At 60.5% G+C, this 52,862-nt stretch carries 49 protein-coding genes (1 of these 49 running past the window's edge); 23 read left to right on the forward strand and 26 right to left on the reverse strand.

The annotated features are described in order from the left end of the window. From AC3A5O_RS24570 to AC3A5O_RS24585, 4 genes are all read left to right on the forward strand, one after another. On the forward strand, positions 1–767 hold the 3' portion of the coding sequence (locus AC3A5O_RS24570) for an outer membrane protein assembly factor BamD (RefSeq protein ID WP_058546854.1). 250 nt of this gene lie to the left of the window's left edge; the window shows 767 of its 1,017 coding nt (coding positions 251–1,017); the start codon falls outside the window, past its left edge; the stop codon is at positions 765–767. 125 nt (positions 768–892) lie between these two features. After that, on the forward strand, positions 893–1,126 hold the full coding sequence (locus tag AC3A5O_RS24575) for a PP0621 family protein (RefSeq protein WP_122564926.1): 234 nt from the start codon (positions 893–895) through the stop codon (positions 1,124–1,126). Beyond that, positions 1,116–2,705, forward strand: coding sequence for a two-component system sensor histidine kinase NtrB (locus tag AC3A5O_RS24580; RefSeq protein WP_305481920.1), 1,590 nt, complete (start codon positions 1,116–1,118; stop codon positions 2,703–2,705). Before AC3A5O_RS24575 ends, AC3A5O_RS24580 begins: the two co-directional genes overlap by 11 nt. Beyond that, positions 2,702–4,048 (forward strand): sigma-54-dependent transcriptional regulator, encoded by a 1,347-nt coding sequence (locus AC3A5O_RS24585; protein ID WP_305468544.1) that lies wholly within the window; start codon positions 2,702–2,704, stop codon positions 4,046–4,048. Before AC3A5O_RS24580 ends, AC3A5O_RS24585 begins: the two co-directional genes overlap by 4 nt. A 175-nt stretch (positions 4,049–4,223) precedes the next feature. On the opposite strand, the gene AC3A5O_RS24590 is transcribed toward AC3A5O_RS24585, so the two are convergent. The 9 genes from AC3A5O_RS24590 to AC3A5O_RS24630 form a co-directional block, all read right to left on the reverse strand. Next, entirely contained in the window at positions 4,224–4,589 is a 366-nt protein-coding gene (locus AC3A5O_RS24590; RefSeq protein ID WP_487753849.1) for a DUF6124 family protein, read from the reverse strand. Positions 4,590–5,688: 1,099 nt separating this feature from the next. Further along, positions 5,689–5,853 (reverse strand): hypothetical protein, encoded by a 165-nt coding sequence (locus AC3A5O_RS24595; RefSeq protein WP_305471304.1) that lies wholly within the window; start codon positions 5,851–5,853, stop codon positions 5,689–5,691. A 253-nt stretch (positions 5,854–6,106) separates the two neighbouring features. Next, positions 6,107–7,207 (reverse strand): glycine oxidase ThiO, encoded by a 1,101-nt coding sequence (gene thiO / locus AC3A5O_RS24600; RefSeq protein ID WP_305468547.1) that lies wholly within the window; start codon positions 7,205–7,207, stop codon positions 6,107–6,109. A 57-nt stretch (positions 7,208–7,264) separates the two neighbouring features. Next, the gene (locus AC3A5O_RS24605; protein ID WP_305468548.1) at positions 7,265–7,666 is read right to left on the reverse strand and encodes a type IV pilin protein; all 402 of its coding nucleotides are present in this window, start codon (positions 7,664–7,666) and stop codon (positions 7,265–7,267) included. A 9-nt stretch (positions 7,667–7,675) separates the two neighbouring features. After that, positions 7,676–10,768 carry a pilus assembly protein gene (locus AC3A5O_RS24610; protein WP_487753850.1) on the reverse strand — a complete coding sequence of 1,031 codons (3,093 nt, stop codon included), beginning with the start codon at positions 10,766–10,768 and terminating at the stop codon, positions 7,676–7,678. After that, a complete protein-coding gene (locus AC3A5O_RS24615) occupies positions 10,755–11,234 on the reverse strand; it encodes a pilus assembly PilX family protein (protein WP_436278779.1) in 480 nt (159 codons plus the stop codon). Before AC3A5O_RS24615 ends, AC3A5O_RS24610 begins: the two co-directional genes overlap by 14 nt. A 5-nt stretch (positions 11,235–11,239) precedes the next feature. Then, positions 11,240–11,956 (reverse strand): PilW family protein, encoded by a 717-nt coding sequence (locus AC3A5O_RS24620; RefSeq protein ID WP_122564934.1) that lies wholly within the window; start codon positions 11,954–11,956, stop codon positions 11,240–11,242. Beyond that, positions 11,953–12,414 carry a type IV pilus modification protein PilV gene (pilV, locus tag AC3A5O_RS24625; protein WP_122564935.1) on the reverse strand — a complete coding sequence of 154 codons (462 nt, stop codon included), beginning with the start codon at positions 12,412–12,414 and terminating at the stop codon, positions 11,953–11,955. Before pilV ends, AC3A5O_RS24620 begins: the two co-directional genes overlap by 4 nt. Then, on the reverse strand, positions 12,411–12,884 hold the full coding sequence (locus AC3A5O_RS24630) for a GspH/FimT family pseudopilin (RefSeq protein ID WP_305468553.1): 474 nt from the start codon (positions 12,882–12,884) through the stop codon (positions 12,411–12,413). The genes pilV and AC3A5O_RS24630 overlap by 4 nt, the downstream gene beginning before the upstream one ends. A 235-nt stretch (positions 12,885–13,119) precedes the next feature. On the opposite strand from AC3A5O_RS24630, the gene AC3A5O_RS24635 reads away from it, so the two are divergent. Next, entirely contained in the window at positions 13,120–13,659 is a 540-nt protein-coding gene (locus AC3A5O_RS24635) for a GspH/FimT family pseudopilin (RefSeq protein WP_122564937.1), read from the forward strand. Here AC3A5O_RS24635 and ispH read toward each other — a convergent pair. From ispH to murJ, 6 genes are all read right to left on the reverse strand, one after another. Next, positions 13,613–14,560 carry a 4-hydroxy-3-methylbut-2-enyl diphosphate reductase gene (ispH, locus tag AC3A5O_RS24640; RefSeq protein ID WP_487753851.1) on the reverse strand — a complete coding sequence of 316 codons (948 nt, stop codon included), beginning with the start codon at positions 14,558–14,560 and terminating at the stop codon, positions 13,613–13,615. The genes AC3A5O_RS24635 and ispH overlap by 47 nt on opposite strands. A 174-nt stretch (positions 14,561–14,734) precedes the next feature. Beyond that, on the reverse strand, positions 14,735–15,172 hold the full coding sequence (gene fkpB / locus AC3A5O_RS24645; protein ID WP_030140281.1) for an FKBP-type peptidyl-prolyl cis-trans isomerase: 438 nt from the start codon (positions 15,170–15,172) through the stop codon (positions 14,735–14,737). Beyond that, positions 15,165–15,677 carry a signal peptidase II gene (gene lspA, locus AC3A5O_RS24650; protein ID WP_305468557.1) on the reverse strand — a complete coding sequence of 171 codons (513 nt, stop codon included), beginning with the start codon at positions 15,675–15,677 and terminating at the stop codon, positions 15,165–15,167. Before lspA ends, fkpB begins: the two co-directional genes overlap by 8 nt. Then, positions 15,670–18,501, reverse strand: a complete 2,832-nt coding sequence (gene ileS, locus AC3A5O_RS24655; RefSeq protein WP_122564939.1) for an isoleucine--tRNA ligase — start codon at positions 18,499–18,501, stop codon at positions 15,670–15,672. The genes lspA and ileS overlap by 8 nt, the downstream gene beginning before the upstream one ends. Positions 18,502–18,514: 13 nt before the next feature. Next, on the reverse strand, positions 18,515–19,453 hold the full coding sequence (gene ribF / locus AC3A5O_RS24660; protein ID WP_053125376.1) for a bifunctional riboflavin kinase/FAD synthetase: 939 nt from the start codon (positions 19,451–19,453) through the stop codon (positions 18,515–18,517). Positions 19,454–19,582: 129 nt separating this feature from the next. Beyond that, on the reverse strand, positions 19,583–21,121 hold the full coding sequence (gene murJ, locus AC3A5O_RS24665) for a murein biosynthesis integral membrane protein MurJ (RefSeq protein WP_122564940.1): 1,539 nt from the start codon (positions 21,119–21,121) through the stop codon (positions 19,583–19,585). 254 nt (positions 21,122–21,375) lie between these two features. On the opposite strand from murJ, the gene rpsT reads away from it, so the two are divergent. Beyond that, complete coding sequence (rpsT, locus tag AC3A5O_RS24670) at positions 21,376–21,654, forward strand: 30S ribosomal protein S20 (protein WP_003185593.1); 279 nt, start codon at positions 21,376–21,378, stop codon at positions 21,652–21,654. Positions 21,655–21,956: 302 nt separating this feature from the next. On the opposite strand, the gene AC3A5O_RS24675 is transcribed toward rpsT, so the two are convergent. The 5 genes from AC3A5O_RS24675 to rplU all read right to left on the reverse strand — a co-directional run bounded on the left by AC3A5O_RS24675 (position 21,957) and on the right by rplU (position 25,830). Then, entirely contained in the window at positions 21,957–22,412 is a 456-nt protein-coding gene (locus AC3A5O_RS24675; protein ID WP_122564942.1) for a CreA family protein, read from the reverse strand. A gap of 9 nt (positions 22,413–22,421) precedes the next feature. Further along, positions 22,422–23,540 carry a glutamate 5-kinase gene (gene proB, locus AC3A5O_RS24680; protein WP_122564943.1) on the reverse strand — a complete coding sequence of 373 codons (1,119 nt, stop codon included), beginning with the start codon at positions 23,538–23,540 and terminating at the stop codon, positions 22,422–22,424. Between the two features lie 268 nt (positions 23,541–23,808). Further along, a complete protein-coding gene (gene cgtA, locus AC3A5O_RS24685; protein ID WP_122564944.1) occupies positions 23,809–25,032 on the reverse strand; it encodes an Obg family GTPase CgtA in 1,224 nt (407 codons plus the stop codon). A gap of 190 nt (positions 25,033–25,222) precedes the next feature. Then, the gene (gene rpmA, locus AC3A5O_RS24690; protein ID WP_003176049.1) at positions 25,223–25,480 is read right to left on the reverse strand and encodes a 50S ribosomal protein L27; all 258 of its coding nucleotides are present in this window, start codon (positions 25,478–25,480) and stop codon (positions 25,223–25,225) included. A gap of 35 nt (positions 25,481–25,515) precedes the next feature. Further along, on the reverse strand, positions 25,516–25,830 hold the full coding sequence (gene rplU, locus AC3A5O_RS24695; protein ID WP_003176051.1) for a 50S ribosomal protein L21: 315 nt from the start codon (positions 25,828–25,830) through the stop codon (positions 25,516–25,518). 239 nt (positions 25,831–26,069) lie between these two features. Here rplU and AC3A5O_RS24700 point away from each other — a divergent pair, with 239 nt between their 5' ends. The 3 genes from AC3A5O_RS24700 to AC3A5O_RS24710 all read left to right on the forward strand — a co-directional run bounded on the left by AC3A5O_RS24700 (position 26,070) and on the right by AC3A5O_RS24710 (position 28,067). After that, complete coding sequence (locus AC3A5O_RS24700) at positions 26,070–27,038, forward strand: polyprenyl synthetase family protein (RefSeq protein WP_122564945.1); 969 nt, start codon at positions 26,070–26,072, stop codon at positions 27,036–27,038. Positions 27,039–27,261: 223 nt separating this feature from the next. Further along, complete coding sequence (locus AC3A5O_RS24705) at positions 27,262–27,603, forward strand: zinc ribbon domain-containing protein YjdM (protein WP_122564946.1); 342 nt, start codon at positions 27,262–27,264, stop codon at positions 27,601–27,603. A gap of 206 nt (positions 27,604–27,809) precedes the next feature. After that, positions 27,810–28,067, forward strand: a complete 258-nt coding sequence (locus AC3A5O_RS24710) for a PA4570 family protein (protein WP_003205743.1) — start codon at positions 27,810–27,812, stop codon at positions 28,065–28,067. A 138-nt stretch (positions 28,068–28,205) separates the two neighbouring features. Here the strand turns inward: AC3A5O_RS24710 and bamJ are convergent, their stop codons facing one another. From bamJ to AC3A5O_RS24730, 4 genes are all read right to left on the reverse strand, one after another. After that, on the reverse strand, positions 28,206–28,823 hold the full coding sequence (gene bamJ, locus AC3A5O_RS24715; protein WP_122564948.1) for a BamJ family beta-barrel-assembly machinery protein: 618 nt from the start codon (positions 28,821–28,823) through the stop codon (positions 28,206–28,208). A 203-nt stretch (positions 28,824–29,026) separates the two neighbouring features. Beyond that, the gene (locus AC3A5O_RS24720) at positions 29,027–29,515 is read right to left on the reverse strand and encodes a TIGR00645 family protein (protein WP_047230159.1); all 489 of its coding nucleotides are present in this window, start codon (positions 29,513–29,515) and stop codon (positions 29,027–29,029) included. Between the two features lie 132 nt (positions 29,516–29,647). Then, complete coding sequence (locus AC3A5O_RS24725; protein ID WP_013694243.1) at positions 29,648–29,989, reverse strand: PA4575 family protein; 342 nt, start codon at positions 29,987–29,989, stop codon at positions 29,648–29,650. A gap of 381 nt (positions 29,990–30,370) precedes the next feature. Then, positions 30,371–32,809, reverse strand: a complete 2,439-nt coding sequence (locus AC3A5O_RS24730; protein WP_060740549.1) for a Lon protease family protein — start codon at positions 32,807–32,809, stop codon at positions 30,371–30,373. Positions 32,810–33,083: 274 nt separating this feature from the next. Here AC3A5O_RS24730 and AC3A5O_RS24735 point away from each other — a divergent pair, with 274 nt between their 5' ends. From AC3A5O_RS24735 to AC3A5O_RS24770, 8 genes are all read left to right on the forward strand, one after another. Next, positions 33,084–33,572, forward strand: coding sequence for a DUF3015 domain-containing protein (locus AC3A5O_RS24735; protein WP_122564949.1), 489 nt, complete (start codon positions 33,084–33,086; stop codon positions 33,570–33,572). Between the two features lie 90 nt (positions 33,573–33,662). Next, the gene (locus tag AC3A5O_RS24740) at positions 33,663–35,516 is read left to right on the forward strand and encodes an Lnb N-terminal periplasmic domain-containing protein (RefSeq protein WP_122564950.1); all 1,854 of its coding nucleotides are present in this window, start codon (positions 33,663–33,665) and stop codon (positions 35,514–35,516) included. A gap of 102 nt (positions 35,517–35,618) precedes the next feature. Then, entirely contained in the window at positions 35,619–35,975 is a 357-nt protein-coding gene (locus AC3A5O_RS24745) for a putative periplasmic lipoprotein (protein WP_122564951.1), read from the forward strand. Positions 35,976–36,047: 72 nt separating this feature from the next. After that, positions 36,048–36,539, forward strand: a complete 492-nt coding sequence (locus tag AC3A5O_RS24750) for a GreA/GreB family elongation factor (protein WP_305468564.1) — start codon at positions 36,048–36,050, stop codon at positions 36,537–36,539. Positions 36,540–36,728: 189 nt separating this feature from the next. Then, positions 36,729–36,872 carry a hypothetical protein gene (locus tag AC3A5O_RS24755; protein ID WP_163006676.1) on the forward strand — a complete coding sequence of 48 codons (144 nt, stop codon included), beginning with the start codon at positions 36,729–36,731 and terminating at the stop codon, positions 36,870–36,872. A gap of 153 nt (positions 36,873–37,025) precedes the next feature. Continuing rightward, positions 37,026–37,184, forward strand: a complete 159-nt coding sequence (locus AC3A5O_RS24760; protein ID WP_163006677.1) for a hypothetical protein — start codon at positions 37,026–37,028, stop codon at positions 37,182–37,184. Positions 37,185–37,265: 81 nt separating this feature from the next. Continuing rightward, positions 37,266–39,371, forward strand: a complete 2,106-nt coding sequence (lanM, locus tag AC3A5O_RS24765) for a type 2 lanthipeptide synthetase LanM (protein ID WP_487753852.1) — start codon at positions 37,266–37,268, stop codon at positions 39,369–39,371. Between the two features lie 45 nt (positions 39,372–39,416). After that, entirely contained in the window at positions 39,417–40,340 is a 924-nt protein-coding gene (locus AC3A5O_RS24770; RefSeq protein WP_487753854.1) for a lanthionine synthetase LanC family protein, read from the forward strand. Positions 40,341–40,523: 183 nt separating this feature from the next. Here the strand turns inward: AC3A5O_RS24770 and ettA are convergent, their stop codons facing one another. Next, a complete protein-coding gene (ettA, locus tag AC3A5O_RS24775; protein WP_122564955.1) occupies positions 40,524–42,188 on the reverse strand; it encodes an energy-dependent translational throttle protein EttA in 1,665 nt (554 codons plus the stop codon). 271 nt (positions 42,189–42,459) lie between these two features. Here ettA and AC3A5O_RS24780 point away from each other — a divergent pair, with 271 nt between their 5' ends. From AC3A5O_RS24780 to AC3A5O_RS24805, 6 genes are all read left to right on the forward strand, one after another. Then, a complete protein-coding gene (locus AC3A5O_RS24780) occupies positions 42,460–46,308 on the forward strand; it encodes a sensor domain-containing protein (RefSeq protein WP_122564956.1) in 3,849 nt (1,282 codons plus the stop codon). Positions 46,309–46,530: 222 nt separating this feature from the next. Next, positions 46,531–47,784 (forward strand): serine hydroxymethyltransferase, encoded by a 1,254-nt coding sequence (gene glyA / locus AC3A5O_RS24785; RefSeq protein ID WP_122564957.1) that lies wholly within the window; start codon positions 46,531–46,533, stop codon positions 47,782–47,784. A gap of 207 nt (positions 47,785–47,991) precedes the next feature. Next, positions 47,992–48,522, forward strand: a complete 531-nt coding sequence (locus tag AC3A5O_RS24790) for a hypothetical protein (protein ID WP_305468569.1) — start codon at positions 47,992–47,994, stop codon at positions 48,520–48,522. A 386-nt stretch (positions 48,523–48,908) separates the two neighbouring features. Continuing rightward, positions 48,909–50,222: a C4-dicarboxylate transporter DctA gene (locus AC3A5O_RS24795; RefSeq protein ID WP_122564959.1), complete on the forward strand. Its 1,314-nt coding sequence runs from the start codon at positions 48,909–48,911 to the stop codon at positions 50,220–50,222. 59 nt (positions 50,223–50,281) lie between these two features. Next, on the forward strand, positions 50,282–50,986 hold the full coding sequence (locus tag AC3A5O_RS24800; RefSeq protein WP_305468572.1) for a FadR/GntR family transcriptional regulator: 705 nt from the start codon (positions 50,282–50,284) through the stop codon (positions 50,984–50,986). 22 nt (positions 50,987–51,008) lie between these two features. Next, on the forward strand, positions 51,009–51,701 hold the full coding sequence (locus tag AC3A5O_RS24805) for a GntR family transcriptional regulator (RefSeq protein ID WP_305468573.1): 693 nt from the start codon (positions 51,009–51,011) through the stop codon (positions 51,699–51,701). A gap of 79 nt (positions 51,702–51,780) precedes the next feature. Here AC3A5O_RS24805 and yjiA read toward each other — a convergent pair whose 3' ends face one another. Continuing rightward, a complete protein-coding gene (gene yjiA, locus AC3A5O_RS24810) occupies positions 51,781–52,749 on the reverse strand; it encodes a GTPase (protein WP_487753853.1) in 969 nt (322 codons plus the stop codon). Between the last annotated feature and the right edge of the window lie 113 nt (positions 52,750–52,862).

The following is a 52,862-nucleotide window of genomic DNA, read 5'->3' on the forward strand; positions in this document are numbered from 1 at the left end:
AAGCCGCCAAATCCGCCGCCGAGCGTTTCATTCGTCTGCACCCGCAGCACCCGAATGTCGATTACGCCTATTACCTCAAGGGCCTGACCTCCTTCGACCAGGACGTCGGCCTGCTGGCGCGCTTCCTGCCGCTGGACATGACCAAGCGTGACCCGGGCGCCGCGCGCGACTCCTACAACGAGTTCGCCCAGCTGACCAGCCGCTTCCCCAACAGCCGCTACTCGCCGGACGCCAAGCAGCGCATGATCTACCTGCGCAACCTGCTGGCTTCCTACGAAATCCACGTGGCCGACTACTACCTGACCCGCCAGGCCTACGTCGCCGCTGCCAACCGGGGCCGCTACGTGGTGGAAAACTTCCAGGAAACCCCTTCGGTGGGTGATGGCCTGGCGGTGATGACCGAAGCCTACCAGCGTCTGCACCTGGACGACCTGGCGGCCACCAGCCTGGAAACCCTCAAGCTGAACTACCCGGATCACCCGTCGCTGGTCGATGGTCAGTTCACCCCACGGGTCGACGAAGCCGACAACCGTTCGTGGCTGAGCAAGGCGACCCTGGGCCTGATCGAGTCCCGTCCACCGTTGCCGCCGGGCGAAACCCGCGCCAACCAGGACGTGCAGCGTCAGTTCCAGGATGCCAAGGAAGCCATCCCGAACGAACTCAAGCCCAAGGACGAAAATGGCGACGTGATCGAGGAAGAAGAACCCGAGAACGAATCCAGCGACCGCTCCTGGTTCAGCTACATGACCTTCGGCCTGTTCGACTGAGGCCAAGGCATCAGCAAAAAGGGAGACCCTCGAGTCTCCCTTTTTTGTGCCCGGGTTTTATTGCGCTGTGCGCCGTTCCAGTCCTTGGCTAAACTGCCTGATCTCTAGCCAAAAAGCTGCCCATCATGCTTCGTTTACTGTTCTGGATCGCCCTGATTGCCGCCGCGGTATGGTTCTGGCGCAAGTTCAAGGGTGCCTCCTCCGCGCCGAACGCTCCCCGAGAGTACGACGCACCGCCCATGGTGCGCTGCGCCCATTGCGGCGTACACCTGCCCCGCGACCGGGCACTGGCCCTCGAACAACAATGGTATTGCAGCCAGGCTCACCTCGAGCAAGGCCCGGGCAATCGTGAGCGCTGAGGCCTCAAGCCCACGCGTCAAACAGACGCAGCGCCTGCTGCGCCTCTATCACCTGTACCGCCTGAGTATCGGCATCACCCTGGTGCTGCTGATCTCCAGCAACATGGACAACCGCCTGCTGGAGTTCGCCAACGACCACCTGCTGCGCAGCGGTAGCTGGTTGTACCTGGTGCTGAACATCCTGCTGGTGGTGTTCCTTGAGAACACCCGACGCCCTGCCCGACTGTTCGGCCTGGCCCTCACCGACGTGCTCTTGCTTTCATGGCTGTTTTTCGCAGCCGGCGGTGTGCCCAGTGCCATCGGCAACCTGATCATCGTCTCGGTGGCCATCGGTAACACGCTGTTGCGCGGCAGGATCGGCCTGTTGATCGCGGCCGTCGCCACCCTCGGCATCGTCGGTTCGAGTTTTTTTCTTGGCTTGAGCGACTCGAACCGTCCCAGCAGCTATTTGCAGGCCGGTACCCTCGGGGCGCTGTGTTTTGCCGCCGCGCTGCTGGTGCAAGGCCTGACCCGACGCTTGGAAGCCAGCGAAACCCTGGCCGAGCAACGGGCCAGCGAAGTGGTCGGCCTGGAAGCGCTCAACGCCCTGATCCTGCAACGCATGCGCACCGGCATCCTGGTGCTCGACCGTGAGCGTCGGGTCCAGTTGGCCAACGAAAGCGCATTGAATCTGCTGGGCATGCACGATCTGGTCGGCCAGCAGCTCGACGATTACTCCACTGCCCTGGTCGAACGCCTGCAATTATGGCGAAACAACCCCAGCCTGCGCCCGTCCAGCCTGACCGTTACGGGCACGGGCCTGGCCCTGCAACCGAGCTTCATCGCCCTGGGCCATAACGACCAGCATCAAATCCTGGTGTTCCTCGAAGACCTGGCCCAGGTTGCCCAGCATGCCCAGCAGCTCAAGCTCGCCTCCCTGGGGCGCCTGACCGCCGGTATCGCTCATGAAATCCGCAACCCCTTGGGCGCCATCAGCCACGCGGCGCAATTGCTGCGCGAATCAGAGGAACTGAACGACGCGGATCGGCGTCTGACGCAGATTATTCAAGATCACTCCCAACGAATGAATCGCGTCATTGAAAACGTTCTGCAGCTGTCTCGTCGCCAGCAAACCACACCCCAGCGTCTCGACCTGCGTACCTGGCTCGACCAATTCGTCCGGCAGGCCCGCGAAAGCATGGCCGAACACCAGCGCTTGCACCTGAGCATCGACCCGGGGGACTACACCACGCTGATGGACCCCGACCAGCTCACCCAGGTACTCGACAACCTGCTGCGCAACGCCTGGCGCCACAGCGCAATGGCCCATGAGCAGGCCGAGGCCTGGTTGAAACTGTTCATCGCCCCCCACAGCCAGCTGTCGACCTTGGACATCATCGACAACGGCCCCGGTGTAACGCCCGAGCAGCAGGCGCATTTGTTCGAACCTTTCTTCACCACCAGCAGCCAGGGCACCGGCCTTGGGCTCTATCTGTCCCGTGAGCTGTGCGAAAGCAACCAGGCCCGCCTAGACTTCAAACCACGCCAAGGCGGCGGTTGCTTTCGCATCACCTTTGCTCACGGACGGAAACAGATTTGAACAATCGCTCACGGCAACGAATCCTGATCGTCGATGACGAACCGGACATCCGCGAACTCCTGGACATCACCCTGGGCCGGATGAAACTCGACACCCGCAGCGCCAAGAACCTTGCCGAGGCCCAAGCCCTGCTGGCGGGAGATGCCTTCGACCTGTGCCTGACCGACATGCGCCTGCCCGATGGTACTGGCTTGGAACTGGTGCAGCACATCCAGCAACGTTATCCACAACTGCCCGTGGCGATGATCACCGCCTACGGCAGCCTGGAAACCGCCATCGACGCCCTCAAGGCCGGCGCCTTCGATTTCCTGACCAAGCCGGTCGACCTGGGGCGGCTGCGGGAACTGGTCACCAGTGCCCTGCGCCTGCCAGCCGTCGCCACACCGACCAGCACCATCGAGCGATGCCTTCTGGGCGACTCGCCGCCGATGCGCAGCGTGCGCAAACAGATCGAAAAACTCGCCCGCAGCCAGGCGCCGGTGTACATCAGTGGGGAGTCGGGTTGCGGCAAGGAACTGGTCGCCCGGCTGATCCACGAACAAGGCCCCCGTGCCAACCAGGGTTTTGTGCCGGTCAACTGTGGGGCGATTCCCACGGAACTGATGGAAAGCGAGTTCTTTGGCCATCGCAAAGGCAGCTTCAGCGGCGCCATCGAAGACAAGCCCGGACTGTTCCAGGCCGCCCATGGCGGGACTCTGTTCCTTGATGAAGTGGCCGACCTGCCCCTGGCGATGCAGGTCAAGCTGTTGCGAGCCATCCAGGAAAAAGCCGTGCGCGCCGTGGGCGGCCAGCAGGAAGAAGTGGTGGATGTGCGAATCCTCTGCGCCACCCATAAGGATCTGGACGCCGAAGTCGCCGCCGGGCGCTTTCGCCAGGATCTATATTACCGGCTGAACGTCATCGAACTGCGCGTGCCGCCCTTGCGCGAACGCCGCGAAGACATCGAACCGCTGGCCAATCACATGCTCCAGCGCTTGGCGGCCAACACCGGCAGCCCCGCAGTAAAACTCCATCCCCAGGCCCTGGCCGCGCTGCAAAACTACCGCTTCCCGGGCAATGTGCGGGAGCTGGAGAACATGCTCGAACGGGCCTACACCCTGTGCGAACAACAACTGATCGAAGCCGACGACCTGCGCCTGGCCGAAGGCAATAATGCCGGCGAGGCGGGCAAACCCGATTTGATGCAGGTCGACAATCTGGAGGACTACCTGGAAGACGTCGAGCGTAAGCTGATCCTTCAAGCACTGGAGGAAACCCGCTGGAACCGTACGGCGGCGGCACAGCGGTTGAAGTTGTCGTTTCGGTCGATGCGGTATCGGTTGAAGAAACTTGGGCTGGATTGAGCCACGGTTTTGAAGCCCACGTTTGCCTCTGTGGCGAGGGGATTTATCCCCGTTGGGCTGCGAAGCAGCCCCAAAAGCAGCGACTCAATCAACCTGACACTCCGAGATCTCAGGTCCCAGCGGGAGCAAGCTCCCTCGCCACAGGTTCGGCGTTCACCCTCTGTAACGCCGTTCTCTAGCCCTCCGGCACAGGTACCCGCTCGTCCAGCACACGATTGGCCAATAACTCACTCAGCTCAATCAACTGCTGTACCCCCAAGGCGATATGTCGCCGCGAGCCTTCAAGTTCGAAGGCCAGGTCGCTGATCGTTGCGTTGGCAGAGGCCAGGGTTTCGCTGAGGTTGGTGAGGAGACATTCGGTGTCGATGCCGTCCACGACAGTGAATAGCTGGGTTGAGGCGGGTTTCTTTTTGGTTTCGGGCTTTGGGCCGAGGTAATAGTCGAGGGCGCGTTTGGCGGCTTCATCGAGCTTTTGGTGATCAGGATCGACGTGGGTTGACGAGGAACCTGTTTCTGGGGGATTGGGTGTATCTTTAATCATTGTGCATCTCCAAGTTTTTGGAGCTGTCACCGATCGCCGCGACGCGATTGGAGGTGGCAGCTGTACGCAGGTTCGCGGACCGAACTTGGAGCTTCGGCATACCCGAAGGTATCCCACGCACAGCCAACCATGACACAACGACAAATACCGAAGCACCGTCGTCGGTTGGAATTATGCACCAAGTTAACGGGCCGCGACGCCCGGACGCTGAATTGGCAGCGACGGGAAAAGGTTAGCCAGAGTTCTTCCCACCCGGCAACCGCCAGAACTCGTCGGAAAATTCGGCTCGAATCAGGAATCTTGTCCGACCATTCCCACAAAGGCTGGTTGGATGTGAGGGCAGTGTGTATATCCGTTTCTGCGGTAACGGCTGCTTAGGGTTCCGCCCTTACGGCGGGTCACTTTCGAAAAGCCCGGAAGCCGGCCCAGTCAAAAGTAACCAAAGCGCTCCTGCCCCACCACTTGGCACCTCGCCTAGGCTCGGTGTGCCCTCACTCCGGCATTGCTCCGTGGGCCCGCCGCGAAGGGCCATCCATGGCCCAGCGCGGCTATCCCGGCATCCATGCCGGGATGCCCACTCCACAATGCCTGCGTTCGGCCAGCGTGGTTAACGGGGCGCCGAGATCAACGTCCACCGCGAGGCGGCCTAACAGCCGACCTGGTTCTTGGTGGGACCGCGTTTTTCCTGTGGGATCGAGCCTGCTCGCGATGGGGCCTGTCAGCCCAACATTCATGTGACTGGACCACCGCTATCGCGAGCAAGCTCGCTCCCACACGGGCTCGGTGGCGATCTGCAGATTTGCGGCCACTGCAAATCCCTGTGGGAGCGAGCTTGCTCGCGATAGCAGTGGGTCAGCTTGCATCAGCGTTGGATGTACCGCCGTCTTCGCGAGCAAGCCCCGCTCCCACACTGGGTCGGTGACGATCTACAGATTTTCGGCCACTGCAAATTCCTGTGGGAGCAAAGCTTGCTCGCGATGGCGGTGGATCAGCTGCATCAGCCTTGGACGTGCCGCCGTCTTCGCGAGCAAGCTTTGCTCCCACAGGTCCTGCTCAAACAGATCTGATGGGTGTACGACCAGGAGAACCAGGTCGGCTATTAGGCCGCCTCGGGGCGGACGTTGATCTCGGGCGCCCCGTTAACCACGATGGCCGAACGAAGGCATTGCGCAGTGGGCACCTCGGCATGGATGCCGAGGTAGCCGCGCTGGGCCATGGATGGCCCTTCGCGGCGGCCCACGGAGCAATGCCTTCGTTCGGGCATGCCGAGCCTAGGCGAGGCACCGAGTGGTGGGGCAGGAGCGCTTTGGTTACTTTTGACTGGGCCGGCTTCCGGGCTTTTCGAAAGTGACCCGCCGTAAGGGCGGAACCCTAAGTGGCCGTTACCGCAGAAACGGATATGTACACGATCAACAATTCTGGCCGACCATCAGGCCGCCATCGCGAGCAAGCTCGCTCCCACAGTTGGATCTCCCCACAGTTGAATCTGAGCACAAGAACTGTATCAAAACCGAACCTTACAACCGCCCAGCCGGCGCATACGGCACAGGATCAATCACCGGCTCACGCCCCAACATCAAATCCGTAAACAACTGACACGACGCCGGCGCCAACACCAGCCCATTGCGATAATGCCCACAGTTCAACCACAACCCCGCAACTCCCGGCACCTCGCCAATATAGGGAATACCTTCAGGCGACCCGGGCCGCAACCCAGCCCAATGCCCCACCACCTCAGCCCCCGCCAATGCCGGAATCAGCTGCTGCGCCGAAGCCTTCAGGCTCTCCAACGCAACTTGCGTCGGGGTCTTGTCGAAACCTTCGCGCTCCAGCGTACTGCCAACCAGAATATGCCCATCACGACGCGGGATCGCATAACGCCCCTTGGCCAGGACCATGCTCGACAGGAAATCCGACGCGCACTTGTACAGAATCATCTGCCCCTTGACCGGCTCGACCGGCAACTTCAGCCCCAGCGTCTTGAGCAACTCACCACTCCAGGCCCCCGCCGCCAGCACCACTTGATCGCCACGAAGCGGCCCGACAGAGCTGTCCACCCCCACGACACGCCCGCCATCACGGATGAACCCGCTGACCTCGCAATGCTCATGAAGCGTGACATTAGGCAGCGCCAGCAACGCAGCCTTGAGCGACTTCACCAACCGCGGATTACGCACGTTGGCCACGTCAGCCATATAAATCGCCCGGGAAAAACCCGAGCCCAGCACCGGCACCGCATCGTGGACCGCCGAGATATCCACAGCCCGCAGCGGGCGCCCTTCCCGCTGGGCCCAGGCCAGCGCTTCGTCCTGATCGTCCAGGTCCAGCCAATACAGCCCGGTCACGTGCACCTGCGGATCGATCCCGGTGGCGGCGAACAATCGCTCGCCCAGCTGAGGATAAAAATCCTGCGACCAATGGGCCAGCGCCGTGACCGCCGGGCTATAGCGCCAGGGGTACAACGGCGAAACGATACCGCCGCCGGCCCAGGACGATTCCTGGCCGACATTGGAGCGATCCAGCAGCACCACACGTTGCCCTGCGGACGCCAGATTGAACGCCGTCAGCAGGCCGATGACTCCGCCACCGACGATCACCACTTGCTGTTGCCTGGTCATGTTCTGATTCGACTCACTAAAACAACGGGCGCAAAAGCGCGCCCGGATAAAAGAAACTCAGCGCCCCCAACAATCCTTGGCGGTCACCCCGGCGGCGGCGTTCTCGATGCTTCGTACCCCGGTATTGGTGATTTTGAAGTCACCGCATTTGTCCGTCGCCATGGACGATCCACTCCTGCGTACAGCGGTCAGGATGAAGCTCTGGTCCGTTGGTACCAGGTTAATGGTGTAGAAATCGTTGCCGCTGCTCAAGCCAGTCGCATCGGTGTAGCGGTTGTTCTTCGAGTAGTAGCGCTCGAGAATTTGCGCCTGCTCGGATAAGAGCCCGGCAATTTCAGCGCGCCGGCCTTTCTTCATGTATTCGGTCAGGCTCGGATAGCCGACGGTGATCACGATACCGATGATCGCGATCACGATCATGATTTCGATCAAGGTGAAACCCCGGTTGGATCTTCGCATGCGTTGCCCTCATTGTATTTGCCGCCACATGATACGGCGGCTGCCGCCGACGGTTTTGCCCAGCAGGTCGGTGATACCGCCACCGGAATCGTTCACGATCATGTTGGTGGCGCCGTTGGCGTTGACGACGGCGCTCAGGGTCGGGATGCCGCCCGTGAACACCACGCCGGCGGAAATCGTGTCGAGACTGGTGAGCGAACCATCGTTATTGGTATCGAGTACCGCATAGTTGAGCATCTTACCGCTGAACGCATCCAACTCGATCAGTTTGCCGGTACCGAAGCTGGCGCAAGGGTCGGTGGTGTCCACGGCGGCCGTGGTAAAGATCACGCGGCCGAGCACCAGGTTGGCCGGGTTGATGACCCGCTCCCCGGTCAACGCATTGTTGTACACCAAAGGCAGGTACCAGCCATTCCTCGCAGGATATGTAACGTCGGTCTGGCTGGTGGTCACGAATTGCCCGGTGCTGCCTGAAAACACCCCCGTGATCGACTGGGCCTGCAGGCTCGACACAGTGATTTGCCCCCCGCCACCCGTGGCGTCCCAGATCGAATAGAACGCTTGCAGATCCTTGTTGAGCTTGTCGGCCGCTTCGTTGAACTTGCCGGTACCGAAAAACACTTGGGTGCCGCCCTGGGGGTTGTCTGCCAGCAGAGGCTGCACGGTGATCGGCTGGGTCGCGCCGCCGGGGGCGGTGAACAATGGCTGGCCGGCGAACGCCAGGCCCCATGTGGTGGGCGAGGTGCCGCTGAGGTCGAATTTCCACATCCGCCCCTTCAAGTCGCCACCGTACGCGGCCTGCACCACATTCTGGGAGTTGACCCGCAGCTTGACCGACGACAGGCCGTTATCGGTCTCACTGCTGTTGATGACGATTTTGCGGATCAGCGAACCGTCACGGATATCCACCACGTACAACGCCGCCACGCCGCTGTTGCTGCCATAGCCGTTGGCGATGAACGCCGCCCAGCGACCGTCCGCCAGGCGCGCGACTTCAGGGCGTGCGTAGGCGTAGCCCAGGTCATTGAAGGCATTGGCGGTGCTGGCAACGGTTGGCGCGCGGATTTCCCACAACGCCCGAAACGCATTGCCCGCCGCCGCATCGAACAGTTGCACCGCGAAGAACGTTTTGCCCCCGGCACCCGTGCCGCCCAGGGCCACGGTCTTCCAGGCGCTGCCCGATTGCACATCGAACACGCCGACCTGCCCATCCACCAAAAACTTGTGGCTCACGCCATTGATGTAATTGGTGTCGGCAATGTCCTGCAGCGAGGGCAGCACGCTCGAAGGCATGTAGGCATAACGCCGTGTGCCGTTTGCACTGTTGATGACACTGAAAAACCCATCGTTGCCATTCACCACCAGGCTGGTGCTCATGTTCGTCGCCTTGGTCGTCAGATAGGTGCTGTAGCTGGTGTCGTTGAGCAGGTCCGCAGCGGTCTGGTCGTTGGGCGATGCCAGCACCAGCGGCGAATTAATGATGTCCCCCAGCAGCGCGCTGCGCGCCTTCAGGCCGGTTTTGTTGACGCCCTTGCTCCACTCCACCAGATCATTGCCGGTGATCCCCGTGGGCAGGTTCTGGCTGAGGCTGGTTTGCTGGGCCGGCGAAAAATTGCCATAGGCCAGGGTCACCGGCACATTCGTCGCAGTGTTCCAGGACTGATAGATCGGCGGCGTGGCGCCGGGCACGATGGCGGTGTCGGTGGTCCACTGCACCGCTGCCGTGTTGACCGTGCCCGCCGTGGTGAAACCGAACGCCCGGATGGTGCCGCGCCAGTCCTTGGGGTCATACGTGGTTTGGTAGTAGCTTGAGGTACTCGACAACGTGGCGGCGTTGGTGGTGCCACCGCCCCCGGAGCCGGCCTTGGAGGTGATGTCGCTCAAGGCGGATGACAGGGCCGAGTTCAGGCCCTCGCTGTCGCTCGCCGGATAATACTTGCCCGCACCGTAGCGGGCGGCGTCGGACAACATCTGGTTGGTGACGGCAAAACCCACAGTGTAGGTATTGAGGTATTGCCGGGGAAAATCCGTGGCGTTCCAGCTCTTGCCCGTGGCGTCGGTGCCGGTGGAACGCATGTCGACGTCGAAGGCGAACTTGGCGATGTCGTCCAGGTAAAGCGTATCGCCCTCGGCGTCGCCGCTGAGATTGTTGCCATCGTTGCTGCTGATACCATCCCAGTTCGGCAACCGGGCCAAGCCCAGCGGGTCGTTGCTGGGAAACGTTCGGTCAAAGGTGGGCAAGCCGTCGGTGATGACCACGCCGAAGTTTTTCTGGCAACGGTACTGGATCGGGCTGGTATAGGTCGCCGGTGTTCCATTGTAGTAAGGCGCCATGCCCCTGAAATAGCGGGTGACCTCGTAATAGCTCTCGGCCAATGGTGTATTCGCGACGGCGCCCAAACCATTGATGGCGTTGAGCAGGGCACTGTAGTTGCTGTTGGCCTGGGTTTGGGTCACGCTGCCGCTGACCGGTGACAGGTCGCTGATGGCGCGAGCGATGTAGCCCCCGGGGCCAGAGTTGCTGAAATTAGGTGGATTGAACGTGGCGAGCCCAATACGCAGGGCGCGGTTATTGGCGACCAGGTCGTTGGAGACATCCCGTGCCACGTTGATGCGATAGTCGGTGGGGATTGAACCGGTGGTGAAGTCCCGGCTCGAGCCGTTGGCCAAGGTCACCAGATATGCCAGGTACCTACCGGTGTAACGGGTATCACCATTCCCTACAGGGTCCGGCAGCCGCAGACAGATCCGGCCAAGGCTGGGGCGATAGAAACCGTACCAGCCAGACGAGCAGCCGCCACGCAACAGGCCCAACAACAGGATGTTCGAATCGTCCAGGTCCAGCTCATACCTATCGTTGCAGTTGTTACTGGCGTTGCAGGCATAAGTGCGCGTTTGCGTTGCCGTCGGATCAAACCCCGCCGCCCAGATGATGTTGTTCATACTCCCCGAATCATCGATCAGCAACATCACGTTCGGCGTGACGGCGGCCGCACTCAGCAACGGCGAATCCGAAGGCGTGAAGGCATAGGCCGGCGCCGCCAGGTAAAGACTGAGCAACGCCCCCCACAACATCCCCAGCAGCGCCTTAATATTTGGCATAGATGCTCTCCACCACGCTGCGCTGGTTATTGCCCACCACCGCCACCGCCGTGATCCGATACAGCGTCGCCGACGTGTTGACCGGCACGTTGACCGCCGTGAGCGTCGTGCCGATATTCTGCACGCCATAAAACCCACCGGCAGCGGCAACCCAGAGCACCCCCGACCTTGGGTCGCGCCCCGCCACTGTCAGCGTCGCCGACTCGACCGGCGGCGCGCACTGGGTCGTGGTGGTGCATACCGGCAATGAGTACGTTTCGACCTGCACCGCACTTTCGCCCACCCTCAGCGCCGCCTCGGCCACCTGGAACGACTGGTTGCGCAGCATGACGCTGCTGGTCATTTTTTCCTGGAGGGTGGCGCTCTGCATCGACGACAGGCCGATCAGCGTCAGCAGCAACAGGAAGACCAGGCTGACCAGCAATGCCATGCCCCGCTGGCGGTGCACCTGCCCCATCGAAGTCATCTCCTTCATAGCAACCGGTTGCGCAAGGCAGCAACCACATTGAAGGTCTGCTCGCGCACTGCGTTCCTCGGATCAAAGAGCGTCAATGTCAGGCGCACACTGCGGATCAGTGCCGGGTCAGCCGGATTGCTGGTATAGCTCGACGCCGCGATGTCCGTCGCACTGCCGGCCACGCCGAACGTCACGTCGAACGCCCGCACGTTGTCCACCAGCACCGACAGGGTCGGCGGATTGCCAGCGCCGCTGCCCAGCAGCAATTGGTTGTTGTTGAAGCTGTAGACCAGTCGACGGATCGGGAAGGCCAACTGCCCCGTCGCCGGTAACCGCGCGTTGGTATAGGCCGTCGCCGAGGTGCGGCAATCGGAGACGACGGTCCAGGTCGGAGCGCTACCACCACTCCCTATGTCGGCGGTCACCAGGGTCAATCTCCGGTTGGCGTTATCCCAGCGGATCGGGGTGATCTGGCTGGCATTAAAATCATTGGCCGTGGAAGCATCGGTAATGTTCCCCAGACAACCGAACATGCCCACCATGCGAATCTCCTGGACCATCTTGCTCAGGACGAACCGGGCGTCCTCCTGCATCACCGCCGCCGCGCTTTGGCTGATGTAGGTGTTCTTGGCGGCGATGAAAATCTGCACGACACCCAGGATGACAATCAGGCTGAGCACCAGGGCAATCATCAATTCAATCAGGCCGAATCCCCGGCAACGCCTGTTCATGGCGGCGTCCCCGGCGGATCGACGGCGACGCGGCTGGTCAGCACAAAGCTGCGCCGCGCCTCGGCCGCGTCAGTGGTGTTGGCGGCCCGGGCGTCGTCCCAGGAAATGGTGATGGTGTAGACGCGCTGGTTCAGGGCAATGGTGCCAGTGGCCGTGGCGCCGCCGAAGGCGATGATGTTGGTCTTGAAGTCGTAGAGGTCCTGGTCCCGGGCCACGTTGAGGTTCGGCGAGCTGGGCGGTGCGACGGTGTAGTCGGCGCCGGAGTTGGCGCGAATGCGGTCCAGCAGGTCATAGGCAATGAAGCTGGCCTGGCTGGTCATGCGCGAACTGTCGGTGTACTTGAGCGCATTGAGCTGGATCATCGCCGCCCCCAGCAAGCCGACGCCGAGGATCAGTACTGCCACCAGCACTTCGATCAACGTCATGCCGGCCTGCGCCCTTTTACTGCAATCCTTCATCCGCAACTTCCACCCAATACGATTCGTCCATTGAGGCAAACACTCAGCGTCCTGCTCTGCGCCCCTCTCACGTAATTGAAGCTCACCGGCGTGGCCGGTGCCGATAACCCACCGAGGTTGTTGAAATCGATGTTGCTCACCTCTGAGGTTAGCGTCAGAGTCGCGCCGCTGCTCATCGCTGGAACAACCCGCAATATATTGGGCGACGAGCCAGTACTGTCATACACCGTGAGTTCGCCGTTCCAGACGCTGCCCTCGACCGTAGGGCGGATACGTGTGGTGACACCGCGGTCGATCGCCTCCATCCGGGCAAAGTTCAGCGCCCGGCGCAGATCGCCAATCTCGGTATCGGCCTTGGTGCCCTGCATCGATCCGGTAAAGGCCGGCACCGCCATGGTAATCAGGATCAGCAACACGCCAAGAGCCACCAGCACCTCGATCAGCGTGAAACCTTTTGTACGAAGATCCATCGATGCCCTCCGTTGCCGTCGGCTATACCTGCTTCTACACGCTAGAACAAACCACTGCTTGTGGCGAGGGAGCTTGCTCCCGCTCGGCCGGGCTGGCGCTCCAGCGCGTAGCGGCCGCTATCTTGGGGCTGCTGCGCAGCCCAGCGGGAGCAAGCTCTCTCGCCACAACAGGCTTCCCACCACATCGAGTTCTTACACTGTCGCGTAGCTTCACGCTCTCCAGGGAGGAGACGTCATGTATCAACAGGGCTTCAGCCTGATCGAACTGCTCATGGGACTGGCAATTGCCGCAATTGTTCTACCGTGGGCCGGCGCGGGCTACAAAGAGCTGATCGAGTCCATCGAACGCGAGGATACCGCGCAGTTGCTGATCAGCGGGCTGCGTAGCGCGCGCAGCGAAGCCATCATGCGTAACCGGACGGTCGTGCTCAGCGGTATCGACAATGATTGGGGCCGGGGCTGGCGCATCACCCTGGACGACAAGGAGAAGACCGTGCTGATGGAGCGCCGTGCAAACGCTCGGGTGATGGGCAACTGGCCGGTGAAACGCCGGGTGAGGTTTGGCAGCCAGGGCGAAGCACTGCAAACCAGCGGCGCCTTCCAGGCCGGCAGGCTGCATGTCTGCGCCAAACGCGGGCCGGTCAGCCATCATCAAGTGATATTGGCACCTTCCGGCCGCGTCCGGCTGGAAAGTGTTAAAGCCGAGCAGGCCCTGTGCGAAAAAGGACTTAAAGCAAGGAGCGGACGCGCAGCTCTTTCGGCATCGAGAACGTAATGTTTTCCTCGCGACCGGCCAACTCATCGGCACCGGTTGCGCCCCAGGCCTGCAATTGCTGGATCACGCCACGCACCAAGACTTCCGGCGCGGAAGCACCGGCGGTGATGCCGATACGCTCGACGCCCTCGAACCAGCTGCGTTGCATGTCCTCGGCGCCATCGATCAGGTAGGCCGGGGTGGACATGCGCTCGGCCAGCTCGCGCAAGCGGTTGGAGTTGGAGCTGTTCGGGCTGCCGACGACCAGCACCACATCGCATTCGTTGGCCAGTTGCTTGACCGCATCCTGGCGGTTCTGGGTGGCGTAGCAGATGTCATCCTTGCGCGGGCCACCGATGGCCGGAAAGCGCGCACGCAGGGCGTCGATCACGCGGCTGGTGTCGTCCATGGACAGGGTCGTCTGGGTCACGAAAGCCAGGCTCTCGGGGTTGCGTACCTGCAAGGCCGCAACGTCCTCCTCGTCTTCGACCAGGTAGATCGCACCGCCGTTGCTGGCATCGTATTGGCCCATGGTGCCTTCGACTTCCGGGTGGCCTTCATGGCCGATCAGGATGCATTCGCGACCGTCACGGCTGTAGCGCGCCACTTCGATGTGCACTTTGGTCACCAATGGGCACGTCGCGTCGAACACCTTCAGGCCACGGCCGGCGGCTTCGCTGCGTACTGCCTGGGAAACCCCGTGGGCACTGAAGATCACGATGACGTCATCCGGCACCTGATCCAGTTCCTCGACGAAAATCGCCCCGCGGCTGCGCAGGTCTTCGACGACGAATTTGTTGTGGACCACTTCGTGGCGCACGTAGATCGGCGGCCCGAAGACTTCCAGGGCGCGGTTGACGATTTCGATCGCCCGGTCCACACCAGCGCAGAAGCCACGGGGGTTGGCGAGTTTGATATGCATGCTGTGCCTCGTGTCTTGCGCGCAAGAAATTGAATCAATGTAATTCAGTGTGGGAGCGAGCTTGCTCGCGATAGCGGTGTGTCAGTCAACATCACTGTTGAATAATCTACCGCAATCGCGAGCAAGCTCGCTCCCACAGTGAATCGGGTGGCAGCAGAAGCTGCCCGTCAAACGTTAAACCGCCTTGACCTCAAGGATTTCCACTTCGAAGTTCAAGGTCTTGCCCGCCAACGGATGGTTGAAGTCCACGGTCACCTGGGCATCATCGAACGCCTTCACCACACCCGGCAGTTCGGTATTGGCCGCGTCGTTGAAGATCACCAGTAGGCCCTCGGACAGCTCCATGTCCTGGAACTGGGAGCGTGGCATGGTCTGCACGTTTTGCGGGTTGGGCTGACCAAAGGCGTTTTCCGGTGGCACGACCACGGTGCGCTTGTCCCCAGCCTTGAAACCGAAGATCGCCGCTTCGAAGCCTGGCAGCAGGTTGCCGTCACCGACCTTGAACACCGCCGGAGCCTTGTCGAAGGTGCTGTCGACGGTGTCACCGTTTTCCAGGTGCAGGGCGAAGTGAAGCTTCACTTCGGTGTTTTGAGCGATACGCTGCTCAGTCATGGACGGCTTCTCCGGTTTTCTTGCTCTTGAACATGTCCAGGGCGAGCATCACGGCGCCCACGCTGATGGCGCTGTCGGCAAAGTTGAACGCCGGGAAATACCAGCGGTTCTGCCAGTGCACCAGGATGAAATCAATGACGTGGCCCAGGGCGATGCGGTCATAGAGATTGCCCAAGGCGCCACCGAGCACCAAGGCCAGCGCCACGGCCAGCCAGGTCTCATTGCGCCCCAGGCGCTTGAGCCAGACCACCAGCACGGCACTGACCACAAGGGCAATCAGGGCGAACAGCCAGCGCTGCCAGCCGGAACTGTCGGCCAGGAAACTGAACGCTGCCCCGGTGTTGTAGGCCAGGGTCCAGCTGAAGTAATCAGGAATGATCACGATCTGCTGGTACAGGGTCAAAGAGCTTTCAAAGTAGAACTTGCTGGCCTGGTCGATGACCAGTACCAGCACGCTCAACCAGAGCCAGCCCAGCCGTCCGAAACGGCCCGCTGCGTTAGGCATAGTGGCGAACCTCGCCAGTGCCGCTGATGTTGTCGACGCAACGGCCACAGATTTCCGGATGCTCCGGGTTCACGCCGACGTCTTCGCGGCAGTGCCAGCAGCGGGCGCACTTGGTGTGGTTCGACTTGACGATCTTCAGCTTCAGGCCGCTGACTTCAGTGGTCACCGCATCGGCCGGCGCCTGCACGAAAGGTGCAACGCTGGCGGTGGAGGTGATCAGCACGAAGCGCAGCTCGTTGCCCAGCTTGGCCAGGTCGGCACTCAGGGCGTCTTCGGCGTAGAGGGTGACTTCGGCCTGGAGGTTGCCACCGACGGCCTTGGCCGCCCGCTGGATCTCCATTTCCTTGTTGACCGCAGCCTTGACCGCCATCACACGATCCCAATACGCACGGTCCAGCTCGAAGCCTTGCGGCAGTTCGGTCAGGCCTTCGTACCAGGTGTTGAGCATCACCGATTCGTTGCGCTCGCCCGGCAGGTACTGCCACAGCTCGTCGGCGGTGAACGCCAGGATAGGCGCGATCCAGCGCACCAGCGCCTCGCTGATGTGGAACAGCGCGGTCTGGCACGAACGACGGGCCTTGCTGTTGGCGCCAGTGGTGTACTGGCGGTCCTTGATGATGTCGAGGTAGAAACCACCGAGCTCCTGCACGCAGAAGTTGTGGATCTTGGAGTAGACGTTCCAGAAGCGGTATTCGCCGTAGTGTTCCTGCAATTCGCGTTGCAGCAGCAGGGTACGGTCCACGGCCCAACGGTCCAGCGCGAGCATTTCTTCAGCCGGCAGCAGGTCGGTGGCCGGGTTGAAGCCGGTCAGGTTGGAAAGCAGGAAGCGCGCGGTGTTGCGGATCCGCCGGTAGGCGTCCGCGCTGCGCTGCAGGATCTGCTCGGAAACGGCCATCTCGCCGGAGTAGTCGGTGGAGGCCACCCACAGGCGCATGATGTCGGCGCCCAGGGTGTCGTTGACCTTCTGCGGCGCGATCACGTTGCCCAGGGACTTGGACATCTTGCGGCCAGATTCGTCGACGGTGAAGCCGTGGGTCAGCAGCTCACGGTACGGCGCGTGGTTGTCGATGGCGCAACCGGTCAGCAGCGAGGAGTGGAACCAGCCACGGTGCTGGTCCGAACCTTCCAGGTACAGGTCGGCGCGCGGGCCGGTCTCGTGGCCCATCGGGTGCGAGCCACGCAGTACGTGCCAATGGGTGGTGCCGGAATCGAACCAGACGTCCAGGGTGTCGCTGATCTTGTCGTACAGCGGCGCTTCATCGCCCAACAGCTCAGCGGCATCGAGCTTGAACCAAGCTTCGATGCCTTCGGCTTCGACGCGCTTGGCCACGACTTCCATCAGTTCAACCGTGCGCGGGTGCAACTCGCCGCTTTCCTTGTTCAGGAAGAACGGGATCGGCACGCCCCAGTTGCGCTGACGGGAGATGCACCAGTCCGGACGGTTGGCGATCATCGAGTGCAGGCGCGCCTGGCCCCAGGCTGGCACGAACTGGGTTTCTTCGATGGCCTTGAGCGAACGCTGGCGCAGGGTGTCGCCGCTGGTGGGCTGCTTGTCCATGCCGATGAACCACTGCGCGGTGGCGCGGTAGATCAGCGGGGTCTTGTGGCGCCAGCAGTGCATGTAGCTGTGTTCGATAACGGTGGTGTGCAGCAACGCGCCGACTTCGGTCAGCTTGTCGACGATGGCCGGGTTGGCTTTCCAGATGAACTGGCCGCCAAAGAACTCCAGCGACGGTACGTACACGCCATTGCTCTGCACCGGATTGAGGATGTCGTCGTTGACCATGCCGTATTTCTTGCAGGTCACGAAGTCGTCGACGCCATAGGCCGGCGCGGAGTGAACCACGCCCGTGCCTGCGCCCAGTTCCACGTAGTCGGCCAGGTACACCGGCGACAGGCGGTCATAGAACGGATGACGGAAATTGATCAGCTCCAGCGCCGAACCTGGGGCGGTGGCGATCACCGAACCTTCGAGGTTGTAGCGGGCCAGGCAGGCTTCGACCAGCTCTTCGGCCAGCACCAACAGCTTGTCGCCGACGTCGACCAGGGCGTAGTTGAATTCCGGGTGGACGTTCAGCGCCTGGTTGGCCGGGATGGTCCACGGGGTGGTGGTCCAGATCACGATCGACGCCGGCTTGGCCAGCTTGCCCAGGCCGAAAGCGGCGGCGAGCTTGTCTTCATCGGCGATCGGGAACGCGACGTCGATGGTCGAGGACTTCTTGTTCTCGTACTCGACTTCCGCCTCGGCCAGGGCCGAACCGCAATCGAAGCACCAGTTGACCGGCTTGAGGCCCTTGAACACGAAGCCGCCCTCGACGATTTTCGCCAGGGCACGGATTTCGCCGGCTTCGTTCTTGAAGTCCATGGTCTTGTACGGATTGGCGAAGTCGCCCAACACGCCGAGGCGGATGAACTCGGACTTCTGCCCTTCGATCTGCTCGGTGGCGTAGGCACGGCACAGCTCGCGGGTCTTGTCCGCGCCCAGGTTCTTGCCGTGGGTCACTTCGACTTTGTGCTCGATCGGCAGGCCATGGCAGTCCCAGCCCGGGACATACGGCGCATCAAAACCCGACAGGGTCTTGGAGCGGATGATCATGTCCTTGAGAATCTTGTTCAGCGCGTGACCGATGTGGATGGTGCCGTTGGCGTACGGAGGGCCGTCGTGCAGGACGAACTTCGGACGATCCTTGCCAATTTCGCGCAACTTTCCGTACAGGCCAATGCTGTCCCAACGCTGCAGAATCTGTGGTTCGCGCTGAGGCAGGCCGGCCTTCATTGGGAAGGCGGTGTCCGGAAGGTTTAGCGTGGCTTTATAGTCGGTCATTTAAGGCTCTTCATTAGCGATTGGCGCTGGTTGCGACAAGGGCACGGGCGGCGGCGATATCTGCATGGATCGCCGTCTTGAGCGCCTCCAGAGAGGCAAAACGCTGCTCTTCACGCAGCTTATGGTGGAAAACCACCGTCAAACGCCGGTCATACAGATCGCCGGCAAAATCCAGAACATGTACTTCAAGGTGGGCCTTGCCATCGCCCTGGACCGTGGGTCGCACGCCGATGTTGGCGACACCGGGCCAGGTCTTGCCGTCGATCTCGACACTCACCAGGAACACCCCGGTCAGCGGCACACGACGACGCTTGAGCTGCACGTTGGCCGTCGGCGTGCCCAATTGGCGCGCCAGTTTCTGCCCGTGCAGGATCCGCCCGGCAATCCGGTACGGCCGGCCGAGCAAGCGCTCGGCCAATTCGAAGTCGGCCGCCGCCAGGGCATTGCGGACCTGGGTGCTGCTGACGCGCAAGCCGTCCATCTCGACGGTCTGCGCCGCTTCGACGGTGAACCCTTGGGCGATACCGGCCTGTTGCAGGTAATCGAAATCCCCGGACCGGTCGCAACCGAAACGGAAATCATCGCCGACTTCCAGATGCTTCACATCGAGACCGTCCACCAGGATGGTATCGACGAACTCGGCGGCGCTGAGCTTGCTCAGGCGCTGGTTGAAGGCCAGGCACAGGACCCGGTCGACGCCTTCGGCGGCCAGCAATTGCAGCTTGTCCCGCAAGCGGGCCAGACGGGCCGGAGCGGTGTCCGGGGCGAAAAATTCCCGCGGCTGCGGCTCGAAAATCACCACGCAGCTGGGCACGCCCAACTCCAGCGCACGCTCGCGCAGTCGCGCCAGGATAGCCTGGTGGCCACGGTGAACACCGTCAAAGTTGCCAATAGTGGCGACACAGCCCCGATGCTGGGGGCGCAGGTTGTGGAGGCCTCGAACCAGCTGCATAACGCGCTTCTTGCTCATAAAGTGGCCGATTATAACCACACCCGGCGGCCGACGACAGGCAACACCGCACCCCAAAGTGATCGAACCGACAAAACCGCTGCCCGGCCCGGGATTATCAAGGTCCCGTCCTCAGCCCAAGGCCTTGCGATTGAAGTCGCGCAGACGGAACCCCATCAGCAGCAACATGCCGAAATACGCCACCACACCGGCCACCACCAGCGCACCCAGGCGAAGGAAACGCTCGAGCATCTGCCCTTCGCCCCAGGCCGGCATGAAATGCATCGCTCCCAGCAACACCGCCGACATCACAGCCACAGCGACCAGCAGCTTGAGGCCGAACTTGCCCCAGCCCGGCTGCGGTTGATACATCTTCTGCTTGCGCAACTGGTAAAACAGCAACCCGGCGTTGAGGCAGGCGCCGGCGCTGATCGCCAAGGCCAGGCCGGCGTGGGCCAACGGGCCGATGAGCAGCAGGTTGAACAACTGGGTCATCACCAGGGTGAAAATGGCGATCTTCACCGGCGTTCGAATGTTCTGTTGGGCGTAGAACCCTGGCGCCAGCACCTTGATCACAATGATCCCGAGCAAGCCCACCGAATAAGCGATCAGTGCCCGCTGGGTCATCAAGGCATCGAAGGCATTGAATTGGCCGTACTGGAACAGCGAGACCGTCAGCGGCTCGGCGAGAATCCCCAGCGCCAGGGCGCACGGCAACACCAGCACGAAACACAGGCGCAGGCCCCAATCGAGAATCCGCGAGTATTCGTGGCGGTCCTGGCTGGCGTAGGTCTTGGCCAGGGTTGGCAGCAGGATCGTGCCCAGGGCCACGCCCAGCACGCCGGACGGCAATTCCATCAGGCGGTCGGCGTAGTACATCCACGACACCGAGCCGGCCACCAGGAACGAGGCAAAGATGGTGTTGATGATCAGGGAAATCTGGCTCACCGACACCCCCAGGATCGCCGGCAGCATCTGCTTCATCACCCGCCACACGCCGCTGTCGCGCAGGTTCAACCGTGGCAGCACCAGCATGCCGATCTTTTTCAAGTGCGGCAGTTGATAGAGCAACTGCGCCAGGCCACCCACCAGCACCGCCCAGCCCAGGGCCATCACCGGCGGGTCGAAGTACGGTGTCAGGAACACGGCGAAAACGATCATGCTGACGTTGAGCAGGGTCGGCACAAAGGCCGGCACGGAAAAGCGGTTCCAGGTATTGAGGATCGCCCCGGCCAGGGACGACAGGGAAATCAGCAATATATAAGGAAAGGTTACTCGCAGCAGGTCGGAGGTGAGCTGGAATTTTTCCGGGGTGTCGGTGAAGCCCGGCGCGGTGGCCCAGATCACCCAGGGCGCGGCAAGCATGCCGGCGGCCGTGACCAGCGCCAGCACCAAGGTCAGCAAGCCAGTGACGTAGGCAATGAAGGTGCGGGTCGCCTCGTCGCCTTTCTGGCTTTTATATTCCGCCAGGATCGGCACGAAGGCCTGGGAGAACGCCCCTTCGGCGAAGATCCGCCGCAACAGGTTGGGCAGCTTGAAGGCGATGAAGAAGGCGTCGGTGGCCATCCCCGCGCCGAATATCCGTGCGATCAACGTATCGCGAACGAACCCCAGGACGCGGGAAAGCATCGTGATAGAGCTGACGGCGGCCAACGATTTGAGCAGATTCATGAAAAGAGTTTTTGCCTGTCGATAAACAGCAGGCGAACAACGCGCCCACTTGTGCGATACTCCGCGCCGCTAAACAGTGCAGAGCCAAAGCCCGCGAGTTTACAGGTCGCACGCCGGAAAGAAATCCTTCGGTGCGCAGCACCTGCCATTCAGCGGAACGCGTCACCCGCCCTTGACAAGACTTCAACTCATCGGCATGATTCGCGGCCTATTTTGTTTGCTATTTCCCAAAAAGTCTTTCGAGGAGCTCGACGGTGGCCAACACACCTTCCGCCAAAAAACGTGCAAAACAGGCTGAGAAGCGTCGCAGCCACAACGCCAGCCTGCGTTCCATGGTCCGTACCTACATCAAGAACGTAGTTAAGGCCATCGACGCAAAAGACGCTGAAAAAGCTCAAGCTGCTTACGTTCTGGCTGTGCCAGTTATCGACCGTATGGCCGATAAAGGCATCATCCACAAGAACAAGGCTGCTCGCCATAAGAGCCGTTTGAATGGCCACGTAAAGGCCCTGAACGTTGCCGCTGCTGCCTAAGCGACGCGCTCGTTAAAAAACCGACCTCAGGGTCGGTTTTTTATTGCCTGCGATTTACCCCTAACCAGCTCCCTCCCACACTGGATATTCAGCGGGCATGAATTTTGTGCCCACCATAAATCCCCCTGTGGGAGCGAGCTTGCTCGCGATAGCGGTGGGTCAGACGATGGAGATGGCGACTGCATTGCCGTCATCGCGAGCAAGCTCGCTCCCACACCTGGATCTGTCGATCTGACCATTGGCATAACAACATCCATGGAGATTAAAAAAGCGAGCCGATCGGCCCGCCCGTCATTCGACAGTTAACGCCAAGGCAAGATCGGAATGGCCGTCACCGCATTCTGCGGACTGCCCTCGATCACGCGATCGCTGTAGACCAGGTACACCAGCGTATTGCGTTTCTTGTCGAGGAACCGCACCACCTGCATGGTCTTGAACACCAACGAAGTGCGCTCGCGGAACACCTCTTCGCCGTCCTTGAGCTCCCCCTTGAAGCTGATGGGCCCGACCTGGCGACAGGCGATGGACGCCTCGGCGCGATCCTCGGCCAGACCCAGGCCGCCTTTTACACCGCCGGTCTTGGCCCGCGACAGGTAACAGGTCACGCCCTCCACCTTGGGATCGTCGAACGCCTCGACCACAATCCGGTCATTGGGCCCGACGAACTTGAACACGGTCGACACCTGGCCAATTTCCTCGGCCGAAGCCAACAGCGGCACTGCCAGCAGCAAGCCGATCAATCCTTTTGCCAAACCCATGATTTTTCCTTAGACGAGGATAAGGTTGTCACGGTGGACCAGTTCGGGCTCCGCCATGTAACCCAACAGACCAACAATCGCATCAGACGACTGACCAATGATTTTCTGCGCTTCCAGCGCGCTGTAGTTGGCCAGGCCACGGGCGATCTCGCGACCGTCCGGCGCCACGCACACCACCATTTCGCCCCGACGGAAACTGCCCTGGACCAGCTTCACGCCCACCGGCAGCAGGCTCTTGTTGCCTTGGGACAAGGCCGACACGGCGCCAGCGTCCAGCACCAGAGTGCCACGGGTTTGCAGGTGCCCGGCCAGCCACTGCTTGCGCGCCGCCAGCATGCCGCGTTCCGGGGAGAGCAAAGTGCCAATGCGTTCGCCCGACTTCAGACGATCCAACACCCGCTCCAGCCGACCGCCGACAATGATGGTGTGAGCCCCGGAGCGCGCCGCCAAACGGGCGGCACGCAATTTGGTCTGCATGCCGCCACGGCCCAGCGCACCGCCCGTGCCGCCCGCCACCGCATCCAGCGCCGGATCGTCGGCACGGGCTTCATAGATCAGCTTCGCATCGGGGTTATTGCGCGGATCGGCGTTGAACATGCCGTCGCGATCCGTGAGGATCACCAGCAGGTCCGCCTCCACCAGGTTCGCCACCAGCGCGGCCAGGGTGTCGTTGTCGCCGAAACGGATCTCGTCGGTGACCACCGTATCGTTCTCGTTGATCACCGGGATGACTTTCAGCTCGACCAACGCCCGCAAGGTACTGCGGGCATTGAGGTAACGCTTGCGGTCGGACAGGTCGTCGTGGGTCAGCAGGATCTGCGCCGTATGGCGACCGTGCTCGGCAAAGCTTGATTCCCAGGCCTGCACCAGGCCCATCTGGCCGATGGCGGCAGCGGCCTGCAACTCGTGCATCGCGCTGGGTCGCGACGTCCAGCCCAGGCGGCTCATACCGGCAGCCACAGCGCCGGAAGAGACCAATACCAGCTCGACGCCAGCCTCATGCAAGGCCACCATCTGCTCGACCCACACCGCCATTGCCTGGCGATCCAGGCCCTTGCCATCCGCTGTCAGCAGTGCGCTACCGATCTTCACGACCCAGCGCTGCGCACCCGTCACCTTGCTCCGCATCATCTTCAACCTTTGCCAGCGGACGACGCGACCCAGCGCCGCCCATGGGATTATTCGTATTTGCGTTTTACAGATACCAAAACGCCGCTCGAATGAGCGGCGCCTTGGAAACCGGCTTGCCGGCGATGATAACACTGCACTGAAACACTTGAACCTGTGGGAGCGAGCTTGCTCGCGATAGCGGTGTGTCAACCGCCATCAACATTGCTGACCCCCTGCAATCGCGAGCAAGCTCGCTCCCACAGATATTGGTTTCAACTAAGCTGCATCAGTCGCGAACGTAGATGATTTCCGGACCGTCTTCATCATCCACATCTTCCTCGTCCCAATCGTCGTCACCGATGTCATGGACCGACTTCACGCCACTGCGACGCAGGGCACGCTGATCGTCCAGCGCCTGCAACTGGGCACGGGCCTCGTCTTCGATGCGCTGGTCAAGCTCGGCCAGTTCTTCCTTGTAGGCCGGATCGTTGGCCAGGCGATCAGCGCGATCTTCCAGGTAACGCATGATGTCGTGGCACAGGCGCTCGGTGTTTTCCTTGGCGATGGCCGAGATCACATAGACCGGACCTTCCCACTCCAGGCGGTCGACGATTTCCTTGACCCGCTCCTCATGCTCTTCTTCGAGGATCTGGTCGCACTTGTTCAGCACCAGCCAGCGATCACGCTCGGCCAAGGCCGGGCTGAACTTGGTCAGCTCATTGACAATGACTTCGGCGGCATCAGCGGCATCGGTTTCATCCAGCGGCGCCATGTCGACGAGGTGCAGCAACAGACGGGTGCGAGACAAATGCTTGAGGAAACGAATCCCCAGGCCCGCGCCCTCGGAAGCGCCTTCGATCAACCCTGGAATGTCGGCGATCACGAAACTCTTCCAGCGGTCGACGCTGACCACGCCCAGGTTCGGCACCAGGGTGGTAAACGGGTAATCAGCCACTTTCGGCTTGGCCGCCGACACCGAGCGAATGAAGGTGCTTTTACCGGCGTTCGGCAGACCCAGCAGACCCACGTCAGCCAGCACTTTCATTTCCAGCTTCAGGTCGCGCTGCTCGCCGGGCTTGCCTGGCGTGGTCTGGCGCGGCGCACGGTTGGTACTGGATTTGAAACGGGTGTTGCCCAGGCCGTGCCAGCCGCCATGGGCGACCAGCAGACGCTGGCCAGCCTTGGTCAGGTCGCCAATCACTTCCTGGGTGGCGGAATCGATCACCGTGGTGCCGACTGGCACACGCAGGATCAGGTCTTCGCCCTTCTTGCCGGTGCAGTCGGTGCTGCCACCGTTGGAGCCACGCTCGGCATCGAAGTGCCGGGTGTAACGGTAGTCCACCAAGGTGTTGAGGTTTTCGTCGGCGAGCATGTAGATCGAGCCACCGTCGCCCCCGTCACCACCGTTCGGACCACCGTTTTCAATGAACTTTTCCCGACGGAAACTCATGCAGCCATTGCCGCCGTCACCGGCCTTCACTCGAATCGATACTTCATCAACAAACTTCATGACACACGCCTCTCGCCATACGGACGAGCCAAAAAAACAAGACATAAGACTCTTGCAAAAATGAGCGCAGCGACCTGATGACACGCCCCAACCGCAGCGCCGACAGCCCATACAAACAGTTTTGCAAGAGACTCACCCCACAAACGAAAAAGCCCCGTCGCAAGACAGGGCTTTTCCAGCGATCTCGCAATTAAGCTGCGACAACGCTCACGTAACGGCGGTTGAACGCGCCCTTTACTTCAAACTTGATCACGCCTTCGATTTTCGCGAAGAGGGTGTGATCCTTACCCATGCCAACACCGTAACCGGCGTGGAATTGGGTGCCGCGCTGACGCACGATGATGTTGCCCGGAATGATTTTCTGGCCGCCATACATCTTCACGCCAAGGCGTTTGGCTTCTGAGTCGCGACCGTTACGGGTACTACCACCAGCTTTTTTGTGTGCCATGAGTTCAATTCTCCTAGTGAGGAATTAGGCTGAAATTAAGCCTGAATACCGGTGATTTTGATCTCGGTGTACCACTGGCGGTGGCCCATACGCTTCATGTGGTGCTTACGACGACGGAACTTGATGATGCGGACTTTATCGTGACGACCTTGGGAGATCACTTCAGCCACAACGGTAGCGCCAGCAACGACTGGAGCGCCGATATTCACGTCATCGCCATTGGCGACCAACAGAACGCGATCAAAAGTCACGGATTCGCCGGTAGCGATTTCCAGTTTTTCGATCTTCAGGTATTCACCTGGGGCGACCTTGTATTGCTTGCCACCAGTAACAATTACTGCGTACGACATGGTATTTCTCCGATAATCCTGCTCACCCAGCGCTTTATAAGAAGAGGTATTGGCTGGCATGGCTGCATGGGCTGGAAGGCCCGGATGCAATTGCGTAAGGCAGGTGCTGCCCAGGAAGTTCAGGGTGCGCGATTGTACGCAAGCCGCAACAGCCTTGCAAGTAGCCGTCCATCGCGCCTTGACAGGCCTGGGTGGGGGTCCTAGCATGCCGCGCAACCCTTCTGGAGCACCTGTCGCTGATGCAACCCCAAGCTTTCTACCGCGCGGTGGCGGACGATTTTAGCGCCGTCGACGGCATCATCAAGAAGCAGCTGACTTCCCGAGTGCCACTGGTATCGAAAATCGGCGACTACATCACGTCGGCCGGTGGTAAACGCCTGCGTCCTTTATTGGTGCTGTTGTGTGGCAAGGCCCTGGGTCGTGAAGGCGACGACATGCGCCTGCTGGCCGCCACCATCGAATTCCTGCACACCGCGACCCTGCTGCACGACGACGTGGTCGACATGTCCGGCATGCGCCGTGGCCGCTCGACCGCCAATGCCATGTGGGGCAATGCCCCCAGCGTACTGGTGGGTGACTTCCTCTATTCGCGCTCGTTCGAAATGATGGTCGAGCTGGGCTCGATGCCGGTGATGAAGATCCTGTCCCAGGCCACGCGCATCATCGCCGAAGGCGAAGTGCTGCAGTTGTCCAAGGTGCGCGATGCCAGCACCACCGAAGAAACCTACATGGAAGTCATCCGCGGCAAGACCGCGATGCTCTTCGAAGCCTCGACCCACAGCGCCGCAGCCCTGGCCGGCGCCAGCGCCGAGCAGAGCGAAGCGCTGCGCACCTTCGGCGACCACCTGGGCGTGGCCTTCCAGTTGGTGGACGACCTGCTCGACTACAAGGGCGACGCCGAGACCCTGGGCAAGAACGTCGGTGACGACCTGGCCGAAGGCAAGCCGACCCTGCCGCTGATCTACACCATGCGCGAAGGCACGCCGGAACAGGCAGCACTGGTGCGCCAGGCGATCCAGAAAGGCGGGATCGAAGACCTGGAAAGCATCCGTGTCGCGGTCGAAGCCTCCGGCTCGCTGGAGTACACCGCGAACCTGGCCCGCGACTACGTCGCCCGCGCGATCAAATGCCTCGATGCCCTGCCGGCCAGCGAGTACCGCGATGCGCTGGTGGAGTTGAGCGAGTTTGCGGTGGCCCGTACTCACTGATCCACAAGGGCTTTTTGTGGGAGCAAGGCTTGTGTGGGAGCAAGGCTTGCCCGCGAAACCGGCGATTCGGTTTCTGAAAGACCGCATCGTCGCCATCGCGGGCAAGCCTTGCTCCCACAAATCCCCTCGCCATAGGATCTCCGAACGCAGTACCGTCCCTCTTTCGCAACAAAACCCTATATAATGTGCGCCCTTTTGCCCTCCTGATACCCAAGGAACCTTAGTGAGCACGTTGCCTCCCTGCCCAAAATGCAATTCCGAATACACTTACGAAGACGGCACCCAACTGGTCTGCCCGGAGTGTGCCCACGAATGGTCCGCCAGCGGCGAAGTTGAAGTGGCGTCCGATGACACCGTGAAGAAAGATTCGGTCGGCAACGTCCTGCAGGACGGCGACACCATCACCGTGATCAAGGACCTCAAGGTCAAGGGCACGTCGCTGGTGGTCAAGGTCGGCACCAAGGTCAAGAACATCCGCCTGTGCGATGGCGACCACGACATCGACTGCAAGATCGACGGCATCGGCCCGATGAAACTCAAATCCGAGTTCGTCAGAAAAGTCTGATTCTGCTGTATTCCATCCCATGCCTCCCGCGTGGGATGGAGCTTTACCCTCCCCGCTTCAGCCCCACTTCCCGGGCGCCAATCAAGTCTCAGCCATCCTGAGCTACCACAACCCATCGTCAGAAAAACAATCGCAACGCCAATAGAGACTTGCTATTTAGCGAATAAGAATTATTCTCATCGAACCCCATCAAGGAGATGAGAACCATGACTTATTTGATCGATGCCTGGTTGGACCGCCCACATCCCTACCTCAGGATCCTGCATCGGGAAACCGGGGAAGTCTGTGCAGTGCTTGAAGAAGAAGCCTTGAACGAGCTGCAGGACCAAGGAGACCTGGACCTCAACAGCCTCAATTCCAGTGAGCCGCTGGTGCTCAAGGAACTGGTGCGCAATCTGTTCCTGTTTTGCTATGCCCGGGCGTTGCGCCCTACGGGGGATTTCAGCGGCAGGTTCCACGGATGAGCACAAATAACCTGTGGGAGCGAGCTCGCTCGCGATGGCGGTCAATCAGTCGACATTTTCGTTACTGACACACCGCCATCGCGAGCAAGCTCGCTCCCACAGTTTTTGTCCGGTGGTAAAACCGGACAGGACAGGGTCTTACAGTACGTCCAACAGCTCGACGTCAAACACCAGCACGCTGTGCGGTGGAATGCTGCCAACGCCTTGAGCGCCGTAAGCCAGTTCGCTCGGCACGTAGAGGCGCCATTTGCTGCCGGCATTCATCAGTTGCAGTGCTTCGGTCCAGCCTGGGATCACGCCGCCTACGGGGAATTCAGCTGGCTGGCCGCGATCGTAGGAGCTGTCGAACACAGTGCCGTCGATCAGGGTGCCGTGGTAGTGGGTACGTACCTGGTCTTCACGGGTCGGCTTGGCGCCTTCACCCTGGGTCAGCACTTCGAATTGCAGGCCGGAAGCCAGGGTGGTGATGCCGTCACGCTTGGCATTTTCCGCCAGGAACGCACGGCCTTCGCCAGCAGCGGCTTCAGCCTTGGCGGCGGCTTCCGCTTGCATGATTTCACGAATGACCTTGAAGCTGGCGGACATCTCGTCCTGGCCCACGCGGCTTGGCTTGCCAGCGAACGCGTCGGTCAGGCCGGCCAGGATCGCGTCCAGGCTGACACCCGGTGGTGGGTTGTCGCGCAGTTGGTCGCCCAACTGACGGCCAATGCCGTAGCTGACGCGGGTTTCGTCGGTGGACAGGTTAACTTCGGACATGATGCTGCTCCGCTGTGCGGACGGCTCGAGAGTTGCCGTGCGTGACACAGCGCCTCCCGGAGCGCCCGGAACCAAAAGGGCGAGCAGACTAGCACAGATGCCACGGCGGGTGACGAGCCCTCACGTCAAAGCAACCCGCCAGAAACGACAACGCCCGCCTGCAGTTCGCCAGGCGGGCGTTGCGCCAGTGCGATGAACGGGCCTCAGTGCTTGGTCAGCTTGTCCAGGTAACCCATGGCAAAGGCCGAGACCACGAAGGTCATGTGGATGATCACGTACCACATCAGGTGCTCGGGATCGACGTTCTTGGCGTCCATGAAGATGCGCAGCAGGTGGATGGAGGAAATGGCCACGATCGAGGCGGCGACTTTCATCTTCAGCGATGAAGAGTCCATGGTGCCCAGCCAGTTGAGCTTTTCCTTGTCGGAGTCGATGTCCAGTTGCGAAACGAAGTTCTCGTAGCCGGAAATCATCACCATCACCAGCAAGCCGCCCACCAGCGCCATGTCGATCAGCGACAGCAGTACCAGGATCAGCTCGGACTCGGCCATGGCAAACACATTGGGGATGATGTGAAAGACTTCCTGGAAGAATTTCAGTGCCAAGGCCAGCAGGCCCAAGGACAGCCCGAAGTAGATCGGCGCCAGCAGCCAACGGGAGGCGTACATTGCGTTTTCGATAAAGCGTTCCATTGAATCTCACACCTGGGCTGAAAAATCGCGGCGAGTATATCAGCCACGACCTGCCCCACAAATGCCGGGGCCATCCCTGGCCCCCGCTCATGTGTCAAAATTTTTCCGCAAGTATCCATACGGTGATGGCTTTCAATGCAGCGGACGAAACTCGAAGCCGCCGACATTGCGACAACGGCCTCCATTGATTTCACGCAGTTGGGCCTGCATGTGCAAGGACCAGATCTGCGGGTCGTCGGCCAGCTCATAGCCGTGCAGGGTCAGGCTTTGCACAATGGTATCGAGGATGGATTCGGCGGCAGTCGGGCCGGGAAATGGCCCTTGCGCCTTGATGGCGGAGGGTTGTTCGCCAGCCATTCCGGCGGCGAAGAGCAAGGTCCACATACCGGTATCTCCCGCCAGGGGGCGGATGGCGCATTCGATACGGGTGACAAGGCCCAGGCATTGACGAGTGAGGCAAAGGTTGCGCGACATGGCGGCGCCCCTCGGTAGATCCGGTATTCAGCCTCGGGAGGAGGCTGTTTCGATCCAATGATGACTCTCGTTATCCTTGAGCTGAGGATAGAAGAAAAGTTCCGGCCCCACGGGTTTCCGAGACCAGAATACGCCGAGCGGTCATAGTGTGAATATTGACGCCAAAGTGGTGGCACTTTTTAGCATTAATCCACAAAACATTGATTGTGAGAGCAAGCCTGTGGGAGTAAAGCTTGCTCGCGATGGGGTTGTCACATGCAACACTTCTGTTGATTGGATAACCGTTATCGCGAGCAAGCTTTGCTCCCACAGGCTGTTTTCCCATAGGCTGTTTTGCCGCAGGCCCGCTCCTACAGGGGGCTTGCGGCGGTCAGAAAAACATCAAGCCGGCTTGGCCTCCGCCAAGGCTTGCTGCGCCAGTTCCTTTTCCGCTTCCTTGATGTCGTCTTCGCTGATCATTTCCGCGATTACCCGCAGCCGTTCCACCACCCGGGCGTTGACGCTGCCCTCCGGGAACTCGCCGTTTTCATCCGGCTCGCCGGCAGGCTCGCCCACCAGCAGGCTCAGGGCTTCGTCGGCCTGGCGCACCGCGTAGACGTGAAACTGCCCGGCGCGAACGGCGGCCAGCACTTTCTCGTCAAGCATCAGGGTCGCGACGTTGGCCTGGGGAATGATCGCCCCCTGCTCACCGGTCAACCCGCGGGCTTCGCAGAGACGGAAAAAGCCTTCGATCTTCTCGTTGACCCCGCCCACCGCCTGCACTTCGCCGAACTGGTTGATCGAGCCGGTGATGGCAAAGCACTGCTTCAACGGCGTCTTCGACAGGGCCGAGATCAGCGTACACGCCTCGCCCAGGGACGCACTGTCACCATCCACGTAACCGTAGGATTGTTCCAGGGCGATGCTGGCCGAGATCGCCAGCGGGAACTCCTGGGCATAACGACTGCCCAGGTAACCGGTGAGGATCATCACGCCCTTGGAGTGGATCGGTTGGCCAAGGTTGACCTCGCGCTCGATGTCGACGATGCCACTGCCGCCCGGGTACACCGTGGCGGAAATCCGCGCCGGCACGCCAAACGCCGAGTCGCCGACCTCCAGCACTGTCAGCCCGTTGCACTTGCCCACGGCCGCGCCAGCGGTGTCGATCAGGATGATCCCCGCCAGCATGTCGTCGAGGATTCGCGCCGAGACACGCCCGGTACGGGTGGCCTTGGCCTTGAGGGCACGCTCGATGTGGCCGGCGTCGGTCATCTCGTCACCGGCCAGTTGGCGAATGAAATCCGCCTCACTGACCAGCTGGAACAAGTCGCCGATACGCGCCGACAAGCGTCCCTGATGCTCGGCCAGCCGGGCGCTGTAGGTCGCCAGGCGCGCCACCGCGTCGGCGGTCAGCGGTGCCATGCCCTCTTCCGAAGTGCGGGTCTTGAGCAACTGGGCGAACTGCTCCAGGCTCTCGTCGCCCATCGGGATGTCTTCATCGAAATCCACCAGCACGCGAAACATTTCCTGGAAGTCCGGGTCCAGGTCCTGCAAGGCGTAATAGAGCTGGCGGGCGCCGATGATCACGACCTTGACCTGCAACGGGATGTGTTGCGGCGTCAGGGTCACCGTGGCCAGGCGTCCCAGCTCACCCAGGGGCGATTCCATCTTCAGCTTGCGCGATTGCAGGGCGCGCTTGAGCGCATCCCATACGAACGGTTCGCCGAGCATTTTTTCCGCTTCAAGGATCAGGAAGCCGCCATTGGCCCGGTGCAAGGCACCCGGACGCAACTGCCGGTACGTGGTGTAGAGCGCGCCCTGGTCGGTGCTGTATTCAATCCGGCCGAACAGGTTGTCGTAGGTCGGGTGCGGCTCGAACACCACCGGTGCGCCACCACTGGATGGATGCCCGACCACCAGGCTCGGCGCGTACTGCTCTTCCAGCAGTTTGCGGGCGATGGCGTCGGTCTTGCTGTCGTCCACCAGTTGCTCGACCACGGTCTTGAGCAGATAGACCTGCATGGCTTGCAGGTAGCCACAGACCGCGGCGTTCTCCGCGTACTTTTCCGACAGCGGCGCCAGCAACGGTTGCAGGGCCAAGGTGATGGTTTCTTCGTTGAGCTGGCGCAGCTGGTTGCTGGACTCGCGCTTCCATTGCGGCAGGCTGGCGAGCTCTTCGTTCAAGCGCTCTTCCAGGCCGGAGATGTCCTCGTGAAAACGCTCGCGCTCGGCTTCCGGCAACTGGGCGAATTCCGCCTCGTCCAGGGCCTTGCCTTCGCTCATCGGCGTGAAGGCGATGTTGCTGCTGTCACGGTACAGCGCGACATCCTTCTCCAGCGCCAGGCGCTCGATCACATCCAGGGCCCGGTCGTAGCGCTGGTTGAAGGCGCGGTCGATGGCGCTTTTTTTCTGCTGGTAGGACGGGTGCTCGAACACCGCCGGGAAGGTCGCCAGCAGGTTGTCGATCAAACCGTTGATGTCACCGATAAACGCACCGGCGGTGCCGGACGGCAGCTCCAGGGCACGGGGTTCGCGAGGTTCATCGAAATTATTGACGTAGACCCAGTCCGCCGGGGTCTGCAGGCGTTTGCCTTCGGCCTTGAGGTAGCGTTTGACGAACGAAAACCGGCCGGTGCCGGGCTCGCCCATGACAAAGACGTTGTAACCGGGGCGCGGCATGGCCACGCCGAACTGCAAGGCTTCGACCGCACGTTCCTGGCCAAGCACACCGCGGAAGGGCTCCAGATCATTGGTGGTAGAGAAGCTGAACTGTTCAGCGGAAAACGGACGGGTCAGCGCTTCGGGCGCTAGACGCAAGCTGGCAGCAACAGGATCAGGCATCGGGCTTCCTTACATCAGGCGGGGCAGATAGCGGCATTCTGGCGCTGCCTGTACCTGACTGGCAAGGAGCGCCTCAGGCCAAAGCATAGTCAATGGGAAAACCCCGGGCGGGGCCCCGTAAATAGACGATCCCCCGTAATGTTTTTGCAAAATGTCACGGAACCCTCGGATCGTGCCTAAACTCCAAATTGCGCGGCTGGAACAATAACCGGCCCACTGGCAGCTGTACGGGCCAGACCCTGTCCATTGGTATGCACATAAAGAGAACATAGCTATGAAACGGATTCTTCTCGGTACTCTCTTCACCGCTGTATCCCTCAACGCCATGGCTCAGGCGCCGGGCGGCCCGGATTGCGGCTGGGGCAACATGCTGTTCGAAGGTCAGCGTGGCACTCCGGCACACTTCCTGGCATCCACCACCAACGGCACTTCCGGTAACGCGACCTTCGGCATGACCTCCGGCACCAACGGGTGCTCGACCAACGCGGCACTGACCTACGGTGGCAAGTCCTGGCTGGCCATGAATGGCATGATGAACGAGCTGTCCGAAGACATGGCCAAGGGTCAGGGCGAAGCGCTGACCACCTATGCCGTGGTACTGGGTGTGGCGCCGGAAGATCGCGCACACTTCTCCGCCGTTACCCACGAGCACTTCCAGCAGATCTTCAGCAAGGCTGACGTGACGGCGGAAGATGTGCATACCAACACCCTGGCCGTGCTGAAAAGCGACCCTCGCCTGGCCAAGTACGCGCCTCAAGCTTAAGCTCGACAGCACTCGCTCCTCTCGGGGAGCGGGTTTTCTTTTTGGGGCCCCCTCGGTCTTTATTTTTTTCGACTCTCCAAGTAGCCGACTATGCTCAAACGCCTTGCCTGGCTAGCGCTCTGTGTGTGCGCCCCACTGTCCGCCGCGCCTCATGTCGACCCTCAACGTTTGCAGCAACTGGCCAATGACCGATTCTGGATCTCCCTGGGCCACTACGAAACCGCCAAGCTGGGTGGCTGGCGCAGCTATATCAGCGACAAAAAATTCTTCCTCGCCTCCGACGGCAACGAACATCCTGACCGTGAACTGACCGCCACGCTGCAAGCCTTGTATGGCCCGGCCAGCGCCGGCCAGCAACATGCCCAGTGCGTGTACCCGGCGCGCACCCGCTGGCTGAAGGCGCAGCTCAACCTGACGGACCTGCCGGCGGTCAATTGCAGCGACTTCACCCAGTGGTTCAAGGACGTGTCGCCCCACAGCGCGGTGATGATTTTCCCCGCCGCGTACCTCAACAGCCCATCCTCGATGTTCGGCCACACCCTGTTGCGCATCGACCAGGCCGATGTGCAAAGCGACAAGACCGCCCTGCTCAGCTACGCGATCAACTTCGGCGCCTACATCGAAGGTTCCGACAACAGCATCCTCTATGCCTGGAAGGGTCTGATGGGAGGCTATCCCGGCCTGTTCGCCCTGGTGCCGTACCAGGAAAAACTCTCCGAGTACCGTAGCCTGGAGAACCGCGACCTGTGGGAATACCGCCTCAACCTGAGCCAGGCGGAAACCGAACGCATGGTTGAGCACGTCTGGGAACTCAAGCAGATCCAGTTCGACTATTTCTTCTTCGACGAAAACTGCTCCTATCGCCTGCTCGAATTGCTGCAAGTGGCACGCCCCGGCCTGCGCCTGACCGAACAATTCCCGCTGACGGCGATTCCCACCGACACCGTCAAGGCGGTGAAAGAAGCCGGCCTGGTGGAAAGCATTCAATATCGACCGTCCCGGGAACGGGAACTGCTCAGCCGCGCCGAACCGCTCAGCGATGATGAACAGCAATGGGTACTGAACGTCAGCGCCGATCAGCAGCAACTGCAAACACCGGCATTCAAGGCGCTGCCGCGCGAACGCCAGGCGCTGATCATCGACGCGGCGTATCGCCTGGAGCGCTATCGGGCCAACGGCCAGGAACGCGAGCCACAACGGGCCCAGCGCAGCTTCGAGCTGTTGCGGGCGATCAACCAGAACCCCCCACCGGAACTCGACATCCCGCAACCGGGCCTGCCCGAGGACGGTCACCAATCGCGCACCTGGCAGGCCGGCCTCGGCACGCGGGGCGATCGGGCGTTCGGCGAATATGGCTTGCGCATGGCCTATCACGACCTCAACGACAACGCCGAAAGTTTCCCGCTGGGGGCACAGATCGAAATCCTGCAATTGAAACTGCGCCAGTACGAAGGCAATGACTGGCAAGTGCAGCAACTGGACCTGGCGACCATTCGCTCCCTGACCCCACGCAACGAGCTGCTGCAACCACTGTCCTGGCAGGTCACCGGCGGCCTGGAGCGGGTGCCGGGCAAACACGACGATGAAACCTTGGTCAGCCACGTCAACGGCGGTGCCGGTGGTACCTGGGCGCTGGGCGAAGATGTGCTGGGCTTTGCCCTGGGCACGGTGAGGGTCGAACACAACAACGACTTCGCCCAGTTCATCGCCCCGGCCGCCGGCTTCAACAGCGGCGTGCTGTGGAAAAACCCGCTAGGCAACTTGAGCCTGGAAGCCAAGGGCGATTATTTCGTCAACGGCGAAGTGCGCCGTAGCCTGAGCCTGAATCAGCAGTGGGAATTGTCCCGCAACCTCGGCCTGCGCCTGAGCGCCCAGCGGGAATTCAGCCAATTGGCCTCACCGGAGAACGAGGTGATGCTCGAGGTGAAGTGGTACCACTACTGACAATGGCCTGCGCAACCAACGGATTGATCACCGCGCTTTCACGCCTTTCTGACGAATCCACTTCTAGACTTGTTGTAGGCGGGATTCGTCAGGAAAACGGAAATGAAACGCGCGGTGATGGCACTGGGTGTGTTGATGTTGCTCGGTGGCTGTGAAACCACCCACGAAGACTTGATCGCCCGGGGTTACCCACCGGCGTTCGCCGACGGCTATGACGATGGTTGCAGCAGTGGCCGGCAGGCCGCCGGGGTGATCACCGGTCAATTCAGGAAAGACGTGCCACGTTACCTCAAGGACCCGCGCTACGCCGAAGGCTGGAGCGATGGCTTCCGGCAGTGCCAGGCCATGCGCGAGAGCGAAGAGCGTAATGCCTATCGCGAACGTCATTGGGACGAACGTGAGCGGGCCTGGCAGCAACAGAAAGACCAGGACGCCGCCCGGGCTTATCGCTCGCCGTGAGTCGCCTACAGACATTCGTCGAAACCAAAACCCTGCGACCATGGCCCAAACTCCAATAGAGGAGCAAATGCCATGAGTCGCGCCTTCGTCAACGAAGACAACGCCGCTGCCCAGGCCGACCAGCCGGTCGAACGCCAGGTCAGCGCGCAACCCAATTACGTCACGCCCACCGGGCTTGCCCAGCTCCAGGCCCGGGTCGCCGATTTGCAGGCCCTGCGCAGCCAGCAGGCGGCCCGCGGAGATCTGGCGGACAAACAACGGATCGCCGACCTTGAACGGGATCTGCGCTATTTCAAGCAGCGCCTGCAAAGCGCCCAAATCGTTGCACCGACGTCGTCCGATCAAGTGCGGATCGGGCACTGGGTGACCTTTGTTGATGAACAGGATCATGAGCAACGGGTGCAATTGGTGGGTGAAGACCAGGCCGATGCGGCCAGTGGCTTGATCAACTGGGGCTCGCCGCTGGGGCGGGCGTTATTGGGGGCGAAGGTTGGAGATGAAGTGATATGGAAGCGACCAGTGGGGGATCTCGCCATTGAGGTCGTTACGATAGATCTCCAATAATGTTGCCGACTTCTTTAAGCATGATTAAAGCCTCCAACATTAAAACCCGACAACAATCTGTTACTTGCCTGTAGCCATATGTAACCGCAACATGAGGTCATAACAACAAGTTTGCGCCAAATCAGGACCATGCTACTGTTTTTCTCGCACCGCCATCGGTGCACTGTAAAAACAAAAAGGAGATATACAATGAGCGAACAGATAATGGCAATGTCAGGTGACTTCGACGGCGACTTCAAGTCCTACCAACAGATAAACAACCTCGGTATCGAGTCAGCAGCACTGACCATTGTCGAGTGCGGTAGCCAAAACTACACTGCTCTTTTATGCTAAATCCTTCTCCAGCAAAATAGACCTGCGCAACAGGTCCTTGATACTCCCTAATCCCACCTATAAAACAACTTCACCAACATCCTACAGTTCGGATGCATTTGCTTGCACCCAATGGGCTGTACTTGATGTTTGATAACTGATGAGGAAAACACCATGAGCGAACAGATCCTGAACATGTCCGGCGACTTCTACAGCGAATTCGACGCTTATCAAGCGCCCGCCAACAACCTGGGGTCGATCCTGGCAACGACAATGGAATGCAACACCTTTGGAACGTGCACCAATGTTGAATGCTCGACACTCGGTTGCTAAGCCCTTCAACTGATAAAAACAGGCAACACCTATAACCATAGAGCAGGCAACGCCTGCTCTATCCATGTCTGGAGCGACAGCATGCTTGTTAACGCTTTGAAGTTGAATCAGCGAGGCCGGTACAGATTCACTTCCGACGGCGACATCGCCCTTTTTGAAAACAACCTGACCCGCCTGCATGCTGATGATCAGGCCTTGCTGGATCATTTCGGGCTGACCAGGGACCAACTGGCGTCGTACGCCAAGGAACCCATCAGCCCCCCGTGCCTACCTGTCGACGGTGAAACCATCTTGATGGCGCTGAAGGAAAAGCTCACTCGGCTTGACAGCCTTCACGTCGATACAGAGGCCTTGAGCGGCAACGACAATTTTTATTGGTTTGGCTACCGTTTTTTTCTTTATTTCGTCGACATGTTCAAGGCGGATGAGCGCTACGTCGGCGCGTCATTGCACATTGATGAAACCGCCCTGCTGGCAAGCCTTGAAAGCTATGTCCTGGCCCGAGTCGGACGCACCTCGGAACAAAGCCTGGTCCATTATCTGAATACCCGGATCGCCGACGGCGACGACATTGATCTGGGCGGGTTCAACGAACACCTGCGCACATTGCCGTTGCTGAAATTTTTCGAATCCTATCCCGTGCTGGCGACACTGCTGCTGGATTTGCTGGAAGACACCCTCAACTATCTTTATGCCGTCATTCTCGATTTCGCCGACGATGTTGAGGCGTTGGAAACGGAGTTCTCGATCCCGTCTCGGAAAATCGAGGCGATCGAGTTCGGCCTGGGTGACCCCCATGGTCGTGGCGAAACAGTCTGCCTGGTTAAGGTCTGCGCACTTTCATTGGTCTACAAGCCAAGAGCAAGCCGTGAAGCACTTTTTTTCAATCAACTGCTTGGACAACTACGTGAGGGGACAGGCGACGATTGTTTTGCCATCCACGCGCCAAGAATCCTCAGCCGAGAGCGACACAGTTGGATAGAAAAGGTCGAGAACACGCCTTGTGCCAGCGCAGCGGATGTGGCGCTGTTCTATAAAAAAATGGGCGCACAAATCGCCGTCATTCATGCACTCAACGGCATCGACTTCCATTACGAAAACATCATTGCGTGTGGCAGCAGTCCGGTCATGATTGACCTGGAGTGTTTGTTCACCGCGTCCACCAGTGACCTGCTACTCGACCTGCCTGCCGATTGTGCACTGTCCAATACCTTTAAATTGATCCAGCAGTCAGTATGCTCCAGCGGCTTTGTGCCTTTTTCACAAAAATCCAATAACGACCAGAGCGGACTGACCCGGCAAGAGTTATTCATTTCTACCCGCCACTCTCTGGTTTTCGAAAATGGCTTTTACCACTTGCGTAAAGTCGAGTTCGAACACCTCCTGGTGCAAAAGCATTTGCCGCTTTTTCAGGGTGAGCGCAAGGGACATGAAACTTATAAATCCGAACTTGTCCACGGCTTTGAATACGCTTATGGCGAATTGATGACGCATCGGCACACGATTATGCAGATGCTTGAACAATCCGCAGGCGAGCTATCGACCCGCGTATTGTTCAAAAACTCTCAACGTTATGCGGACTTTATCGGGCTGAGCCGCCATCCACGCTTCATGAAAAACATGCTGGACCGAGAGCTTCTGCTTGCAACTCTGTGGAAAGACTTGCAAGAACCCTATCGGGAAAAGGGCATCCCGCGTTATGAAATAGCCGACCTGCAAAGGTCCAGCATTCCGTGTTTCACCATGCCGCTCAACTCCAACTCTTTGATGAGCGCACAAGGTGAAACAATAGACATGACGAAAGTACAACCCCCGATAAAAGGCTGCTTACAGAAAATAGCCAATCTGTCTGCAGCCGACAGGGCATTACAACTCACACTGCTCGAAATGTGTTTGTATCCAGAGGCAAATGAACAGCCGTCATCACGTGCCTCCCTGAAAAATGCGTCCCAAGCGGATCGACTCGATGCAATACTCGGCATCAGCTCCCGCCTCGAAGCGCTTGCGACCAAGGGAACGGCAACAGACGTCAGTTGGCTGGCGTTTCATACGCACCCCACGACCCACAGAAAATACCCCTCGCCAATGGACCACGGCCTGTACTCCGGTATCGCCGGGATTGGGTTGTTTTACCTGAGCCTGTTCAAGGTGAGCGGCAAACCGCACGTGTTGTCACTTCTGGATTAGGTACTGGCCTCACTGGAGCAACATTTTGGCTTCTTCAAAGCCGACCTGACCGTCAGTGCGTACCATGGCCTGGGTTCTTATCTCTATCTACTCATCAATCGTCGCCAGATAACGGGCGATCCGAAACACAACGAAAAAATTGCCGACTTGCTGACCCAACTGATTGAAGTACCGCCTGAACACTACGATTTCGACTTCCTGGGCGGTTGTTGTGGTGCGGTGACGCTGCTGGCCAATATCCATGGGTTATCCGCGCAAGCGGATGTGCTGCCGGCCATTCGGCGCATGGTCGCTTACATAAAGGACCAGATCCTGGTTGAAGACGGCCAGCTTCTGCGACGCGATGACCGCTCCGTCATGTTGACGGGCCTGTCCCATGGTCTCTCCGGCGTCATCCATGCGTTGTGCAAAGCCTATGACGTGACCGACGATAGGGCGCTGGTGCCCTTGGCCATCCAGGTACTGGAGGCTGAAAATCGCTTGAGCCGGGAGGGTTTCTGGCTGGATCTGAGAGACCTGGGCCCTGTCGACCACGCCACCAAGTGGTGTCACGGAGACGGTGGCATCCTCATCGCCAGGCGCCAACTCATGACGTCGATGGGCGATGCCTTGGACGAAACCACCCGGCAGACGGTGCTCGACGACATTCAGCGCTGCGAGAACAACCTCTGGCAGCATGGCTTGGGTGACGGCTATAACCTTTGCCATGGCGATTTCGGCAATCTGATCTGCCTGTATGACTTGTATCGGCACGCCGATAACCCCGAGGGCATCAGCAGGGTCAAACAGGCCCTCGGCGAAGTCGCCCGGCAGTTTTTCGAAGGCCCCTTTCTCAACAGCGATCGGGTGCCCGACGTCAGCCTGCTGACTGGTATTACGGGCGCAGGTTATGCCTTGCTGTATGAGATCGATCCAACGATCCCCAACATACTCTCGCTCGATTTTGCCATGCCCGCTCAAGTGGGCTAACAGTCACTGTGGGAGCCTGCAAGAACTGCGGGAGCGAGCTTGCTCGCGATGGCGGCTTCACATTCGACATCTCTGCTGGCTGTTCCAGCGCTATCGCGAGCAAGCTCGCTCCCACAGGGAATTTGCGCCGGCCATAAAAAAACGGAGCCTTTCGAAGGCTCCGTTTTTTTGCAACCGACCGAATCAGGCCAGTTTCTTGTGCCGGACGCGATGCGGCTGGGCGGCCGCTTCGCCGAGGCGTTTCTTGCGATCGGCTTCGTACTCGGTGTAGTTGCCTTCGAAGAACACCGCTTGGGAATCGTCTTCGTACGCCAGGATGTGGGTCGCCACGCGGTCGAGGAACCACCGATCGTGGGAGATCACAATGGCGGCGCCCGGGAAGTCCAGCAAGGCTTCTTCCAGGGAGCGCAGGGTTTCGACGTCGAGGTCGTTGGACGGTTCGTCGAGCAGCAGGACGTTGCCGCCCTCCTTCAAGGTCAACGCCAGGTGCAAGCGACCGCGCTCACCACCGGACAGGTCCTTGACGAACTTCTGCTGGTCGCCGCCCTTGAAATTGAAGCGACCCACGTAAGTGCGCGACGGAATTTCATAATTGCCGATGCGGATCTGGTCGGATCCGTCGGAGATCTGCTGGAACACGGTCTTGCTGCCGTCCAGGTCTTCGCGGCTCTGGTCGACGCAAGCCAACTGCACGGTTTCGCCGACTTCGATGCTGCCCGAATCCGGGGTTTCCTTGCCCATCAGCATGCGGAACAGCGTGGATTTACCCGCACCGTTACCACCGATCACACCAACGATGGCACCTTTGGGCATGGAGAACGACAGGTTGTCGATCAGCACGCGGTCGCCATAACCCTTGGTGACATTCTTGAACTCGATGACCTTGTCGCCCAGGCGCGGACCGGCCGGGATGTAGATCTCGTTGGTTTCGCTGCGCTTCTGGAATTCCTGGGATTGCATTTCCTCGAAGCGTTGCAGACGTGCCTTGGATTTGGACTGGCGGGCCTTGGCGCCTTTGCGCACCCACTCCAGCTCTTCCTTCATGGCTTTTTCATGGGCCGACTGCTGCTTGGATTCCTGGGCCAGACGATCGGACTTGGCTTCCAGCCAGCCCGAATAGTTGCCTTCGTACGGAATGCCTGCGCCGCGGTCGAGTTCCAGGATCCAGCCGGCGACGTTGTCCAGGAAGTACCGGTCGTGCGTGATCGCCACCACGGTGCCAGGGAAGTCGTGCAGGAAGTGTTCGAGCCAGGCGACGGAATCGGCGTCCAGGTGGTTGGTCGGTTCGTCGAGGAGCAACATGTCCGGGGCCGACAGCAGCAGGCGGCACAAGGCCACGCGGCGCTTCTCACCGCCCGACAGGTGCTCGACCTTCGCGTCCCAGGCTGGCAGGCGCAGCGCGTCGGCAGCGACTTCCAGTTGGCGCTCCAGGTTGTGGCCATCGCTGGCCTGCAGGATAGCTTCGAGCTTGGCCTGTTCGGCGGCCAGCTTGTCGAAGTCGGCATCCGGGTCGGCGTAAGCGGCATAGACCTCGTCGAGGCGCGCCTGGGCGTCCTTGATCACGCTGACCGCTTCCTCGACCACTTCACGCACGGTCTTGCTCGGGTCCAGTTGAGGTTCCTGGGGCAGGTAGCCGATGTTCAGGTCTGGCATCGGACGGGCTTCACCGTCAAACTCGTTATCGACGCCGGCCATGATTTTCAGCAGCGTGGATTTACCCGAGCCGTTGAGGCCCAGTACGCCGATCTTGGCGCCAGGGAAGAAGGACAGAGAAATGTTTTTCAGGATTTCCCGCTTCGGCGGAACAACTTTGCTCAGCCGATGCATGGTGAAGACGTATTGAGCCATGGTGAACCTAGCGTCAGTGACAGGTGAAAAGAACGAGCCAGGCCATGCGCGGCGCCGGCACTTGACGGTCATCAATGCCTGCGGGCGGATAGAGCCTGGGGATCTGGAGCTGGAACGCTCTTGTTTGACCGGCAAAGCTACCTCAACCGACGGTCAAGGTCCAGCCGCCAGGGGCTGGCACTTTGCCACAAGTCAAGGCATGCTAGCCGCCCTTCGGGCGTCCGGCTTATAGTGCGTGTCGCGCCAGTCCAGCAAACCGCAGGATCCCAGCTTGTCTAATGTCACGCCGCCCCTGTCCCCTCGTGCACCGACCGCCGTGCCCGGCTCGCCCCTGCGCGGGACACTGAAGGGCGCGCTGGCCACACTGGTGCTGCTGTTGCTCGGCTTGCTGTTCTGGCAACTGCTCGACCAACTGCGCGAAACCCAACAGCAACAGCGCCAATACACCATCGACTACACCGCCGATCTTGCCGCGCAGGTCAGCCTGAACATGGCGCTGAACGCGCAAATCGCCCTCAATCTGCTACCAATCGTCGAGCAACCACAAAGTGCCGACGAACAGCAGGCCCTGGTGCGCAAACTCCAGCAGTCGCTACCCGAATTACGCAGCCTGGCACTGCTGAGCCCTTCCGGCCGAGTGCTCAGTGACAGCGACACCGACAGCCACGACGCCGATTACCTGGCTGATCTGGTGCGGCGCAGCCGGGCCCAGGCCCATTACTTCAGCAATGCCGAAGACGGCTCCGTCGTTCATCTATTGTTGCATCAGGCCAGCGGCAGCAGCCGGGGCTATTGGGCCTTGCGTCTGACCCCGAGTTTTTTCGCCACCCTGACCAAGCAGGCCGATGTGGGGCTACGCCCGCTGTGGCTGGTGGAAAACCGTCTCAACCAGCAGATCGTCAGCCGCGACGAGAGCCTGCCCTCGAGCAGCCCTACCCATCTGTCCCCGGATGACCTGGAGAACACGGTACTGACCGTGCCCCTGAGCAGCAGCGACTGGCAACTGCGAGGGCTGTTCGACCGTCGCCAGGTGATCGAGCAACTGCTGCCGGCCTTCATCGGCAAGTGCCTGCTGGGCCTGGCATTTTCGTTGCTGCCGGTGATCGCGCTCTTGAACATGCGCCGACGCCAGCGGCAGTTGCATGAAGGTCGACGACGTTACCAGGATATTTTCGAAGGCACCGGCGTGGCCCTGTGCGTGCTGGACCTGTCGGGGCTCAAGGCCTTTTTTGAGCGGGCCGGCCTGCACACTGGCGATCAATTGCGCGCCTGGCTGCAAACCCCTCACCAACTCGAACAATTGCGCCAGGAAGTTCACGTCACCGAAGTCAACCAGATGGCGTTGAAACTGCTCAACGTCGACTCCTGTGCCCAGGCTTGGCAGTTGTTGGTCGGCAAGGGCACGCCAGACAACAACCCCGTCGGCTCGAAACTGCTCGAAGCGTTGCTCGACCAACACAAGCAACTGGAACTGGAAATCAAGCTCCAGGACGCCCATGGCCGCGACCAGCACCTGTGGCTGGTGCTGCGCCTGCCGGAAAAACAACAAGACTGTAACGCGGTCATCCTGAGCATCAGCGACATCACCAGCCGCAAACTGATCGAGCTCTCTCTGCTCGAACGCGAAGGTTTCTGGTCCGACGTGGTACGCACCGTGCCGGACCATCTCTACGTGCAGGACGTCATCAGCCAGCGGATGATCTTCAGCAACCATCACCTGGGTCAGACCCTGGGCTACGACCGCACCGAACTGCACCAGATGGGCGAGTACTTCTGGGAAATCCTGCTGCACAGCGACGACGCCGATCACTACCACAACCTGCGCCAGGAACAACGGCGGGGCGGCTATACGCAACTGCTGCAATGCCAACTGCGCTTTCGTCATCGCAATGGCAAATGGCGTTGTTTCGACATCCGCGAACAAGCCCTGGCCCGGGACCGGCACGACCAGGTGACCCGGATCATCGGCGTGGCCAAGGACGTCACCGAGCAGATCGAGGCCAGCGAATCGCTTCGCGACAGCGAGCAACGCTATCGGATGCTCGCCGAAAGCATCAGCGATGTGATTTTCTCAACCGACAACAAGCTTTCGCTCAACTATGTCAGCCCGTCGGTGCAAGCGGTGCTGGGCTACACCGCCGATTGGATTTTCCAGAACGGCTGGCAATCGATCATCGCCAATCCGCAACAACTGACCGGCATCTACAGCCTGATGGACCGCGTCAGCAAGGCCCTCGACAAGCCTGATCAACTGGCCGAACTGCGCAACCAGATGCAGACCCAGCTGTTCCTGTTCGACTGCCTGCGTGCCGACGGGCGCAAGATCCCCATCGAGCTGCGGCTGGTGCTGGTGTGGGATGAACACGGCGCATTCGAAGGCGTGCTCGGCGTCGGCCGCGACATCAGCCAACAGCGGCGCGCCGAAAAAGACCTGCGCATGGCCGCCACGGTCTTCGAGCACTCGACCTCGGCGATCCTGATCACCGACCCGGCCGGCTACATTGTCCAGGCCAACGAAGCGTTCAGTCGCGTCAGCGGTTATGCCGTGTCGCAAGTGCTGGACCAGTTGCCCAACATGCTGACCGTGGACGAGCAGCAGGAAGCCCACTTGCGCTACGTGCTCAAGCAGTTGCAGCAGCACAGCACCTGGGAAGGCGAGGTCTGGCTCAAACGCCGCAATGGCGAACACTACCCGGCCTGGGTCGGCATCACCGCCGTGCTGGACGACGAAGGCGACCTGGCCAGTTATGTGTGCTTCTTCAGCGACATCAGCGAACGCAAGGCCAGCGAGCAGCGCATCCATCGTTTGGCCTATTACGACGCCCTGACCCACCTGCCCAACCGCACGCTGTTCCAGGATCGCCTGCACACCGCACTGCAGTCGGCCGAGCGGCAGAAGACCTGGGTCGTGCTGATGTTCCTCGACCTGGACCGTTTCAAGCCGATCAACGACTCCCTGGGCCATGCCGCCGGTGACCGGATGCTCAAGGAAATGGCCACGCGCCTGCTCGGCTGCGTCGCCGACGACGACACCGTGGCGCGCATGGGCGGCGACGAATTCACCCTGCTGCTGCAACCACGCGCCAGCCGTGAAATGGCGCTGAACCGGGCCATCACCGTGGCCGAGCAGATCCTCGCCAGCCTGGTTCGGCCCTTCGTGCTCGAAGGCCGGGAGTTTTTCGTCACCGCCAGTATCGGTATCGCCCTGAGCCCACAGGACGGCAACGAACTGAGCCAGTTGATGAAGAACGCCGACACGGCCATGTACCACGCCAAGGAGCGTGGCAAGAACAACTTCCAGTTCTACCAGGCCGACATGAACGCCAGCGCCCTGGAGCGCCTGGAACTGGAAAGCGACCTGCGCCACGCCCTGGAGCAGAACGAGTTTGTGCTGTACTACCAGCCGCAGTTCAGCGGCGATGGCAAACGCCTGACCGGCGCCGAGGCCTTGCTGCGCTGGCGCCATCCGCGCCGTGGCTTGGTGCCACCGGGGGACTTCATCCCGGTACTCGAAGAACTCGGGCTGGTGGTGGACGTCGGCGACTGGGTCATCACCGAAGCCTGCCGGCAACTCAGGACCTGGCACCAGGCCAAGGTCCGGGTGCCGAAGGTCTCGGTCAACATTTCCGCCCGGCAGTTCTCCGACGGCCAACTGGGCACGCGCATCGCCAATATCCTGCGCAGCACCGGTCTGCCACCGGCTTGCCTGGAGCTGGAACTGACGGAAAGTATCCTGATGCGCGAAGTCAGCGAGGCGATGCAGATCCTGGCCGGGTTGAAGAACCTGGGCCTGAGCATCGCTGTCGATGACTTCGGCACCGGTTATTCATCGCTCAACTACCTCAAGCAATTCCCCATCGACGTGCTGAAGATCGACCGCACCTTCGTCGACGGCCTGCCGTCCGGCGAGCAGGATGCGCAGATCGCCCGGGCGATCATCGCCATGGCCCACAGCCTCAACCTGGCGGTGATCGCCGAGGGCGTCGAGACTCATGAGCAACTGGACTTCTTGCGCGAGCACGGCTGCGACGAAGTCCAGGGCTACCTGTTCGGCCGGCCGATGCCGGCCAATCGGTTCGAAGCGCAGTTCAGCAATGATGCGTTGTTCATGCTCGACTGAGGCCTTGTGCTATCTGGGCCGGCCTCTCGCGGGCAAGCCTTGCTCCCACAGAGGAAAGCGGGCTTCTGTGGGAGCAAGGCTTGCCCGCGATGAGGCCAGTACAGGCAACGCCCCTCTTGCTTGAAACCCATTCGTCCGCGACATGACCTCCTTTCATATGCCTTCCAAAACCGGTTGGGTTAGAATGCCCCCCTTTTCTGCCCCCGATCCTTGAGGACCGCCATGTTCAGCCGTGATTTGACTATTGCCAAGTACGACGCCGATCTCTTTGCCGCCATGGAGCAAGAAGCTCAGCGCCAGGAAGAGCACATTGAGCTGATCGCTTCGGAAAACTACACCAGCCCCGCGGTGATGGAAGCTCAAGGCTCGGTACTGACCAACAAGTACGCCGAAGGTTATCCGGGCAAGCGCTACTACGGTGGTTGCGAGTATGTCGACGTGGTCGAGCAACTGGCCATCGACCGCGCCAAGGAACTGTTCGGCGCCGATTACGCCAACGTCCAGCCACACGCGGGCTCCCAAGCCAACGCCGCTGTGTACCTGGCGCTGCTGTCGGCCGGTGACACCATCCTGGGCATGAGCCTGGCCCACGGCGGTCACCTGACCCACGGCGCCAGCGTTTCCTCCTCCGGCAAGCTGTACAACGCCATCCAGTACGGCATCGACGGCAACGGCCTGATCGACTACGACGAAGTCGAGCGCCTGGCCCTCGAGCACAAGCCGAAAATGATCGTGGCCGGTTTCTCCGCCTACTCGCAGATCCTCGACTTCCCGCGCTTCCGCGAAATCGCCGACAAGGTCGGTGCCTACCTGTTCGTCGACATGGCCCACGTTGCCGGCCTGGTTGCCGCAGGCGTCTATCCGAACCCGGTGCCATTCGCCGACGTGGTCACCACCACCACTCACAAGACTCTGCGCGGTCCACGTGGCGGCCTGATCCTGGCTCGTGCCAATGCCGACATCGAGAAGAAGCTGAACTCCGCCGTCTTCCCGGGCGCCCAGGGTGGCCCGCTGGAGCACGTGATCGCCGCCAAGGCGATCTGCTTCAAGGAAGCCCTGCAACCTGAGTTCAAGGCTTACCAGCAACAAGTGGTGAAGAATGCCAAGGCCATGGCCGGCGTGTTCATCGAGCGCGGCTTCGACGTGGTGTCCGGCGGTACCGAGAATCACCTGTTCCTGCTGTCCCTGATCAAGCAGGACATCTCCGGCAAAGACGCTGACGCGGCGCTGGGCAAGGCGTTCATCACCGTGAACAAGAACTCGGTGCCCAACGACCCACGCTCCCCGTTCGTCACTTCGGGCCTGCGCTTCGGCACCCCGGCCGTGACCACTCGCGGCTTCAAGGAAGCCGAGTGCAAGGAACTGGCCGGCTGGATCTGCGACATCCTGGCGGACCTGAACAACGAAGCGGTCATCGACGCCGTGCGTGAGAAGGTCAAGGCTATCTGCAAGAAGCTGCCGGTATACGGCGCTTAATCAGCTCGCCAACGCGTAGCCAAAAAGGCCCGCATCGAAAGATGCGGGCCTTTTTTATTGACGAGCAAAACATACGATCAAACAACTAACGCCAGCCATCCGTTAACGTCCTGCAATACAGACAACCCCACAAGTGATTAATAACTCAATAAGATCCAGCGTCTTCCACCTTTAACTTGATCACTCACTTCAGGAGTCAATATTCACATGGACAGTGAACATTCCTTTTATGCAACACTTGATATGTTTAGCGCTCACATCAATCTACTGGAAAGGCTGCATGGCAAACCGGCGCTGGCGACGGTCAGTTCTTTCAGCGGTGGATTTTATACCGGCAAACCCCAGACCCAAGATCATTCACACCTGCTTGGCATGCGCGCCGAAGACCCGAGGACGCGCGGTGAGCCCTTGCGGCTGCATTTCCGGCATATGGCGGGCGGTTATCTCCTGACCATAAAAAATACCGGCGATTACTACAACAAGTTAATCAGCAAAAGCTGGTTTGAAATACTTGGCGCAAAGGATGCCAATACTAAAAACCCGACGATTTTTAACCTGATGGACTTTCAACAGAAGGTCATCACGCCGGAAACTATCAAACCCGGTCACACCCGCATTTCGCTCATGACGGCCAATAGAAAACATGTGGGGGGATTAAGGCTACGGGGCTCGCCTTATCTCTATCTTGCCGAGACGGAAGAACAGTCAAAAGCGATGTTCATTCTGAGCGTCCTTTGAGACAAATACCCGTAGAGCATTTTAATGCAAGGCAGTAACCCCCCCTGTGGCGAGGGAGCTTGCTCCCGCTCGGTTGCGCAGCGACCGCAACATCCTGGGGCTGCTGCGCAGCCCAACGGGAGCAAGCTCCCTCGCCACAGTCTTGTGTATCTCCTCACTTAGGCATCTGGCGGCAAAATTTTTTTCAGCCAGGAAAAGGCTCAAGCACAGGGTTTTCACCGCAACTGGTAAGACCGGTAAAGCCAAACCGTCGCCATCGGGCTTGCACAGCCGCGAAAACAGCGCCTAGACTGCGCCTGAACTGGACAAACCGGTAAGACCACAATAATGAAGTCCCGACGCCAGCCTCCCTGGCGAACAAGGACACCGAACCAGGAATCCCTCCCATGCTCAAATGGTGCTCGCGGTCGATCTTCCTACAAGTTGTCCTCGGACTGGTGCTCGGCATCGTCTGTGGGCTTACCCTTCCCGAATATTCTGCACAGCTCAAACCCCTCGGCGACGGCTTCATCAAGCTGATCAAGATGCTCATCGGCCTGATCGTATTCTGCGTGGTGGTCAGTGGCATCTCCGGCGCCGGTGATCTCAAGAAAGTCGGGCGCATCGGCCTCAAGTCGGTCATCTACTTCGAAGTCCTCACCACCATCGCCCTGGTCATCGGCCTGGTCCTGGCTTTCAGCACCGGCATTGGCAGCGGCGCGAACATCCACTTGGAGCAGCTCTCCAGCGCGGACGTGAACGATATCGCCCAGCGCGGCCAGCACATGGTTACCACCACCCAGTTCCTGATGAACCTGATCCCAACCTCGGTGATCGGCGCCTTTGCTGAAAACAACATTCTGCAAGTCCTGCTGTTTTCGGTGCTGTTCGGCAGCGCGCTGAACCTGGTGGGCGATGCAGCTAGCGGCATCTCGCGGCTGATCAACGAACTCAGCCATGTGATCTTCCGCATCATGGGCATGATCGTGCGCCTGGCCCCTATCGGTGTGTTCGGCGCCATTGCCTTTACCACCAGCAAATATGGCCTGGACTCGCTGCAGCACCTGGGCAGCCTCGTCGGCCTGTTCTACCTGACCTGCATCGCCTTCGTCACGCTGATCCTCGGTCTGGTGATGCGTGCGTCGGGCCTGCCGATGCTGCCGTTTCTCAAATACCTGCGCGAAGAGCTGCTGATCGTCCTCGGCACCGCGTCGTCCGACGCCGTGCTGCCCCAAATCATGCGCAAGCTCGAGCACCTGGGGATTGGCAGCTCCACCGTGGGCCTGGTGATTCCAACCGGTTACTCGTTCAACCTGGACGGTTTTTCGATCTACCTGACCCTGGCGATTGTCTTCATTGCCAACGCCACCGGTACGCCCTTGGCCCTGAGCGATCTGCTGACCATCCTGCTGGTCTCGCTGATCACCTCCAAGGGCGCCCACGGGATTCCCGGCTCGGCGCTGGTGATCCTGGCGGCGACGCTGACCGCGATCCCGGCGATCCCGGTGGTCGGCCTGGTGCTGGTGCTGGCCGTGGACTGGTTCATGGGCATTGGCCGGGCCCTGACCAACCTGATCGGCAACTGCGTAGCGACCGTGGCGATTGCCCGCTGGGAAAAAGACATCGATGTGCCTCGGGCGCGCAAGGTGCTGTCAGGCCAACAAGGCTATACCTTCCAACCCAGAAAACCGGTGGGCAGTGCCCATCACCAGCAATTCTGAAAGATGGCGATGCCGGCCCGCGAGCCGGCATCGCCTGATTGATTTCCAAGGAGTCACATGTGATCAGCTCATCGACCGTCGTCAATTCCGTGGTGGAGAAACTCCGCGCCGCCCTCGCCCGGGGCCAGTGGCGCTCAGGCGACATGCTGCCCGGCCAGCGCGAGTTGGCCGAGCAACTGGGTATCAGCCGACCCAGCCTGCGTGAAGCGGTGATTGTCCTGGAAACTCTGGGACTGGTGCGCTCGATGCCGGGCAAGGGCGTCGTGGTGCTGGAGGCCAATCCCGGCGATGCCGCCATTGAAGGCAGTGCCATGGCCGGCGCGAGCCTGGAAGACCTGCTGCAACTGCGCTACACCCTGGAACCCTTCATCGTCGGCCTGGTGGCCCAGTCCATCAGCAGCAAGGAAGTCGGCCAGTTGCGCCTGACCCTCATGGACATGCGCGAAGCCCTGGAAGCCAACGACAGCGACGCCTGCGCCAACGCCTACATCGCCTTCCATGAAGAATTGTTTGCCCTGACGTCCAACCCGATCTTCCAGAACGTGGTCCAGCAGACCAGCAACGCCCTCAAGCAAAGCGCCGATGTGTTGCGCAACTCGCCCGAGCACCTGGCCGAACGCCTGACAGAGAACGAAGCGGTGGTCCGTGCCATCCGTGGCAAGAACAGCGCCCAGGCCAGCGCCGAAATGCGCCGGCACATTCTTCGGGAAGGCCAGCGCATGGGCATCGAATTGAATATTCCGGACGATAACCTCGGCACTTGAGCCTGGGTCTGCGGAGACCGCCATGAATAATCTCGTTTCCCATCAACATAACCGCAATGTACTCGCCGCCCTGCCCCTGCCCGGGCGGATCGGCAAACCGTCGGTGGACGATATCTACCCGCGGATCTTCGACGCCATCCTCGAACAACGCATTGCCCCGGCCAGCCGCTTCACCGAGGAAAGCCTGGGAGATGTATTCGGTGTCAGCCGCAGCATCATTCGCCGTGTCCTGGCGCGCCTGTCCCACCAGCAAGTGGTGATATTGCGGCCCAACCACCGGCCACAAGTCGCCGCACCGGACCTGGAGCAGACCCGGCAGATCCTTCATGCTCGCCGCCTGGCTGAGCAAACCCTGGTGCGCCTGGCTTGCAAGGCGCCGCAACCGCAGGATCTACGACGCCTTCGGGATCTGGTGGAACAGGAACAGCACTGCCTGGACCGCGGCGAGCGTGGCCCGGCGATACGCCTGTCCGGCGAGTTTCACCTGCAACTGGCCGCCATGGCCGGCAATGCGCCGTTGAGGCAATTTCTCGGCAGCCTGGTGCCGTTGACCTCGTTGGCCTTGGCGCGACATGAGGTCAAATCCCGTCGACATTGCGCCTGGCAGGAACACTTGGCGATCATCGACGCGGTGGAAGGCCGCAACGTCAATGAAGCGGTGCGGCTGATGGACGAGCACCTGGACCATCTGGAGCAAAAACTGCTGATCGCATAACGGTTGTGGCGAGGGGATTTATCCCCTCGCCACGATAAGAGCTAGCCGCACGCTGCTGGTGACCTCAAGTACGGAGCTGTCAAAGTAGTGCGGCTTCGAAACCGGCGCGGATCTTCTCTTCGGGCAGTTCGTCGGCGATGAACACGATCACGCTTTCCCGGGCTTCGTCGGGCGCCCATTCGGTGTCCCAATCGAAACCGTACAACTTGAGCACGCCCTGGAACACCAGTCGGCGGGGTTCGCCGGCGATGTTCAGCACGCCTTTGTAGCGCAGCAATTGCTTGCCGTGGTCTTCCAGCAACTGGTTCATGAACTCGCTGAGCTTGTCGATATCCAGCGCCTTGTCGGTGCGCAGCACCAGGCTGCTGATGCGATCACCCGGGGTTGCCTTGCCCACCGGTCGCAGGCTGAACCCTGCGCCCAGGTCCGCATTGAGATTGAAACCGCGAATGTCGAGCAGCTCGGCCAGGTCGATCTTGCCGTGTTCGACCACCCTGATCGGCGCCCGCCGGTTGATGCGCGTCAGACGTTCGCCAAGGGCCTGGACTTGGGCGGCATTCACCAGGTCGGTCTTGCTCAGGAGCAGGCGGTCGGCAAACCCGACCTGGGCCTGGGCGATGGCCTGGGTCAGGTGGATGTCGGCGTGAGCGGCGTCCACCAGGGTCAGGATCCCGTCGAGGATATAGCGCTCGCGCAGGTCCTCGTCGAGGAAAAAAGTCTGCGCCACCGGGGCCGGATCAGCCAGGCCGGTGCACTCGATGACCAGGCGGTCGAAGGCGATTTCGCCGCTGTCCAGCCGCTCGAGCAACAGGTACAGGGCCTTGGTCAGGTCGGTGTGAATGGTGCAGCACACACAGCCGTTGGCCAGGGTCATGACTTGCACCGGCTCGTCGCCCAGCAGCTGGGTGTCGATACCGGCATCGCTGAATTCGTTCTCGATCACGGCGATTTTCAAGCCGTGCTCAGCCTTGAGCAGATGGCGCAACAGCGTGGTCTTGCCAGCGCCGAGGAAGCCACTGAGGATGGTGACCGGGATGGGAGAGGACAAACTGAATCTCCTTGATGCCTGAAAGGAAAGCGGTTTTGTGGCGTATGCAAATGCTGAAACCAACCCAAAACAACTGTGGGAGCGGGCTTGCTCGCGAAAGCGGTGTGTCAGCC

This window comes from Pseudomonas sp. Soil_N_39, from assembly GCF_057655955.1.

Coding starts and splice junctions, on each gene's coding strand:
- rplU (WP_003176051.1), bottom strand. CDS start 25,830: ATGTCGTACGCAGTAATTGTTACTGGTGGCAAGCAATACAAGGTCGCC.
- rpmA (WP_003176049.1), bottom strand. CDS start 25,480: ATGGCACACAAAAAAGCTGGTGGTAGTACCCGTAACGGTCGCGACTCA.
- AC3A5O_RS24590 (WP_487753849.1), bottom strand. CDS start 4,589: ATGATTAAAGATACACCCAATCCCCCAGAAACAGGTTCCTCGTCAACC.
- AC3A5O_RS24710 (WP_003205743.1), top strand. CDS start 27,810: ATGACTTATTTGATCGATGCCTGGTTGGACCGCCCACATCCCTACCTC.
- cgtA (WP_122564944.1), bottom strand. CDS start 25,032: ATGAAGTTTGTTGATGAAGTATCGATTCGAGTGAAGGCCGGTGACGGC.
- AC3A5O_RS24720 (WP_047230159.1), bottom strand. CDS start 29,515: ATGGAACGCTTTATCGAAAACGCAATGTACGCCTCCCGTTGGCTGCTG.
- AC3A5O_RS24730 (WP_060740549.1), bottom strand. CDS start 32,809: ATGCCTGATCCTGTTGCTGCCAGCTTGCGTCTAGCGCCCGAAGCGCTG.
- AC3A5O_RS24675 (WP_122564942.1), bottom strand. CDS start 22,412: ATGGGTTTGGCAAAAGGATTGATCGGCTTGCTGCTGGCAGTGCCGCTG.
- AC3A5O_RS24700 (WP_122564945.1), top strand. CDS start 26,070: ATGCAACCCCAAGCTTTCTACCGCGCGGTGGCGGACGATTTTAGCGCC.
- AC3A5O_RS24790 (WP_305468569.1), top strand. CDS start 47,992: ATGGACAGTGAACATTCCTTTTATGCAACACTTGATATGTTTAGCGCT.
- proB (WP_122564943.1), bottom strand. CDS start 23,540: ATGCGGAGCAAGGTGACGGGTGCGCAGCGCTGGGTCGTGAAGATCGGT.
- AC3A5O_RS24760 (WP_163006677.1), top strand. CDS start 37,026: ATGAGCGAACAGATCCTGAACATGTCCGGCGACTTCTACAGCGAATTC.
- AC3A5O_RS24575 (WP_122564926.1), top strand. CDS start 893: ATGCTTCGTTTACTGTTCTGGATCGCCCTGATTGCCGCCGCGGTATGG.
- fkpB (WP_030140281.1), bottom strand. CDS start 15,172: ATGACTGAGCAGCGTATCGCTCAAAACACCGAAGTGAAGCTTCACTTC.
- bamJ (WP_122564948.1), bottom strand. CDS start 28,823: ATGTCCGAAGTTAACCTGTCCACCGACGAAACCCGCGTCAGCTACGGC.
- AC3A5O_RS24615 (WP_436278779.1), bottom strand. CDS start 11,234: ATGACTTCGATGGGGCAGGTGCACCGCCAGCGGGGCATGGCATTGCTG.
- AC3A5O_RS24620 (WP_122564934.1), bottom strand. CDS start 11,956: ATGAACAGGCGTTGCCGGGGATTCGGCCTGATTGAATTGATGATTGCC.
- AC3A5O_RS24805 (WP_305468573.1), top strand. CDS start 51,009: ATGAATAATCTCGTTTCCCATCAACATAACCGCAATGTACTCGCCGCC.
- AC3A5O_RS24635 (WP_122564937.1), top strand. CDS start 13,120: ATGTATCAACAGGGCTTCAGCCTGATCGAACTGCTCATGGGACTGGCA.
- AC3A5O_RS24595 (WP_305471304.1), bottom strand. CDS start 5,853: ATGCCCGAACGAAGGCATTGCTCCGTGGGCCGCCGCGAAGGGCCATCC.
- AC3A5O_RS24610 (WP_487753850.1), bottom strand. CDS start 10,768: ATGCCAAATATTAAGGCGCTGCTGGGGATGTTGTGGGGGGCGTTGCTC.
- AC3A5O_RS24725 (WP_013694243.1), bottom strand. CDS start 29,989: ATGTCGCGCAACCTTTGCCTCACTCGTCAATGCCTGGGCCTTGTCACC.
- AC3A5O_RS24630 (WP_305468553.1), bottom strand. CDS start 12,884: ATGGATCTTCGTACAAAAGGTTTCACGCTGATCGAGGTGCTGGTGGCT.
- AC3A5O_RS24750 (WP_305468564.1), top strand. CDS start 36,048: ATGAGTCGCGCCTTCGTCAACGAAGACAACGCCGCTGCCCAGGCCGAC.
- glyA (WP_122564957.1), top strand. CDS start 46,531: ATGTTCAGCCGTGATTTGACTATTGCCAAGTACGACGCCGATCTCTTT.
- lspA (WP_305468557.1), bottom strand. CDS start 15,677: ATGCCTAACGCAGCGGGCCGTTTCGGACGGCTGGGCTGGCTCTGGTTG.
- AC3A5O_RS24795 (WP_122564959.1), top strand. CDS start 48,909: ATGCTCAAATGGTGCTCGCGGTCGATCTTCCTACAAGTTGTCCTCGGA.
- AC3A5O_RS24755 (WP_163006676.1), top strand. CDS start 36,729: ATGAGCGAACAGATAATGGCAATGTCAGGTGACTTCGACGGCGACTTC.
- AC3A5O_RS24745 (WP_122564951.1), top strand. CDS start 35,619: ATGAAACGCGCGGTGATGGCACTGGGTGTGTTGATGTTGCTCGGTGGC.
- AC3A5O_RS24735 (WP_122564949.1), top strand. CDS start 33,084: ATGAAACGGATTCTTCTCGGTACTCTCTTCACCGCTGTATCCCTCAAC.
- ileS (WP_122564939.1), bottom strand. CDS start 18,501: ATGACCGACTATAAAGCCACGCTAAACCTTCCGGACACCGCCTTCCCA.
- thiO (WP_305468547.1), bottom strand. CDS start 7,207: ATGACCAGGCAACAGCAAGTGGTGATCGTCGGTGGCGGAGTCATCGGC.
- ettA (WP_122564955.1), bottom strand. CDS start 42,188: ATGGCTCAATACGTCTTCACCATGCATCGGCTGAGCAAAGTTGTTCCG.
- murJ (WP_122564940.1), bottom strand. CDS start 21,121: ATGAATCTGCTCAAATCGTTGGCCGCCGTCAGCTCTATCACGATGCTT.
- pilV (WP_122564935.1), bottom strand. CDS start 12,414: ATGAAGGATTGCAGTAAAAGGGCGCAGGCCGGCATGACGTTGATCGAA.
- AC3A5O_RS24605 (WP_305468548.1), bottom strand. CDS start 7,666: ATGCGAAGATCCAACCGGGGTTTCACCTTGATCGAAATCATGATCGTG.
- ispH (WP_487753851.1), bottom strand. CDS start 14,560: ATGCATATCAAACTCGCCAACCCCCGTGGCTTCTGCGCTGGTGTGGAC.
- lanM (WP_487753852.1), top strand. CDS start 37,266: ATGCTTGTTAACGCTTTGAAGTTGAATCAGCGAGGCCGGTACAGATTC.
- ribF (WP_053125376.1), bottom strand. CDS start 19,453: ATGCAGCTGGTTCGAGGCCTCCACAACCTGCGCCCCCAGCATCGGGGC.
- AC3A5O_RS24740 (WP_122564950.1), top strand. CDS start 33,663: ATGCTCAAACGCCTTGCCTGGCTAGCGCTCTGTGTGTGCGCCCCACTG.